The sequence below is a fragment of the Streptomyces sp. NPDC005722 genome, assembly GCF_040630935.1.
Classification (GTDB): Bacteria; Actinomycetota; Actinomycetes; order Streptomycetales; family Streptomycetaceae; genus Actinacidiphila.
In genome coordinates, this window is record NZ_JBEXYN010000038.1 from 28,528 (window position 1) to 82,905 (window position 54,378).

Here is a 54,378-nt window from a genome sequence, read left to right on the forward strand (position 1 = left end):
TTTGGCGGCCGCCCGGGGGGCGCGTCCGCCGGGGGGGGGGCGGGCCCGTCGGCCTTTCCGGACAGTTCTCCGGATGCGGCCCCGGCCCCACCAGGTCACTGTGGGTGCTCAGGGGAATCCGGACGGTGAGGAGAATGCATGCGTTCCTCGATCCGCACGCTGGTCGGCGGGCTCATAGCCGGGTCCGCGCTCGCGCTGTCGCTACCCGCCTCCGCCACGGCGGCCGCGGCCGCGGTGGGGTACGCACCCGGCGCCCCGGGCGCCGACAACGGTGTCATAGGCGGCACGCCGGTCACCACGGAGCAGTACCCGTGGGCGGTGGTCCTGTCGAGCCGCTCCCGCTACGGAGCGGGCCGCTCGGGGCAGTTCTGCGGCGGCGCGCTCGTCGGGCCGAACACCGTGGTCAGCGCGGCGCACTGCTTCAGCCCGACCGCGCTGGGCGGGGACTGGAACCAGGTGCCCGACCTGCGCATCATCGCCGGGCGGACGGACCTCGCCGGCTCGGCCGGCAGGGAGGTGGCGGTCCGCAAGGTCTGGGTCAACCCCGCGTACGACCCCACGACGAACAGCGGTGACGTGGCGGTCGTCACGACCGCGGAGCCGTTCCCCGCGGGGAGCGCGATACGCATGGCGACACCGGGGGACGCGAACTCCTACGAAGCGGGCACGCCGGCGCAGGTCTTCGGCTGGGGGGACACGGCGGGCCTGGGGGCCTACTCGAACGTCCTGATGGCCGCGAACGTCTCGGTGCTCGCCGACTCGGTCTGTGAGCAGGCCTATCCGGGCAGTGCGGAAGGCAAGTACCGGAGGAGCGACATGGTCTGCGCCGGCGACCTGGCCGGCGGGCACGATTCGTGCCAGGGGGACAGCGGCGGTCCGCTGGTGGCGGAGGGGCGGCTGATAGGGCTCGTGTCCTGGGGCGCCGGATGCGCCCAGGCGGGGCATCCCGGTGTGTACACCCGGGTCTCCACGCTGGCGGGACTGGTCGGCCTGCACTCTTCGTGACGTGCGGCGGACAAGCCGACGGGCGGCCTCCCTCGCGGGGGGCCGCCCGTCGTGAGCTCGTCGCAGTGCTACGCGTCAGCGTTCGTCATCGGCCGCGACGGTCGGGGTGGCGGTGAGCCGACCGGTCTCGTCCTGTATTTCCGCAGCGATCTTCTTCAATTCGGGCTCGAACTTACGCCCGTGGTGCGCGCAGAAGAGCAGCTCGCCGCCACTGATGAGTACAACGCGCAGGTAGGCCTGGGCGCCGCAACGGTCGCAGCGGTCCGCCGCAGTCAGCGGGCTCGCGGGGGTCAGAACAGTAGTCACGTCGCCTCTTCTCTAGCTCGACGAGCTGTCGTACCAGGGTCAACATCCAACCAGGCCGAAACTGTTCCCGCTCAGGTCTTTTCCTTGGAAACCGTTGTTGTAGCGGCCGGATGCTACCGATTGGCGGCGAATGATCCTCTGGCGTCTTATCTGTCGGCTTCGGGTCGTTCTGGCAGATCTGGTCAGATTGTTCGGTTATGTCCCCCCGGCCCTGCGGCCGGTTGTTGAGGAGGACGTGCCCCGAGCCTAAATGGTTCATGCCTCCAGGGGAACGTGACATGTGTATCACTCAAACGAGGGATCGAACATGCCTTCGAAAACGGGCTAGCATGGTGCCCAGACCGGGTCGCGGCGAAACGGCCGCGCGCGACCTCGGTACCCTCTCACCGATACGGCTGAAGAACTTCATGAGGAGACGTTCGCGTGACCGCCGAAACATCCGTGCCGTCCACCGCGTTGCTGACCGGTGCAGATCGTGACGGCTCCAACTACACCGCGCGACACCTGCTCGTACTCGAGGGCCTCGAAGCGGTCCGCAAGCGTCCCGGCATGTACATCGGTTCCACCGACAGCCGCGGTCTCATGCACTGCCTCTGGGAGATCATCGACAACTCGGTGGACGAGGCCCTCGGCGGGCACTGCGACCACATCGAGGTCGTCCTCCACGGCGACGCCTCGGTCGAGGTGCGGGACAACGGCCGCGGCATCCCCGTGGACGTCGAGCCCAAGACCGGCCTGTCCGGCGTCGAGGTCGTCATGACCAAGCTGCACGCCGGCGGCAAGTTCGGCGGCGGTTCCTACGCGGCCTCCGGCGGTCTGCACGGCGTCGGCGCCTCCGTCGTCAACGCGCTCTCCGCCCGGCTGGACGTCGAGGTCGACCGGGGCGGCCACACGCACGCGATCAGCTTCCGCCGCGGCGTCCCCGGCGGCTTCGCCAAGGCCGGTCCCGACGCGCCCTTCGAGCCGGGCAACGGGCTGGACAAGGTCAAGAAGGTGCCGCGGGCCCGCACCGGTACGCGCGTGCGCTACTGGGCGGACCGTCAGATCTTCCTCAAGGACGCCAAGCTCTCCCTGGAGACGCTCCACCAGCGGGCCCGTCAGACCGCGTTCCTCGTCCCCGGGCTCACGATCGTCGTCCGCGACGAGCGCCCCGACAACGGCTCGGAGGACGGGAAGCCGGTCGAGGACACCTTCCACTTCGACGGCGGCATCAGCGAGTTCGCCGAGTACCTCACGCCGGACAAGCCGATCTGCGACGTACTGCGGCTGACCGGCAGCGGCACCTTCAAGGAGACCGTCCCGGTCCTCGACGACCGCGGCCACATGACCCCCACCGAGGTCACCCGGGAGCTCGGGGTCGACGTCGCGCTGCGCTGGGGCACCGGCTACGACAGCACGCTGCGCTCCTTCGTGAACATCATCGCCACCCCCAAGGGCGGCACCCACGTGCGCGGCTTCGAGGGCGCCGTCACCAGGACGTTCAACGAGGTGCTGCGCGCCACCAAGCTGCTGCGCGTCGCCGAGGACGACATCGCCAAGGACGACGCCCTGGAGGGCCTGACGGCGATCGTCACCGTCCGGCTCGCCGAGCCGCAGTTCGAGGGCCAGACCAAGGAGGTGCTGGGCACCTCCGCGGCCAACCGCATCGTGGCCAACGTGGTGTCGCGCGAGCTCAAGGCCTTCCTGACCTCCACCAAGCGGGACGACAAGCAGCAGGCCCGCGCCGTCCTGGAGAAGGCCGTCGCCGCGGCCCGCACCCGGATCGCCGCCCGGCAGCACAAGGAGGCCCAGCGCCGCAAGACCGCGCTGGAGTCCTCGTCGCTGCCGGCGAAGCTGGCCGACTGCCGCAGCGACGACGTCGACCGCAGCGAGCTCTTCATCGTCGAGGGCGACTCGGCGCTGGGTACGGCCAAGCTCGCGCGCAACTCGGAGTTCCAGGCGCTGCTCCCGATCCGGGGCAAGATCCTCAACGTCCAGAAGTCCTCGGTCTCGGACATGCTGAAGAACGCCGAGTGCGGCGCCATCATCCAGGTCATAGGAGCGGGTTCGGGCCGCACCTTCGACATCGACCAGGCCCGCTACGGCAAGATCATCATGATGACGGACGCCGACGTCGACGGCAGCCACATCCGCTGTCTGCTGCTGACGCTCTTCCAGCGCTACATGCGGCCCATGGTCGAGGCGGGCCGGGTCTTCGCGGCCGTGCCGCCGCTGCACCGGGTCGAGCTCAGCAACCCGCGCAAGGGCCAGGACAAGTACGTCTACACGTACTCCGACCGGGAGCTGCGCGAGACGCTGCTGGAGTTCGAGCGCAAGGGCGTCCGCTACAAGGAGTCCATCCAGCGCTACAAGGGCCTCGGTGAGATGGACGCCGACCAGCTGGCCGAGACCACGATGGACCCGCGCCACCGCACCCTGCGCCGGATCAACATCAGCGACCTGGAGGGCGCGGAGCTCGCCTTCGACCTGCTGATGGGCAACGAGGTCGCGCCGCGCCGCGAGTTCATCGCCAACTCCGCCGCCACGCTCGACCGTTCACGGATCGATGCCTGACGCGCCGGGCCCCGTCGCCGGAGCCCTCCACGGTCACCCGCCCGTGGAGGGCTCCGGCGCCTCCCCACCCCCAGGAGTGGGGCACCGTCACCCGATGAGGTGAAGGTTTCTGCTTGGAGGCTCCCGGGTCTTCCCGCAATGCCCATGCTTGGGCGCACGGCCGATCGGCCCGTGAAGCGAGGAGAGTTCGTGAAAGAGCACGACCGGGCGGAAACCGGAGGGCTGCGGGTGGACGACCCCTGGTACGACGTCCTGGCCGCGGGGGAGTGGGAGGGCCCCGAACCCACGGCCGTCTCCCTCCCGTCGCAGGCCCGCCCGGCCGACGACCACGCCGAGGTCTACCGGGAGGTGCAGGCCAGCGGCCCCTTCCAGGAGGTGCGTTCCCGGTACCGGCGGTTCGCCTTCCCGGCGGCCGCCGCCTTCCTCACCTGGTACCTGCTCTACGTCGTCCTGGCGACGGCCGCACCGCGGCTGATGGCCCGGCCACTGGTCGGCGAGCTCAACGTGGCCATGGCCCTCGGCCTCGCCCAGTTCGCCACGACCTTCCTCCTGACCTGGGCCTACGCCCGGCACGCCCGGCTGCGCCGGGACCGGGCCGCCCTCGACCTGCGCTGGGACACCCAGGAGCGGATGCGGTGACCGGCAACCACCAGGGCCTGGCGCTGGTCCTCTTCACGGTCTTCGTCTCCGTCACCCTCGCGATCACCGCCTGGGCGGGCCGGCGGCGCAGCTCGTCCGTGGAGTTCTTCGCCGGTGGCCGTCTTTTCTCCCCCCTGGAGAACGGATTCGCCATCGCGGGCGACTACATGTCCGCCGCCTCCTTCCTCGGCATCTCCGGGCTCATCGCGCTCTTCGGCTACGACGGCATGCTCTACTCCGTCGGCTTCCTCGTCGCCTGGCTGCTGGTGCTGTTGCTCGTCGCCGAGCTGGTCCGCAACTGCGGCCGCTACACCCTCGCCGACGTCCTGACCGCCCGCATGCGCCGGCGCCCGGTCCGGATCGCGGCGGGCACCTCCTCGGTCATCGTCTCCGTGCTCTACCTCGTCGCGCAGATGGTCGGCGCCGGAAGCCTGGTCTCCCTGCTGCTCGGCGGTCAGGGATCGGCCGCCCGCACCTGGACCGTCATCGGCGTCGGCGCGCTCATGGTCTTCTACGTGGCCTTCGGCGGCATGCGTGCCACGACCTGGATCCAGATCGTCAAGACCGTGCTCCTCATGGGCGGCACGGTCACCCTCACCGTCCTCGTGCTCCTGCGCTTCCACGGCGACCTGGGGGCACTGCTGCGTTCGGCCGCCGACGGCAGCGGCCACGGGCGGGAGTTCCTCGGCCCCGGCCTGCTGTACGGGCAGAGCTGGACGGACCGGCTCGACTTCATCAGTCTCGGTCTCGCCCTCGTCCTGGGCACCGCCGGGCTGCCACACATCCTGTCGCGCTTCTACACCGTGCCCACGGCACGGTCGGCGCGGCGGTCGGTGGTCTGGGCGATCGGCCTCATCGGCGGCTTCTACCTGATGACGATCGTGCTGGGCTTCGGCGCCGCGGCGCTGGTCGGCTCCCACACCGTGAGCGCCTCCAACGCCGCCGGGAACACGGCGGTGCCGCTGCTCGCCCTCGACCTGGGCGGGGGAGCGGGCTCGACGGGTGGAACGGTGCTGTTCGCGGTCGTCGGGGCGGTCGCCTTCGCCACGATCCTGGCCGTCGTCGCCGGGATCACCCTCGCCTCCTCCGCCTCGGTCGCGCACGACCTCCATGCGACGCTGCGCCGCCGGAGCACCGAGCGGGGTCGCAAGCGCCGGGAGAACCATGACGTCCGGGTGGCCCGGGTGGCCGCGGTCGGCATCGGCGGTGTGGCCATCGCGCTGAGCCTGTTCGCACAGGGCCAGAACGTGGCCTTCCTCGTCGGGCTCGCCTTCGCGGTGGCGGCGTCCGCCAACCTGCCCGCCCTGCTGTTCACGCTGTTCTGGCGGAGGTTCACGACCCGCGGCACGGTGTGGGCGATCTACGGCGGGCTGGTCCCGGCGGTCGCACTGGTGGTGCTGTCCCCGGTGGTGTCGGGCAGCCCGCAGTCGCTCTTCCCGGGCGTGGACTTCCAGTACTTCCCGCTGGAGAACCCGGGCCTGGTGTCCATCCCGCTGGGCTTCGCGGCGGGCTGGCTGGGCACGGTCCTGTCGCGCGAGCGCGCCGACGAGGACAAGTTCGCCGAGGTCGAGGTCCGTTCGCTCACCGGGGCCGGGGCGGTGTGACACCCGTTCCGCCGGGCGGAACGTCCCGCGCCGTGGGCCGACGGCACCTCCACGCTGTGCGGCATGCCGTCGAGCCGTGTGCGTCGGCTGCTGCGCGACGAGACAGTCGTGGCAGCGGTCCTGGTCCTGCCGGTGCCCGTCGTGGGCCCTAGCCGAGCCCGACTTCCTGACCCACGGTCGAACCTGACCTGGACCGCCCACCACGCTTGCCGCGTGGGCCTGATGGCGGCCGGCACGGTTCCTCCGCCCTCGTCATGCGCGAGGTCGACCTGTCGGTCGGCGGGGTCCACGCGCCGGGCGTGACCGTCGGTGCGGTCTGCACCCGAGATGGCTGGTCCCCGTGGGCGGCGGCCGCCGCGGTCCTGGTGCTGTCGGCGCTGCTCGGGGCGGGCAACGCGATCACCGCCACGTACGTGGGTCTGGCGGCCGTCCTGGCCGTGGCGTTCTTCATCCCCGGGGACCCGACGATCGGCCAGGGGTACGAACTCAGCGCGATCGCAGCCCACTGCGCCGTGTACGCGGCCGCCCAGCACGCCCAGGTCGGGCTGATGCGCGGCGCGGCACGCGAGTGCGCCGCTGCGCGGCATCCGCGTCGACACCCTCCACCCGGGCTCCACCGACACCCGTTCGTGCGGCGCATCGAGACCGCCGCCACCGGGCAGCCTTCCGAACATGCGGCCGGGGCGTTCGACGCGATGACCCCCTGGGCCGGCACGCGGCACCCGAGGAGTTCGCCCGCACCGTGCTCCACCTCGCGGGCGACGACGCGAGCTTCACCACCGGAGCCACCGTCGTGGTCGACGGCGGCATGACCGTACGAGAGGCGTCCCCGCCATGACGACCGCGCTCAAGGCCCTGCTGGAGATCCTCGCCGACGAAGGGGTGGACCGGGTCTTCGGCAACCCGGGCACCACCGAACTGCCCTTCCTGGAGGCGCTGTCCGGGCCGGGGCCGGTGCCCGGGTACGTGCTCGGCGTCCAGGAGGGCTCGGTCGTCGCGATGGCCGACGGGTACGCCCGTGCCACCCGGCGTCCCGCCTTCGCCAGCCTGCACATCGCCGCGGGCACGGCCAACGGCCTGATCGGGATGCTCAACGCCCGGCGTTCCCGTACCCCGCTGGTCGTCATGGCCGGCCAGCAGGACCGGCGTCACCTGCTCCAGGACCCCATGCTCGCCGGGGACCTGGTCGCCCTCGCCTCCGGAGCGGCCAAACGGGCGGAGGAGGTGCACCGGCCCGAGGACCTGCCGCTGGTGCTGCGGCGCGCCTTCGCGCTGGCCCGGCAGCCGCCGCAGGGGCCGGTGTTCGTCTCCGTGCCCATGGACGTGCTGGAGGACACCTCGCCCGTGGAGGTCCCGGCGCGCTCACTGCTCGCGCCGCCCGGGCCGGCCGGGGGACTCGACCGGGCGGCGGCCCTGCTCGCCGCCGCCGAACGACCCGCGGTCGTCGCCGGTGACGGGGTCGGCAGGGACGGCGCTGTGGCGGCGCTGGTCCGGGTCGCCGAGGCGCTCGGAGCCGTCACGTACCACCAGCCGATGAACGACCACCTGGACTTCCCCGGCTCCCACCCGCTGTACGCCGGGCCGCTGCCGCCCGTCAACGCCCGCATCCACGAGCGGCTGAAGGGCCACGACGCACTGCTCATCGCCGGCTGCCGCGCTTTCACCCCGCACCACTACAGTCCCGGCCCGCCCGTCCCGGATCATCTGACGGTCGTCCAGATCGACGCCGACCCCGCCGAGCCGGGCCGCAACTTCCCCGTGAGCCTCGGCCTCACGGGTCCGTTGGAGTCCTCGCTCGCCGCGCTCGCCGGCCACGTGGCCCGGCTGGTCCCCGAGGAGACCGCACGCGAGCGGACACGGGAGGCGGGCGCACGGCACTCGGAGGCACGGGAACGGCTCGCGCGGCGCGCCCGGTCGGCGCGGGGCGGCTCACCGGTCGACCCGCTCGCCGCAGCGCACGCCCTGGCCGGCGCGCTGCCGGAGGAGGCGGTGCTCGTCGAGGAGTCGATCACCGTCGGGGTGCACCTGCGCGGTGTGCTGCACCGGGACCGGCCGGGCGGCTTCGTCCACACCGTCGGCGGAGGCCTCGGCTGGGGCATCGGCGCGGCCGTCGGCCACCGGCTCGGCGCGCCGGGACGCCCCGTGGTGGCCGTGCTGGGGGACGGCTGCGCCATGTTCGGGCTGCAGGGGCTGTGGAGCGCGGCACACCACCGGGTGCCGGTGCTGTTCGTCGTGATGGCCAACGGCCAGTACCGCACCCTGAAGGACACCCTCGACACACGGGGCGGCAGCCCCGCCGTCCCCCACCCCGGCCTCGACCTCGGCGAGCTCGACTGGCGCCTCGCGGCACGCTTCTTCGGCATCCCCGCGGTGCGCGTGGCCGGTACGGAGGAACTGGCGGAGACCGTGGCGGCGGTGCGCGGGCTCGACGGCCCGCTGCTGGTCGAGGTCCCCTTGCGGGGGCACGCGTGAACGCCGGCGACGCGAGCGGGCCCGAGAGCCTTCGGCGCCGGCCCGCGGGGCCGCGCTGCTCGGCGCCTTCGCCGCGGGCGAGGACGGTATCCCGCTCGGCGAACTCGCCGCCCGCACCGGCCTGCCCGAGTCCACGGTGCACCGGCTGCTCGCCGAACCGGCCGCCGTCGGCCTCGCCGAGCGCGGGGCCGGACGGCTACCGGTTCGGCCTCGCCGAGCGCGGGGCCGGACGGCTACCGGTTCGGCCTCGCCCTCTTCGAACTGGGCCGGCGGGTGCCGCATCGGCCGCCGCTCCATGCGGACCATCTCCAAGTCGGCGGCCGCCTCCCCGCGTAGGGGACGCCGCAGGTGCCGGCCGCGGTGGTCTCCGTCATCGCCGCCACGCGGGGGCTGCGGCCCGACCGTGTCGCGCCCGTGGTGTGCGCTGCGGCGCGGGCGCCGGGCCGTGGACTCGCACGCCGGTGAGCGGTGAACGGGCTCAGCCGGTCCGCGCCCACGCGTAGCGGTGCTCGGGGCGGCCGGTGTCGCCGTACTTGAGGGTGAGGCTGATCCGGCCCTCGCGCTCGAGGAACTTGAGGTAGCGCTGCGCGGTGGAGCGGCTGATGCCGGCGCGTTCGGCGACCTCGTGGGCGGAGAGCGGGCGCGCCGCCTCGGTGAGCACCGTGCGCACCAGGTCGGCGGTGGGCGCCGAGTGGCCCTTGGGCAGCTCCGCCGGGGCCGCACCGGTGGTGCGCAGCGCGCCGAAGATGCGGTCCACCTGTTCCTGGCCTGCCTCGCCGCGGCCCCCGACGCCGTCGAGCGTGCGGCGCAGCGCCGCGTAGGCGTCCAGCTTGCCCCGCAGCCCGGCGAAGCTGAACGGCTTGACCAGGTACTGCAGCGCGCCGGAGCGCATCGCCGCCTGCACGGTCGCCACGTCACGGGCGGCCGTCACCATGATGACGTCCGCGCTGTGGCCGAACTGCCGCATGCGCCGCACCAGGGTGAGGCCGGTCTCGTCCGGGAGGTAGTGGTCCAGCAGGACGAGGTCGACGTGCGTGCGCTCCAGCGTCGCCAGCGCGTGGGCCGCGGTGTGGGCGCGGGCGGTCACCCGGAAACCGGGGACCTTGGCGACGTACGCCGCGTTGATCTCGGCGACGCGGAAGTCGTCGTCCACGACCATGACGTCGATCACCGGGCTCCCCCCAGGGACGCGGCGGACTCGGCGGATGCCCCGGGTGCAGTGGGTGCGGGGGACGCCGCCGTGGTGAGTTCCGTCCCCGCCAGCGCCTCCGGCAGGACGACGGTGAAGACCGCGCCGCCGCCCGCGCGGGCGGTGACCCGGGCCATGCCGCCGTAGCGTTCGGCGAGCCGCCGTACGAGCGCGAGGCCGAGCCCGCGGCCGCGGTGCGCCGGGGACCGCTTCGTCGTCCAGCCCTCGGCGAAGATCCGCTCGCGCGCCTCGGGCGGCACCCCGGGACCGTCGTCGGACACCCGCAGCACGACCGTCGTCCCCTCCGCGCGCAGTTCCACCTCGACGAGCGAACGGGCCGCGTCCAGGGCGTTGTCGAGGAGGTTGCCGAGCACGGTGACCAGGTCGCGGGGGTCCACGACCCGGTCGGGCAGCAGGGTGCCGGGGGAGACCGACAGGGCCGCGCCCCGCTCCGCGGCGATCGCCGACTTGCCGACGAGCAGGGCGGACACCAGCGGGTCCCTGACCCGTTCGGCGACCTGTTCCGCGGAGACCCGCTGGGCGTCGGCGACCTCGCCGACGAAGTCCACCGCCGCGTCGTACAAGCCGAGTTCGAGCAGCCCGAGCAGGGTGTGCAGCCGATTGGCGTGCTCGTGGTCCTGGGCGCGCAGCGCGTCCAGCAGGCCGTGCGTGCTGTCCAGTTCGCGGCCCAGCCGTTCCAGTTCGGTGCGGTCGCGCAGGGTGGCCACCGCGCCGCCGTCCCCGGTCGGCATCCGGTTGGCGACGAGCACCCGCGCCCCGCTGACGGTGAGCAGGTCGGTGCCCGCGACCCGGCCGGCCAGCACGTCGGTCGTCCGTCCGGGTGGCAGCACCGCGTCCAGCGCCCTCCCCTCGGCGTCCGGGCCGAGGCCCAGTAGCCGCTGCGCCTCGTCGTTGAGCAGCCGCACCCTGCCGTGGGCGTCCAGGGCGATGACGCCCTCCCGGATGCCGTGCAGCATCGCCTCGCGCTCGTCGAGCAGCGCGGAGATGTCGGCGAAGGCCAGCCCGTGCGTCCGGCGCTGCAGCCGCCGCGACACCAGCAGCGCCGCCAGCACCCCGACGCCGAGCGCGGCGCCCGCGTACAGCAGCAGCACCGGGACCGTCGCCAGGAGCCGTTCGCGCACGCTGTCGTACGCGATGCCGACCGACACCGCGCCCACAATGCGCCCGCCGTCGTCGCGCAGCGGCACCTTGGCGCGCGCGGAGCGGCCGAGGGTGCCCCGGTCGATCTGCATGATCTCCCGCCCCGCAAGGGCCACGCTGGGGTCGGTGGAGACGTGCCGGCCGATCTGGGTGACGTCCGTGTGCGACCAGCGCACGCCCCGGGTGTCCATGACGACGATGTACAGGGCGCCGGTGGCACGGCGGATCCGCTCGGCCTCCTCCTGCACGGGCCCGGTGACGCCGGGCCGGGTGCCGAGCAGGTCGCGGGCGAGCCCCGGGGTCGCGGCGGTGGTCTGCGCGATCGACAGCGCCTGCCGCATCGCCTGCTGGTCCAGCTGCGAGCTGAGCGGCGCCAGGAACAGCCCGGTGGCCAGGGTGATCACGCCGGTGGTGAGGACCACCTGGACGAGCAGCACCTGCGCGAAGACACGGCGGGGCCAGCGGATGCGCATGTACGTCACCCCTGTCCTCCCCGGTGTTCCGCGCCCTTGCGGAACCCGCTCGTCCGTTCGCCCGGCTGTGAACGCAACGTAGACGCGGCCGGCACCCGCTGCCCAGCCCCTGTGGCCCTTTCGTTGCCGGAGCGCGAGCAAAACGAGCAGAACAGCGGGTTGTGGGCACAAGGCGGAGTTGTGACCGCAAGGGTGCCGCCGTGACCCGGACCGCACCTACCGTCCCGGCGCATGAGCACACACACCAGCCCCGCCATCGAACTGCGGGGTGCGAGCAAGGCGTTCCGGACCCCGTCCGGGGCCCTCCACACCGCCGTCCGCGACCTCGACCTGACCATCGGGCGTGGGGAGTTCGTGGCCGTCGTGGGCCCTACGGGCTGCGGCAAGTCCACGACGCTGACCCTGGTCAGCGGCCTGGAGGAGCCCACCGAGGGCGTGGTGCTGGTCGCCGGTGAGCCGGTGCGCGGCATCGGCGGCAAGGTCGGCTTCGTCTTCCAGCAGGACGCCGTCTTCCCCTGGCGGACCGTGCTGTCCAACGTCATGGCCGGCCCGCGCTTCCGCGGCGTGCCCAAGGCCGAGGCCAGGGAGCGGGCCCGCGAGTGGCTCGCCCGCGTCGGCCTGTCCGCCTTCGAGGACCGCTACCCGCACCAGCTGTCGGGCGGCCAGCGCAAGCGCGTCGCGCTCGCCGCGACCTTCGTCAACGACCCCGAGATCCTGCTCATGGACGAGCCCTTCTCCGCGCTCGACGTGCAGACCCGCGCGCTGATGTCGGACGAGCTGCTGGAGCTGTGGTCCGGCACGGGCGCCTCGGTCGTCTTCGTCACCCACGACCTGGAGGAGTCCATCGCGCTCGCCGACAAGGTCGTCGTCATGACCGCCGGGCCGGCCACGGTCAAGGAGGTCTTCGAGATCGACCTGCCGCGCCCGCGCCGGGTCGAGTCCGTGCGGCTGGAGCCGCGGTTCATCGAGATCTACCGGGAGATCTGGGCCTCGCTCGGCGAAGAGGTCCGCATCACCCGCGAGAGGGGTGCGGCCGATGTCGCCTGAGACCGTGGCGGCCCCCTCGGCCGCGTCCGTCAAGGACCCCGCGGGCGGCGACCGTGCCCGCTCGCGCGCCCGTGCCGCCCGCAACCGCGGCTACCTCGTCCAGGGCAGCCGCGTGCTGCTCCTGGTCGCCGTCCTCGGGCTGTGGGAGTGGCTGGCCAGGGCCGGGGCCGTCGACCCCTTCCACTTCTCGATGCCCTCCCGGATCTGGGAGCAGATCCGCACCTGGGCCGTGGACGGCACCGCGCAGGGCTCGTTGTGGGAGCAGATCTGGTACACGCTGTACGAGGCCCTGCTCGGCTGGACCATCGGCGTCGTCGCGGGCGTGGTGCTCGGCATCGCCCTCGGGCGGGTCCGCTTCCTCGCCGACGTGCTCGGGCCGTACATCAAGGTGCTCAACGCGCTGCCGCGCATCGTGCTGGCCCCGATCTTCCTGATCTGGTTCGGACTCGGCCCCGCCTCCAAGGTGGCCTCGGCGGTCGTCCTGGTCTTCTTCCCGGTCTTCTTCAACGCCTTCCAGGGCGCCCGCGAGGTCGACCGCAACCTGGTCGCCAACTCCCGCATCCTGGGCGCCCGCGACCGCCAGGTCACCCTCCAGGTCGTCGTCCCCTCGGCCACCTCGTGGATCTTCACCAGCCTCCACGTGAGCTTCGGCTTCGCCCTCATCGGCGCGATCGTCGGCGAGTACATCGGCGCCACCAAGGGCCTCGGCCTGCTGGTCGCCGCCTCGCAGGGCACCTTCAACTCCGCCGGCGTGTACGCCGCGATGGCCATCCTCGCGGTCGTCGCGCTGCTCGCCGAGGGCCTGCTGACCTTCCTGGAGAAGCGGCTCTTCCGCTGGAAGCCGGCCGAGGCCGACTCCGCCCGCTGACCCCGCCACCGCCTCCCGCCCACCCCCTCCACAAGGACGTGAACCAGATGCGCACGCCTCTCAAGGCCGCGGCCGCCCTCGCCGCCTCCGCCCTCGCCCTGACCGCGCTCACCGCCTGCGGCGGCGACTCCACCGCCTCCGGCTCCGGGGGCGGTGGCGACAAGGTCAAGATCATGGTGGGCGGCCTGGACAAGGTCATCTACCTGCCCGCGATGCTCACCGAGCGGCTCGGCTACTTCGAGGCCGAGGGCCTGGACGTCGAACTGCTCACCGAACCGGCCGGCGTGCAGGCCGAGACCGCGCTCGTCTCCGGCGACGTGCAGGGCACCGTCGGCTTCTACGACCACACGCTCGACCTCCAGGTGAAGGGCAAGCAGGTGGAGTCCGTGGTGCAGTTCTCGCAGGCGCCCGGCGAGGTGGAGATCGTCTCCAACGCGGCGGCCGGCGAGCTGAAGGGCGCCGCGGACTTCAAGGGCAGGAAGCTGGGCGTCACCGGCATCGGCTCGTCCACGGACTTCCTCACCAAGTACCTCGCCGTCAGCAGCGGGGTGAAGACCAGCGAGTTCACCCCGGTCGCGGTCGGTGCCGGCCAGACCTTCATCTCCGCGATGGAACAGGGCTCGATCCAGGGCGGCATGACCACGGACCCGACCGTGGCCACGATCCTGGACAAGGGGCTCGGCAAGGTGCTCATCGACATGCGCACGCCGGAGGGCTCCCGGCAGGCGCTCGGCGGGCTCTACCCCTCCTCCAGCCTGTACATGCAGACGGAGTGGGTCGACGGGCACAAGGAGACGGTGCAGAAGCTCGCCAACGCCTTCGTGAAGACGCTGCGCTGGATGTCCACGCACAGCGCCGCGGAGATCGCCGCGAAGATGCCCGCCGACTACGCGCAGGGCGGCGGGCAGGACCTCTACGTCAAGGCGATCGATAGCACGCTGCCGATGTTCACCAAGGACGGCGTGATGCCCGAGGGCGGACCGGAGACGGTGGAGCGGGTCCTCAAGGCATTCAACCCCAACCTGCAGAACACCAAGGTGGACCTGAGCAAGACCTACACGACGGAGTTCGTCAAGAGCGCCGGCTGAATGCCGCTGATCTCCATCCGCAGCGGCGCCCCCAGGGCCGCCCCGCAGCTCTCGGGCCGGGGCGGCTCCGCCGCGACCGGCGTCACCTCGACGTCCCAGGCCCGGCCGTCGAGGTGCCGCACGCGGGTGCCGTGCTCACCCTCCGCGGTCAGCGCCTCGGCGCGCAGTTCGCCGGTCAGGCGCCGCACGGCCAGTTCGGCGGCCTGGCCCGGCCGCTCCCAGGCGGAACGCCCGCGGCAGCCCTCCAGCACCATGTCGCCCTCGCGGGCGGCCGTCAGCACCTGCCGGGCCAGCTCGGCGTCGACCCGGCCGTAGGCGTAGCCGTACGGCAGCACCAGCATCGTCGGCGAGAACCGGTGCCCGCCCAGGTGGGTCACCTCCCACACCTCGCCGAGCCCCGAGGCGGCCAGCTCCGCGGCGAGGGGCCGGCCCTTGAGGGCGCAGCAGCGGTCCCGCTTGCCGTTGGTGCAGACGAGGGCGAGCGGGTCGCCCTCGTACGGCATCCCGAAGCCGCGGTGGTCGCCGCGGCCCAGTGCCCCGAAGTCCAGGCCCAGCAGCGTGCCCGGGTCCTCCACGACGGCCTCCCGCACCCATGTGCCGCCCGGCACGGTGTGCGCCACGTACGCCGTGCGCCGCCGCAGGTCGTGCCGGTCCGCGTGCCGCCCGGGCCGCCGGATCAGCCCGACCCGCACCCCGGTCCCGGCCGCGGCCCGCTCCAGCGCCCTGCCCACCCGCGGATCCAGATGGCTCCCGGTCAGCGCCTTGGGGCCCCAGGGCCCGGGCTGCTCGAGCAGCAGCCAGGTCTGCGCGATGGCGGCCGTCGCGGCGACGGGCTCCGACAGCGAGCTGGACGCGGAGGTGCAGGTGCTCATGAAGGTAAGCCTAACCTTCCGCATCACCCCCCGGCTCTCCAGCCCCTCCTGTCGGCACCGGGAAGGGTCGTGAATCCTGCCATTCAGGACCGGCGGTCGCTGTATTGGGGCAGGTTGGGGACGAGGCGGCGCTTGTGTCCCGGGTGTCCCGGCGGCGTGGCGGTGTCCCCCGGGTCCCGATGGACTTGCGCAAGAACGCAAACCACTTGCATGTCATGTCGTATGCTTGCGCGCATGACGCGACGGCTTGCCGAAGTAGCGAAGAAGGTCGGGGTCAGTGAGGCCACCGTCAGCCGTGTGCTGAACGGGAAGCCGGGGGTGTCGGAGGGCACCCGGCAGGCGGTGCTCACGGCGCTCGACGTGCTGGGGTACGAGCGGCCGACGCAGCTGCGGGGGAACCGTGCCCGGCTGGTCGGGCTGGTGCTGCCGGAGCTGCAGAACCCGATCTTCCCGGCCTTCGCCGACATCGTGGGCGCGGCCCTCGCCCAGCAGGGCCTGACCCCGGTGCTGTGCACCCAGACCGCGGGCGGGGTGTCGGAGGCGGACTACGTCTCGCTCCTGCTCCAGCAGCACGTCTCCGGCGTGGTCTTCGCCGGTGGCCTGTACGCGCAGGCGGACGCGCCGCACGACCACTACCGCCTGCTGGCGGAGCGGAACCTGCCGGTGGTGCTGATCAACGCCGCCATCGAGGACCTGGGCTTCCCCAGGGTGTCGTGCGACGACGCGGTCGCCGTGGAGCAGGCCTGGCGGCACCTGTCCTCGCTCGGCCACGAGCGGATCGGCCTGCTGCTCGGACCCACCGACCACATGCCGTCGCGGCGCAAGCTGACCGCGGCGCGGGCCGCGGCGGCGGCGGGCGGCGGGTCGCTGCCCGACGAGCACGTCGGGCGGGCGATGTTCACGCTGGAGGGCGGCCAGGCCGCGGCCGCCAAGCTCTGGGAGCGCGGGGTCACCGGGATCATCTGCGCCAACGACCCGATGGCTCTGGGCGCCGTGCGGGCGGCGCGCCGGCTGGGGTTGTCCGTGCCCGGTGACGTGTCCGTGGTCGGCTACGACGACTCCGCGTTCATGACCTGCACCGACCCGCCGCTGACCACGGTGCGCCAGCCCATCGAGGCGATGGGCCGCACCGCCGTCGAGCTGCTCGCGCTGAAGATCGCGGGCAAGCAGGTGGCCTCCGACGAGCTGCTGTACGAGCCGGAGCTGGTCGTCCGCGGGACGACGGGGCCCGTGCGCGGCTGACGGCCGCACGCCCACCGGACCGGGCGGTTCCGACGACGTCGGAACCGCCCGGTCCGCGTTTGCGGCCTCGGGCTTCGCGCTCCGTCCCCGGCGTTCGCGGCTTCGTTGCCGAGCTGCGCAAGGCGGTCAATGTTTTGCGAAATCTGCGCGAGATATTGCGGTCATCTGTTTGTGGTGCTTGAGTGTGCGACGCCCCCGCTGCGTGTGGTCGGGGGTCTTCCACGCTCATGCCCGAAGGGGACCACCGATGAGAAGCTCCTGGTTCCGCCCCGCCCGCCGTGCCACCGCGGCCACGCTCGTCTCCGCGCTGGCCCTGGCCGCCCTGACCGCCTGCGGTACCAGCAGCAGCGCGGACAACGACAACAACGCGGGCGGCGGTTCGTCCGACCCCACCGCCCCGCTGGACCCCAAGGCCAAGGTCACGCTGACCATCGACTGCATGCCGCCGGCCGCGAAGAAGGCGGAGCTCAAGGAGTGGAAGGAGGACGTCGCCACCTTCAACAAGCAGTACCCGAACGTGACGATCGACGGTAAGTCGACGCCCGGTCAGTGCGAGGAGCCGGCGCGCTTCACGGCCGCGCTGAAGGCCAAGTCCCAGCCGGACGTGTTCTACACGTACTTCACCGACCTGCAGCAGGTGCTCGACAACGACGGCGCCGCCGACATCAGCGCGTACGTCACCGACAAGACCGTCCCGGCGCTCGCGGACATCGACTCCAACGTGCTCGACGTGCTGAAGAAGGACGGCAAGCTCTACGGCCTGCCCACCAGCAACTACCGCATGGGCCTGCTGATCAACCGCAAGCTCTTCGACCAGGCCGGCCTCGACCCCAACAAGCCCCCGGCCACCTGGGACGAGGTGCGCACCGCGGCGAAGGCCATCGCGGGCGTCGGCAAGGGCGTGTCGGGCTACGGCGAGTACAGCGCGCAGAACACCGGCGGCTGGCACTACACCGCGACGATGTACGGCCTGGGCGGCGACGTCGTGTCCGCCGACGGCACCAAGGCGGCCTTCAACACCGACCTCGGCAAGGAGATCGTGCAGAACCTGCACGACATGCGCTGGACCGACAACAGCATGGGCCAGACCCAGCTGCTGAAGTGGGGCGACCTGCAGAAGCAGATGGCCACCGACAAGCTCGGCATGTTCCTGGCCGCGCCCGACGACATCACGTACATGGTCCAGCAGCTCGGCGCCGACTACGCCAACTTCGGCATGGGCCCGATCCCCGGCGGCAAGGCCACCCTCTTCGGCGGCAACGACTACATGATCAAGAAGGGCAGCTCGCCCGACAAGATCAAGGCCGCCATCGCCTGGTTGAACTTCAAGACCCTCACCCCCGGCAAGGGCCAGTTCGACTACGCCCGCAGCAAGACGGACGGCCTCCCCGTCGGCCTGCCGCAGCCGGCCTTCTTCACCGGCGCCAGCAAGACGAAGGACGACCAGCTGAAGGCCGCCAGCGCCACCATGCCGGTCGAGAACTTCCGCGCCTTCATGGACAACCCGGTCCCCGGCAAGGCCGAGCCGCCGAAGGCGCAGGAGATCTACAAGGTCCTGGACAACGTGATGTCCGGCGTCCTGACGAACAAGAACGCGGACGCCGCCAAGCTGCTGTCCACCGCGGAGACCCAGGTCAACCAGGTCCTCGCCAACCAGTAGCCCAGGACCCCTCGGCCCCCGGCACCCAGGAGCGACGATGTCGGCCCCCAGCGCCCCCACCCTGCCCGCCAGCACTCCCGCGAAGAGCCGGTCGCGCCGTACGGTGCGCCGCCCCGCCCCGGACGGCCGACGTCCGGGGCGGGCCGGCCGCGCCCTGCGCCGCAACCTCACCGCGCACGCGTTCCTGATCGGCGCCGTGCTGTGCTTCGCGTTCTTCTCGTGGTACCCGATGGTGCGGGAGTTCCTGCTGGCCTTCCAGAAGACCGAGGGCGGGCAGACCACCTGGGTCGGCTGGTCCAACCTGAACTACGTCTTCCACGACCCCGCGTTCTGGCAGGCCTGGCGCAACACCCTGCTCTTCACCGGCCTGGCCCTGCTGCTCGGCTTCGCGGTGCCCTTCTTCGTGGCACTGCTGCTCAACGAGTTGCGGCACACACGGGGTTATCTGCGGCTGCTGGTGTACCTGCCGGTCATGCTGCCGCCGGTGGCCTCGGTGCTGCTCTTCAAGAACTTCTACAACCCCGAGTACGGCCTGTTCAACCGCATCCTGGAGACGCTGCACCTGCCCGCCCAGCAGTGGCTGCAGTCCACCGACACCGCCATGCTCTCGGTGGTCATCGCCTCCACCTGGATGAACATGGGCGGCGCCACCCTGATCTACCTGGCCGCCCTCCAGGGCATCCCCGGCGAGCTGTACGAGGCCGCCGAACTCGACGGCGCCGGACTGCTGCGCAAGATCTGGCACGTGACGATCCCGCAGACCCGGCTCATCCTGTCGCTGATGCTGCTGATGCAGATCATCGCCACGATGCAGGTCTTCACCGAGCCCTTCCTGCTGACCGGCGGCTCGGGCCCGGAGGGGTCCACGACCACCGTCGTCTACCTGATCTACCAGTACGCCTTCAGCTTCAACAACTACGGCGGTGCCGCGGCGCTCGGCCTGGTGCTGCTCGTACTGCTGGCGATCTTCTCCGCCGGCTACGTGCGGCTCAGCCGCGCCGCGGACGAGTAGGACGGGACACACCGATGAGCAGCAGCACCCGAACGCTGATATCGCCGACGCAGCTGGCGAGCCGCCGCGGCAAGATCGTCTACCGGACCGTCCTCGTCCTGGTCCTGGTCGCCTTCACGCTCGTCTTCCTCGGCCCGCTGTACTGGATGGCCTCCAACGGCCTGAAGTCCACCGAGGAGTTCGCGCAGATCCCGCCCACCGCCTTCCCGCACGCGATCCACCCCGAGAACTACAAGAGCGCGTGGGACGTGATGGACCTTTCCCACCTGCTGCTCAACACCCTCTGGTACGCCTTCGGGGCGCTCGCCTTCCAGCTCCTGTTCGACGTGGCGGCCGCCTACTCGCTGTCCAAGCTCCGCCCGGTGCTCGGCAACGTGATCCTGGGGATGATGCTCGCCACGCTGATGATCCCGGCCACCGTCCTGGTCGTACCGCAGTACCTGACGGTGTACGACGTGCCGATCTTCGAGCGCAACCTGCTCAACTCGCCCTGGGTGATCTGGCTGCCGTCGGTCACCAACGCCTTCAACATCTTCCTGCTGAAGCGGTTCTTCGACTCGGTCCCGCAGGAACTGCTGGACGCCTCCGCCATCGACGGAGCCTCCCCGCTGCGCACCCTGTGGTCGATCGTCCTGCCGATCTCCCGCCCGATCCTCGGAGTGGTCTCCATCTTCGCGGTCGTCGGGGTCTGGAAGGACTTCCTCTGGCCGATGCTCACCCTGCCCGACCCGACGAAGCAGACGCTCAACGTCGGCATCTACTCGCTCGCCAGCGGGGTGCCGGAGAACTGGCTGCTCGCGGCCATCGCGATGGCCTCGGTGCCCACCCTGCTGATCTTCCTGATCTTCCAGCGCAACATCATGAGCGGCCTCACCGCCGGCGGCCTCAAGGGCTGAGACCCGGCCCCGGCGGCCTCCGGCCGCACCCGTCCAGTACCACGCCGCCCGCCACGGGGCGGGCGGCGCGGTCCCAGCTGCCCGAAAGGACCAGTCACGTGGCAGACACCCACCCGGCCGAGGCCACCGACGCGTGGTGGCGCGGCGCCGCCATCTACCAGGTGTACGCACGCAGCTTCGCCGACGGAGACGCGGACGGCACCGGCGACCTCGCCGGGGTGCGGTCCAGACTGCCGTACCTGGCCGCGCTGGGCGTGGACGCGCTCTGGTTCAGCCCCTGGTACCCCTCGCCGATGGCCGACGGCGGCTACGACGTCGCCGACTACCGCGCCATCGACCCGGCGTTCGGCACCCTGGCCGACGCCGAGAAGCTGATCTCCGAGGCGCGCGCCCTCGGCATCCGCACCATCGTCGACATCGTCCCCAACCACGTCTCCGACCGGCACGTCTGGTTCCGGGCGGCCCTCGAGGCCGGGCCGGGCAGCGCCGAGCGCAAGCTGTTCCACTTCCGCACCGGCCGCGGCGAGGACGGTGAACTGCCGCCCAACGGCTGGCGTTCGCAGTTCGGCGGCTCCGCCTGGACCCGGCTCCCGGACGGCGACTGGTACCTGCACCTGTTCGCCCCGGAGCAGCCGGACCTCAACTGGGCCCACCCCGCGGTGCAGCGGGAGCACGAGGACGTCCTGCGCTTCTGGTTCGACCGCGGCGTGGCCGGCGTGCGCATCGACTCGGCCGCCATGGTCGCCAAGGACCCGGACCTGCCCGACTTCGTGGAGGGCACCGACCCGCACCCCTACATCGACCGCGACGAGCTGCACGACATCTACCGCTCGTGGCGCGCCGTCGCCGACTCCTACGACGGGGTGCTGATCGGCGAGGTGTGGCTGCCGGACACCGAGCGCTTCGCCCGCTACCTGCGGCCCGACGAGCTGCACACCGCCTTCAACTTCGACTTCCTGGCCTGCCCCTGGGAACCGGAGCGGCTGCGTGCCTCCATCGACGGGACGCTCGCCGCGCACGCCCCGGTCGGGGCGCCGGCGACCTGGGTGCTGGCCAACCACGACGTCACGCGTACCGTCACCCGGTACGGACGACGCGACACCGGCTTCGCCTTCGCCACCAAGGCCCACGGCATCCCCACGGACCTGGAGCTGGGCACCCGTCGTGCCCGCGCCGCCGCCCTGCTCACCCTGGCCCTGCCCGGGTCGGTCTACCTCTACCAGGGCGAGGAACTGGGACTGCCCGAGGTCGAGGACATCCCGGCGGAACTGCTGCAGGACCCGATGTACTTCCGCTCCGGCGGCACCGACCCGGGCCGTGACGGCTGCCGGGTGCCGCTGCCCTGGTCGGGCGACGCGCCGCCGTACGGCTTCGGGGGCGACCGGCCCTGGCTGCCGCAGCCGGCGGACTGGGCGCGCTACACCGCGGAGGCGCAGGAGACGGACGCCGGCTCGATGCTGAGCCTGTACCGGACGGCGCTGCGGCTGCGCCGCGCCGAACCCGGCCTCGGCGAGGGCCCGATGGCATGGCTCGACGGTCCCGGCGACGTGCTCGCCTTCCGCCGCGAGGGCGGCTTCGCCTGTGTGCTCAACCTGTCCGCGGACGCCGTCGGGCTCCCCGCGCACCGGCAGGTCCTGCTGGCCAGCGGACCGCTCGCCGACGACGGCCGGCTGCCCCGGGACACCTGCGTGTGGCTGCGCCTGGACGAACCGGCCTGATCCGGCGGGACAGCGGCGTACGCGTCCTGACACCGCGTACGCCGAGGGGCGCGGCACCCGCACCGGGTGCCGCGCCCCTCACCGCTTCGGGCCGGCCGGTCAGACCGGTCCGGCGACCACCGAGACGCGCTTGGTGAGGGCCACGCCGGAGCCGTCCCGGCGCGGGTCCTTCGGCGGGAGGTCGGCCGGCGCGCCCGTTGAGGTGGCGGCCCGGGCGGGGGTGCCACCGGCCCAGGCGAGCAGCAGCATGTCCTCGCCCTTCAGGAAGCGCTGGCAGCGCACACCGCCGGTCGCCCGTCCCTTGCGCGGGTACTGGTCGAACGGCGTGAGCTTGGCCGTGCCCTCCTCGGCCCCGGCGAGTGCCTCGCGGGTCCCGGCGAGGGTGAACACCACGGCGTCGGCCGAGGGGTCGACCGCGGTGAAGGAGATCACCTTGGCGCCGTCCGTCAGCTTGATGCCGGCCATGCCTCCGGCCGGGCGGCCCTGCGGCCGCACCTGGCCCGCGGGGTAGCGCAGCAGCTGGGCGTCGTCGGTGATGAAGACCAGGTCCTCCTCGCCGGTGCGCAGCTCGACGCCGCCGACGATGCGGTCGCCCTCCCGGAGCGCGATGACCTCCAGGTCGTCCTTGTTGGCCGGGTAGTCCGGCACGACGCGCTTGACCACGCCCTGCTCGGTACCGAGCGCGAGGCCGGGGGAGGACTCGTCGAGCGTGGTCAGGCAGACCACCTGCTCGTCCGCCTCCAGCGACAGGAACTCCGCGAGCGGCGCCCCGCCCGCCAGGTTCGGCGCGCCGGAGGGCTCCGGCAGGATCGGCAGGTCGATCACGGCGATCCGCAGCAGGCGCCCTGTGGAGGTGACCACGCCGATGTCGGCCCGTGCCGTCGTCGGGATCGCCGAGACGATCACGTCGTGCTTGACCCGCTTGCCGTCGAGCGGCGCCAGGGCCTCCCCGTTCGCCGTACGGGCCAGCAGCCCGGTGGAGGAGAGCAGCACGCGGCACGGGTCGTCGGCGACCTCCAGCGGCACGGCCGCGACGGGGGCGGCGCCCGGCTCCATCAGCAGGGTGCGGCGTTCGGTGGCGTACTTCTTGGCGACCGCCGCCAGCTCCGCGCCGACCAGCTTGCGCAGCTCGGCGTCGGACTCCAGGATCGCGGTCAGCTCCTCGATCTCCGCGGTGAGCCTGTCCCGCTCGGACTCCAGTTCCATCCGGTCGAAGCGGGTCAGCCGGCGCAGCGGGGTGTCGAGGATGTACTGGGTCTGGATGTCCGACAGCGCGAAGCGCTCGATCAGGCGCTCCTTGGCCTGGGCGGCGTTGTCGCTGGAGCGGATGATCGAGATGACCTCGTCGATGTCGACCAGGGCGACGAGCAGGCCCTCCACCAGGTGGAGGCGGTCGCGGCGCTTGCCGCGGCGGAACTCGCTGCGCCGCCGGACGACCTCGAAGCGGTGGTCGAGGTAGACCTCCAGCAGCTCCTTCAGGCCCAGCGTGAGCGGCTGGCCGTCGACCAGCGCCACGTTGTTGATGCCGAAGGACTCCTCCATGGGGGTCAGCTTGTAGAGCTGCTCCAGGACGGCCTCGGGGTGGAAGCCGTTCTTGATCTCGATGACCAACCGCAGTCCGTGCTCGCGGTCGGTGAGGTCCTTGACGTCCGCGACGCCCTGCAGCTTCTTGGAGCCGACCAGGTCCTTGATCTTGGAGATGACCTTCTCCGGGCCGACCGCGAACGGCAGCTCGGTCACCACCAGGCCCTTGCGGCGGGCCGTCACGTCCTCCACGGACACCGTGGCGCGGATCTTGAACGTGCCGCGGCCGGTCTCGTACGCGTCCCGGATGCCGTCCAGGCCCACGATCCGGCCGCCGGTCGGCAGGTCCGGGCCGGGGACGTGGCGCATCAGCGTCTCGAGGTCCGCGTTCGGGTGGCGGATCAGGTGGCGGGCGGCCGCGATCACCTCGCCCAGGTTGTGCGGCGGCATGTTGGTCGCCATGCCGACCGCGATGCCCGAAGCGCCGTTGACCAGCAGGTTCGGGTAGGCCGCGGGCAGGGCCACCGGCTCCTGCTCCTGGCCGTCGTAGTTCGGCGTGAAGTCGACGGTGTCCTCGTCGATCGACTCGACCATCAGCATCGCGGTGGGGGTCGTGCGGCACTCCGTGTACCGCATCGCGGCCGGCGGGTCGTCGTTGCCGAGCGAGCCGAAGTTGCCGTGGCCGTCGACCAGCGGCACGCGCATCGAGAACGGCTGGGCCATGCGCACCAGCGCGTCGTAGATCGAGGAGTCGCCGTGCGGGTGGAGCTTGCCCATCACCTCGCCGACGACGCGGGCGCACTTCACGAAGCCGCGCTCAGGGCGCAGCCCCATCTCGTTCATCTGGTAGACGATCCGCCGGTGTACCGGCTTGAGCCCGTCGCGGGCGTCCGGGAGGGCGCGCGAGTAGATGACCGAGTAGGCGTACTCGAGGAAGGACCCCTGCATCTCGTCGACGACGTCGATGTCGAGGATGCGCTCCTCGAAATCGTCCGGCGGCGGGGTCTTCGTGGTGCGGCGGGCCATCAGGGCGCTGCTCCTTCGGCTGGACCTCATCGGATAAGGACACGGGACTGTCGCGGACCATTGTGGACCGCCCCACCGACAGCCCGGACCACCCCCCGCCTCATACCTGGCGGTGACGGGAACTTCGCGGGCCGTTTGTCCGCTGCCTAGAGTGGCAGGTCTCAGCACAAAACAACGAGTACGCGACCGGAAGGACAGCTTGCCCATGGGTCACACGGCCACGCCGGAGGCAGAATCCGGCGGCCTCACCGCGACCGAGCACCGCCTGGCCAACGGCCTGCGCGTCGTGCTCTCCGAGGACCACCTCACCCCGGTCGCCGCGGTCTGCCTCTGGTACGACGTCGGTTCCCGCCACGAGGTGAAGGGCCGTACCGGACTCGCCCACCTCTTCGAGCACTTGATGTTCCAGGGTTCGGCGAACGTCAAGGGCAACGGCCACTTCGAACTGGTCCAGTCCGCCGGCGGCTCCCTCAACGGCACCACCAGCTTCGAGCGCACCAACTACTTCGAGACCATGCCGGCCCACCAGTTGGAGCTCGCGCTCTGGCTGGAGGCCGACCGCATGGGCAGCCTGCTGTCCGCGCTGGACCTGGAGAGCCTGGACAACCAGCGCGACGTGGTCAAGAACGAGCGCCGTCAGCGCTACGACAACGTCCCGTACGGAACCGCCTTCGAGCGGCTGACGGCGATGGCGTACCCGGACGGCCACCCGTACCACCACACCCCCATCGGTTCGATGGCGGACCTGGACGCCGCCTCCCTGGAGGACGCGCGCGCCTTCTTCCGGACGTACTACGCGCCGAACAACGCCGTCCTCTCGGTCGTCGGCGACATCGACCCGGAGCAGACGCTGGCCTGGATCGAGAAGTACTTCGGCACCATCCCGTCCCACGACGGCAAGCCGGCGCCCCGGGACGGTTCACTCCCGGGGGTGATGGGCGGGCAGCTCCGCGAGGTCGTCGAGGAGGACGTCCCCTCGCGCGCGCTGATGGCCGCCTACCGGCTGCCGCACGACGGCACCCGCGAGGCCGACGCCGCGGACCTGGCGCTGACCGTCCTCGGCGGCGGTGAGTCCTCGCGGCTGCACAACCGCCTGGTACGCCGGGACCGCAGCGCCGTCGCGGCCGGGTTCGGGCTGCTGAGGCTGGCCGGGGCGCCGTCGCTCGGCTGGCTCGACGTGAAGACGTCCAGCGGCGTCGAGGTGCCCGCCGTCGAGGCGGCCGTCGACGAGGAACTGGCCCGCTTCGCCGAAGAGGGCCCGACCCCCGAGGAGATGGAGCGGGCCCAGGCCCAGCTCGAGCGCGAGTGGCTGGACCGGCTCGCCACCGTCGGCGGCCGCGCCGACGAACTGTGCCGCTACGCCGTGCTGTTCGGCGACCCGCAGCTGGCCCTGACGGCCGTCAGGCGCATCCTGGACATCACCGCCGACGAGGTGCGCGCCGTCGCCGCGGCCACCCTGCGGCCCGACAACCGCGCCGCGCTGGTCTACGAGCCCACCGGCTCCGCGGCCGCCGCGGGCGAGGACTCCGACGAGGACGAGGAGGGCGCGGACCAGTGACCGACGTCCACACCACCATGACGTTCCACCCGCAGCCCCGGCCGGGGCAGCCCAAGCCCTGGGACTTCCCGGCCCCCGAGCGCTCCACGCTGCCGAGCGGGCTGACGGTGCTGCGCAGCCGGCGGCCCGGCCAGAAGGTCGTCGCCGTGGAGGTGCTGCTCGCGGCGCCGCTCGACGCCGAGCCCGAGGGCCTCGACGGCGTCGCCACGATCATGGCGCGGGCGCTGTCGGAGGGCACCGACAAGCACAGCGCGGAGGAGTTCGCCGCCGAGCTGGAGCGGTGCGGGGCCACCCTCGACGCCCACGCCGACCACGCCGGGGTCCGGGTGTCCCTGGAGGTCCCCGTCTCCCGGCTCGACAAGGCCCTCGGCCTGCTCGCCGACGCGCTGCGCGCCCCGGCGTTCCCGGACGGCGAGGTCGAGCGGCTGGTGAACAACCGCCTCGACGAGATCCCGCACGAGCTGGCCAACCCGGCCCGGCGCGCCGCCATGGCGCTGTCCAAGGAGCTCTTCGCCGCCGAGCTGCGCTGCTCCCGGCCGCGCCAGGGCACCGAGGAGACGGTCGCGCGCATCGACGCAGACGCCGTCCGCGCCTTCTACGACACGCACGTGCGCCCGTCCACCTCCACGGTCGTCGTGGTCGGCGACCTCGCGGGCATCGATCTGGACGCGCTGCTGGCGGGCACGCTGGGGGAGTGGAGCGGCAAGCCCGGCGAGCGCCGCCCGCTGCCGGCGATCACCGCGGACGACACCGGACGCGTCGTGATCGTCGACCGGCCCGGGTCCGTGCAGACCCAGGTGCTCATCGGACGCGCCGGGGCGGACCGCCACGATCCCGTCTGGGCCGCCCAGGTGCTCGGTACGTACTGCCTCGGCGGCACGCTGACCTCGCGCCTGGACCGCGTCCTGCGCGAGGAGAAGGGCTACACCTACGGCGTGCGGGCCTTCGGGCAGGTGCTGCTCTCCACTCCCGAGGGCACCGGGGCCTCCCTGCTGGGCATCAGCGGATCCGTGGCGACCGACGTCACCGCGCCCGCGCTGGCCGACACCTGGCAGGTGCTGCGCACCCTGGCGGCGGAGGGGCTCACCGACGACGAGCGCGACGCCGCCGTGCAGAACCTGGTGGGCGTCGCCCCACTGCGTTACGAGACCGCCTCGGCGGTGGCCGGCACCTTCGCCGACCAGGTCGAGCAGTCCCTGCCGGACGACTTCCAGGCGCGGCTCTACGAGCGCCTGGCCGTCACCGGCACGGTCGAGGCGACGGCGGCGGCCGTCAACGCGTTCCCCCTCGACCGGCTCGTGGTCGTCCTCGTCGGCGACGCCTCCGTCATCGCGGACCCGATCCGCGAGCTGGGCATCGGCCCGGTCGAGGTTGTCACGGGCGGCTGACCGGCACCACCCCTACCGCGGCCCCGGGCGCCCTCGCGGCGCCCGGGGCCGCGGTGCGCGAACGGCCGGGGACGTCCGCGCCGGTGGTCCGTGACGCCGGTCACGGTCCGCACCGCGTCCCCACCCCTCCTCGCCGCCGCCGCGCAGGGGCCTTCCGCGGGCGCGCGGACCGCCGCGGAGCTGCGGCGTCGCGGTATTGCGGACGGTTGCGACCGGTTGGTGGCCGGTGTGGCATCCCGCACATATTGCCGGATTTTTTTGGAACGGGAAGCAACGCCTGGTTAACGTCCTCGGGTTGCCCGGCGGAAGCAGCCGCCTCCCGCGGCACCGGAGCAACGATCGCCGAGTCCCCGTCGGGCGTGAGCCTGGGGAGCCGGGGACCCACATGAGAAGTCCCTGGGGTGAATCGGGCGGCGTGCCGTCGCCCGTAGGAGACCTTCCTGCTCCGAACCCGTCAGCTAACCCGGTAGGCGAGAAGGAAGGAAAGGATCTCCGCCTGCCCATGGCGTCGTTCTCGATACGTTCCACCCTGGCCGGCGCCGCCGCGCTGACCACCGTCACCACCGGCGCGTTCGTCGTGCCCGCCGCGGCCGCCGACACCGGCACCGCGGGGTCCGCCTTCGCCCGCTGCGCGGCCGTCGCCGACGACCTCGCCACGCACCTCGCCGACCAGGCCTCGGCCCAGCACCGGGCCGCCGTCGCCGCCCAGAAGCGCCATGACGCCAAGGTCGCCAAGGCCAGGCGCGCCGCCCGTGAGCGTGCCGCCGAGGAGGCCGCCGCCAAGGCGGCCAAGGCCAAGGCGGCGCGGAGCGACGCCGCGCACGCGTCGCGGAGCGCCGCGGCCGGCCGGGGCACGCTCGGCGGCTGGACGCTGCCGGTCGCCGGTTCCATCGGCACGCCGTACCACGCGACCAGCAGCCTGTGGTCCTCCGGTTACCACACCGGCGTCGACTTCGTGGCCTCCGTCGGCACCCCGGTGCACGCCGCCGGTGCGGGCACCGTCGTCGAGGCCGGTTGGGGCGGCTCGTACGGCAACAACATCGTGATCCGCCACGCGGACGGCATGTACACCCAGTACGGCCACCTGTCCTCGCTGGGCGTGTCCGTGGGGCAGACCGTCTCCGCGGGCCAGCGGATCGGCCTGTCGGGCGCCACGGGCAACGTGACCGGGCCGCACCTGCACTTCGAGGCCCGTACGGCCCCGTCCTACGGCTCCGACGTGGACCCGCTGGCGTACCTGCGCTCCAAGGGCGTCCGCGTCTGAGCGACCATCCGACCATTCCCCTCCCCCCACCCGAAGGCCCCGGTCCCCCCGCCGGGGCCTTCGGCATGCCGGCGTTTCCCGGCCGCGGGTGTGTCCGAAAACGCTCCATGAATTCAGGACGCCCGTCGGAATCGACGCCGCACTGGAATAGAGTCGCGGCAGAAACGCCGGCTCCTCCGTTGCGCGCGGATCAAAAGGACGGTCGTCGGCGCGCACCGGAAGGAATCTGCGATGTGGGGTCGGACGTGAACGGGAGCGGCGCTGCGGGCCGCCGGATTTCCGCCGCAGCCGTGTGCGCGGCGATCCGTGACGACATCGTCAGCGGGTTCTTCGCGCCGGGCAGCCGGTTGACGGAGGAGCAGTTGGCCAAGCGCTACGGGGTGTCCCGGGTCCCGGTGCGCGAGGCGCTGCGCACCCTGGAGTCCGAGGGCTTCGTGCGCACCCGCCGGCACGCCGGGGCGTCCGTCGCCGAGCCCACCGACCAGGAGGCCGCCGACCTGCTGGACATCCGTGCCCTGCTGGAGCCGCTGGGCGCCGCCCGGGCGGCGCAGCGGCGCACCGAGGCCCATGTGAAGGTGCTGCGCGGCCTCGTCCGGCTGGGCCAGGAGCGTTCACTGCGGCGCCAGTCGTCGGACCTGCCCGCCCTGGACGGCTGGTTCCACGAGACGCTGGCCCAGGCGTCCGGCAGCCCGACCCTGGTGGCGCTGCTGACCCAGCTGCGGCACAAGATCGCCTGGGTCTACGCGGTGGACACCCCGGACCGCGCCGTGGAGTCCTGGGCGGAGCACGGGGCGGTCGTCGACGCGGTGGCGCGCGGTGACGCGGAGCGGGCCCGGCGGCTGACGGCGGACCATGTGGAGCGGGCGACGGCGGCACACCGGTTGCGCCGTCCGCAGAGCACGGGGCGCGGCGCCGCGGCGCGGTGAGGAATCCGAAACACGCCGTACACATGTCGAGCGGCCGGGTTTAACCTAAGTGCCGTATACAAATCGGGGAATGGTGTGCGGAGGTATTTCCGTGTTCCCCGCGCGGTGCGCCGCCGGGAATTCCGCCGGAATGACGGAGGGGCGGGTCCCGAACGAAATCCGGCCGGATTTCGTTCGGGACCCGCCCCTTTTGCCGTACCGCGCTGCCGCGCGTGTGTCAGACGGTCTCGGGGAGCTCGTCCAGCCCCTCGGAGACGAGCTTGGCGAGGCTGTCCAGAGCGGCGTCCGCGCCCTCGGCGTCGGAGGCGAGCACGACCTCCTCGCCGCCGGCCACGCCCAGGCTCAGCACGGCGAGCATCGAAGCGGCGTTGACGGGGGCGCCGTCCGCCTTGGCGATGGTGACGGGCACACCCACGGCGGTGGCGGCGCGGACGAAGATCGAAGCGGGACGTGCGTGCAGGCCCTCGGCCCAGCCGATGGTGACGCGGCGCTCAGCCATGGTGTTGCCCTTCGGGATCGTTCCTAAGGAGGTCTAGACCAGTCTGCCATGCCTCGGACACCGGTCCGTCCCCCACATCGTCGCACCGGTTCCGCGGCGGGCGGCGGCCCGTACGCTGGGGCCATGACGACGCCGTCCGACGCAGAGCGCGACTACCCGGTCCACTGGGAGGCGGACGTGGTCCTGCGCGACGGCGGGATCGCCCACGTCCGGCCCATCGCGCCGGACGACGCGGGGCGGCTGGTGAGCTTCTACGAGAAGGTCTCCGACGAGTCCAAGTACTACCGCTTCTTCGCGCCCTACCCCCGGCTCTCCGACCGGGACGTGCACCGCTTCACCCACCACGACTACCGCGACCGCGTCGGCCTGGCGGCCCTGGTCGGGGGCGAGTTCATCGCGACCGTCCGCTACGACCGCACCGACGACCGCGAGGCCGAGGTTGCCTTCCTGGTCCAGGACGCGCACCAGGGCCGCGGCGTGGCCTCCGCCCTGATGGAGCACGTCGCCGCGGTGGCGCAGGAGCGCGGCATCCGCCGCTTCATCGCCGAGGTGCTGCCCGCCAACCGCAAGATGATCAAGGTCTTCACCGACGCGGGCTACACCCAGCAGCGCAGCTTCACCGACGGCGTCGTCCGGCTCGAGTTCGACCTGGAGCCCACCGAGCGGTCCCTCGCCGTCATGCGTGCCCGCGAGCAGCGCGCCGAGGCCCGCTCCGTCCAGCGGCTGCTCGCCCCCGCCTCGGTCGCCGTCATCGGCACCGGACGCCGCCCGGGCGGCGTCGGCCGCGGCATCCTCCGGAACATCCTCGCGGGCGGCTACACCGGGCGCGTCCACGCCGTGAACCGCTCCTTCCCCGAGGACCGGCACACCCTCGAACCCGAGGGCGTCCCCGCGCACCGCTCCGTCGCCGAGATCCCCGACGGCGTCGACCTCGCCGTGATCGCCGTCCCCGCCGACGAGGTCGCCGAGGCGGTCGACGCGTGCGGCCGGCACGGCGTCCTCGGCCTGCTGGTGATCTCCTCCGGATACGCCGAGTCCGGCGCCGAGGGCCGCCGCAGGCAGCGCGACCTGGTACGGCAGGCGCTCGCCCACGGCATGCGGGTCATCGGGCCCAACGCGTTCGGCATCCTCAACTCCGCCGAGGACGTCCGGCTCAACGCCTCCCTGTCGCCCGAGACCCCGGACGCCGGCCGGCTCGGGCTGTTCACCCAGTCCGGGGCCATCGGCATCGCCCTGCTGTCCGGGCTGCGCCGCCGCGGCGCCGGGCTGTCGTCCTTCGTCTCGGCGGGCAACCGGGCGGACGTCTCCGGCAACGACATCCTGCAGTTCTGGTACGACGACCCGGCCACCGATGTCGCCCTGCTCTACCTCGAAACCCTCGGCAACCCGCGGAAGTTCTACCGCCTCGCCCGGCGCACCGCCGCCGTCAAGCCGGTCGTCGTGGTCAAGGGCGCCCGGCACTCGGCGGCCGCCCCGCCCGGACACGCCGTGCCCCCCGCCCGCATCCCCGACGGCACCGTCTCCGCCCTGCTGCAGCAGGCCGGCGTCATCCGCACCGACACCGTCACCGAGCTCCTCGACACCGGGCTGCTGCTGTCGTGCCGGCCGCTGCCCGCCGGACCCCGCGTCGCGATCCTTGGCAACTCCGAGTCACTCGGGCTGATCACCTACGACGCCTGCCTCACCGCGGGCCTGGAACCCGGCCTCCCCCTCGACCTCACCACCGCCGCCGGACCGGAGGACTTCCGGGCCGCCCTCGCCGCGGCCCTCGCCGACCCCGCCCACGACGCCGTCGTCGTCACCGCCATCCCGCGCGTCGGCTCCGAGCTCGCCGAGGTCCCCGCCAGCAGCGACGACCCCGCGCTGGCCGAGGCCCTGCACGCCGCCGCGGACGGGCCCGGCGCCGGCAAGCCCGTTGTGGTCGTCCACACCGCGCTGGAGGCCATGGCCACCCGCCTCGCGGCCGTCCGCATCCCCGCCTACGGAGCCGCCGACCGCGCCGTGAAGGCCCTGGCCCGGGCCGCCGCCTACGCCCGGTGGCGCAGGGACGCCCAGGAACCGGGCAGGGTGCCGGAGTTCGAGGACGTCGACGAGGCGGGCGCCTGCCAGGACGTCACCCGGCTGCTCGACGCCGCCGGGGAGCCCGCCGCCGTCAGCCGGGGCGTCACCCTCGACGACCTCGCGGCAGCCGGCCTGCTGGGCCGCTACGGCATCACGGTGCGGCCCACCCTGCCCGCCCCCGGGATCGACGCGGCCCTGGAGGCGGCCCGCCGGCTCGGCTACCCGGTCGCCCTCAAGACCACCGCGCCCCACCTGCGGCACCGCGCCGACCTCGGCGGCGTACGCCTGGACATCGCCGACCCCGACGACCTCAGCCGCGCCTTCGGGGAGCTGACCGCACGGCTGGGCAAGCCCGAGGAGCTGCACCTGGTCGTCCAGGCCATGGCACCGCGCGGGGTCGACACGGTCGTGCGCGCCACCGTCGACCCGGCCGCGGGCGCCGTGCTCTCCTTCGGCATCGCCGGGGCCCCTTCCGAACTCCTGGACGACATGGGGCACCGGCTGGTCCCGGCCACCGACCGGGACGTCGCCGAGCTGGTCCGCTCCATCAAGGCGGCCCCGCTGCTGTTCGGCTGGCGCGGCGCGGAGCCGGTGGACACCGGGGCCCTGGAGGAACTGCTGCTGCGGGTGTCGCTGCTGGTCGACGACCTGCCCGAGGTGGTCTCCGTCGACCTCGAACCGGTGGTGGTGGCCCCCGCGGGCCTCACCGTGCTCGGCGCCTCCGTCCGCCTCGCGCGCCCCCCGGCCCGCACGGACCTCGGACCCCGCGCACTGTCGTCCTTCTGAACACATGCTCCGCACTAGGATGGTCGCCATGGCGAAGACCGGTACGACGACCCAGGGGCTGCGCGCGGCGATCGAGCGCAGCGGCTACTACCCCGCCCTCGTGGCAGAGGCCGTGGAGGCCTCCGTCGGTGGGGAGCCGGTCGCGTCGTACCTGGTCCACCAGGAGACCACCTTCGACGCGAACGAGGTCCGCCGGCACGTCACCGTCCTGGTCCTGACCAGCACCCGCTTCATCGTCAGCCACACCGACGAGCAGAGCGCCGACGACACCTCCCCGAGCCCCTACGCCACCACCTCCACCGAGTCGGTCAAGCTCGAGCGGATCTCGTCGGTCGTGCTGAGCCGGGTCGTCGCCAACCCCGAGTCGTACACCCCCGGCACCCTGCCCCGCGAGGTCGTGCTCACCATCGGCTGGGGCGCGGTCAGCCGCATCGACCTGGAGCCCGCCGCCTGCGGCGACCCCAACTGCGAGGCCGACCACGGCTACACCGGCTCCTCCACCGCCGACGACCTCAGCCTGCGGGTCAGCGAGGCGGGCGACGGCCCGGAGACCGTCCGCCAAGCCCTCGCCTTCGCGCAGGCGCTCTCCGAGGCGACCGCGAGCACCGCGAGCGCGGCCTCCTGATGGTCCATCCCGCCCCGTCCTACGAACCGCTGGACCCGTACGCCGCCCCCGCCCCGCGCTACGGCACCGGCTCGCTGAGCGACCTGCTGCCCGCGGTCGCCGCCGGGCTCGGCATCCCGGGCGTCCCGCCGACGGCGCTCGACCTCGCGCCCGCGGACCGGGTCTGCGTGTTCCTCGTCGACGGCATGGGGTGGGAGCTGATCCGCCGGCATCCCGACGAGGCGCCGTTCCTCACCGCCCTGATGGCGGGCTCCGCCACCGGCAGCGGCCGGCCGATCACCGCGGGCTTCCCCTCCACCACCGCGACCTCGCTCGCCTCCGTCGGCACCGGCCTGCCGCCCGGCGCGCACGGCCTGGCCGGCTACACCGTGCTGAACCCGGACACCGGCGAGCTGATGAACCAGCTGCGCTGGCAGCCGTGGACCTCCCCGGCCGAGTGGCAGCCGCACCCCACCGTCTTCCGGCTGGCCCAGGAGGCCGGCGTGGAGACCTGCCAGGTCACCTCGCCCACCTTCGAGCACACCCCGCTGACCAAGATCGCCCTCAGCGGCGGCACCTTCCACGGGCGGCTCACCGGCGAGGAGCGCATGGACCTCACCGCCGAGCGGCTCGCCGCGTCCGACCGCGCGCTGGTCTACACGTACTACAGCGAGCTGGACTCCATGGGCCACCGGCACGGTGTCGACTCCGACGCCTGGCGCGGCCAGCTGATGATGGCCGACCGGCTCGCCCAGCGGCTCGCCGAGCAGCTCCCGCCGCGCAGCGCCCTCTACGTCACCGCCGACCACGGCATGATCGACATCCCCTTCGACCCCGAGTCGCGGATCGACTTCGACGAGGACTGGGAGCTGCGCGCCGGCGTCGCCGTCCTCGGCGGCGAGGCCCGGGCCCGCCACGTGTACGCCGTGCCCGGCGCCGCCGGCGACGTCCACACGGTCTGGAGCGAGGTGCTCGGCGAGCAGATGTGGGTGGCCTCCCGCGAAGAGGCGATCGCCGCGGGCTGGTTCGGCCCCGTCGTGGAGGACCGGGTGCGCGGCCGCATCGGCGACGTCGTCGCCGTCGCCCGCGACGACATCGCGATCGTCGCCACCCGCTCCGAGCCGGGGGAGTCCACCATGGTCGGCCTGCACGGTTCGATGACCCCCGTGGAGCAGCTGGTGCCGCTGCTCGAGGTCCGCACCTGACGCGGCGCCGACCGCTCGCACAGCCCCCCCTCGCACCACCCACCGCCCCGCCCCGAAAGGCCGCCGCCTCCTCATGCCTGAGCTCGTGTTCTTCTCCGGAACGATGGACTGCGGGAAGAGCACCCTCGCCCTGCAGATCGAGCACAACCGCTCGGCACGCGGCCTGGAGGGCCTGATCTTCACCCGCAACGACCGCGCAGGCGAGGGCGTCCTGTCCTCCCGGCTCGGCCTGGAGACCAAGGCCGTCGAGGCCACCGACGACTTCGACTTCTACGGCTACCTCGTCACGCACCTGTCCGGCGGCGCCCGCGCCGACTACGTCATCGTCGACGAGGCCCAGTTCTTCACCCCCGGCCAGATCGACCAGCTCGCGCGCATCGTCGACGACCTGCGGCTGGACGTCTTCGCCTTCGGGATCACCACCGACTTCCGCACCAAGCTCTTCCCCGGCTCCCAGCGGCTGATGGAGATGGCCGACCGGATAGAGGTGCTCCAGGTCGAGGCCCTGTGCTGGTGCGGCGCCCGCGCCACGCACAACGCCCGTACGGTGGGCGGGAAGATGGTCGTCGAGGGCGAGCAGGTCGTCGTCGGCGACGTCAACCGCCCCGGCACGGAGACCGGCTACGAGGTGCTCTGCCGCCGCCACCACATCCGGCGGATGACCGCGGCCGCGGCGCGTGCGGCGGCGATCTCGCCGGACGTCCTGCCGGTCGACTAGCTCCCGCTGCTCCCGGCGCCCTGCTGCGGCCGGGAGCGGATCACGGTGAAGACGGCGCCCTCGGGGTCCGCCACGGTCGCCAGCCGGCCGTGCTCGGAGTCGCGCGGGGTGCGGAGGACGCTGCCGCCCAGGTCCAGCACGCGGCGCGCGGCGGCGTCGGTGTCGGCGACCTCGAAGTACGTCATCCAGTGCGCCCCGCGGTCGCGCGGCAGGGACCGGCCGACGCCGTGGACACCGGCGACCGGACGGCCGGCGAGGTGGAGCGTCAGGTAGTCGAAGTCGGTGGAGACGACCGCGTCGGTCTCCAGTCCGAAGACCACCGAGTAGAACGTGCCGACCAGCGAGGTGTCGCGGGTGACCAGCTCGTTCCACACCGGTGCGCCCGGCTCGCCGGTGACCTCGGTCCCGCGGTGCCGCCTGGCCTGCCACACCCCGAACACCGCGCCCATCGGGTCCGACGCGACGGCCAGTCGTCCCGCGTCGTCCGCGTCGAGCGGTCCGACACCCACCGTGCCGCCGCAGGTCCGGATCAGCTCGGCGGTCTTGTCGGCGTCGTCCGCGGCGAAGTAGGTCGTCCAGGCGACCGGCAGATGCCGGTCCCCGGGCAGCTCGCCGATGCCGGCCACGCTCCTGCCGCCCAGCGTGGCGCGGACGTACGGGCCCAGGGAATGCGGACCGGGGTGGAACTCCCAGCCGAACAGCCGGCTGTAGAACTCCTGCGTGGCCTCGACGCTGTGGGCCAGCAGGCTGACCCAGCACGGGGTGCCGTGCGGGTGGCGGTTCCCTACATCGGTCATCAATTCTCTCCTGGGGAGCAACGCTCGGGCTTGCAGGGGAAGTGCCACAGCGATGCTCGCACCACCGGGTGTGCCGCGGACCGGGGCCGTGCCGCGGGTTTCCCGCGCCGGGTGACCACAATGGGCTTATGCATCCTGTCATTACCGTAACCGAATTGGCCGCATTGCCGAAGGGCTCCCCGGGAGGCGCCGTCCTTCTGGACGTCCGCTGGCAACTGGGCGGCCCGCCCGGACGTCTCGCCTACGAGGCCGGTCACCTGCCCGGCGCGCACTACGTCGACCTGGACACCGAGCTCGCCGGGACGCCCGGTGCGGCCGGCCGCCATCCCCTGCCGGACCTCGCGGTGTTCACCGCCGCCATGCGCCGCGCCGGCGTCGGCCCGGACCGCGACGTGGTGGTCTACGACGGGGGACTCGGCTGGGGCGCGGCGCGCGCGTGGTGGCTGCTGCGGTGGGCCGGCCACGAGCGGGTGCGCGTCCTGGACGGCGGGCTCGCGGCGTGGACGGCGGCAGGGCTGCCCCTGGAGACGGACGTCCCCGCCGACGAGGAGGGCGACTTCACCGCCACGCCGGGCGCGCTCGCCGTGCTGACCGCCGACGACGCGGCGGCGCTGGCCCGCCGCGGTGTCCTGCTGGACGCCCGGGCGGCGGAGCGCTACCGCGGCGACACCGAGCCCATCGACCCCGTCGCCGGTCACATCCCCGGCGCGGTCAACGTCCCGACCACGGAGAACGTCGTCCCGGGCACCGGTGTCTTCCGCGCCGCCGGCGAACTGGCGGCGCGCTTCGGCGAGGCCGGCGCCACGCCGGAGGCCGAGGTCGGGGTCTACTGCGGCTCCGGCGTCTCCGGCGCCCACGAGGTGCTGGCCCTGGCGGTCGCCGGCGTCCCCGCGGCGCTCTACGTCGGTTCCTGGAGCGAGTGGTCCACGGCGGGCCGCGACGTCGCGACCGGGCCGCAACCAGGCTGACGCGGCGCCGGCGCCCGGCCCGTCCGGAGGAGGGCGTGAGGACGGCGCGGAGGACGGCACCGGGGCACCCCCTGCGGGGCGCCGTGCCCCGGTCAGTCCTGCTTCTTGCGCCGGCTCCCGAAGACGATCTCGTCCCAGCTCGGTACCGTCGCCCGCCGCCCCGGCCGCACCCCGTCCGCCTCGGCCTGGCGGTCGGTGGACCCGACCAGCCGGTCGCGGTGGGCGCCGACCGAACGCGGCATCAGGACGTCGGCGTACGCGGAGCCCGCGCCGGCGCTCGCGGCGGGGGCCGGCGGTGCCTCCTCCTCGGCGGGCGCCTCGGGGGCGTCCTCCGCCACCGAGGCCGCGGCCGGCGTGTCGGGCGTGGTGGAGGGCGGGCCCGCCTGGGCGGGCACCACCATGTCGCCGCGGAAGCTGGGGACCGCCTCCAGGAGGCTGGTCAGGGAGTCGCGTTCCTCCTCCGCCCGCTCCTCGGCCGTGCGTTCGGCCCGCTCGGGCCGGTCCAGCGCGCGGTCGCGCGGCAGCCGTGCGATCCGCGGGACGAAGGGGTAGCTCGGCTCCTGCGCGGGCTCCTGGGTGGTCTCCCCGATGAGGGCGCGCGCCTCGTCGTCCACGGCCTGCACGAGCCGGCGCGGCGGGTCGTACGTCCAGCTCGCCGAATGCGGCTCACCGGCCACCCGGTAGACGAGGAGCACCTCCCAGGTGCCGTCGTCGCGGCGCCAGGAGTCCCACAGGACGGTGTCCTTCTCGGCGCCGCGCAGCAGCAGCCGTTCGGCGACGGCCTCACCGAGCTGCGGACCGGTGCTCTCGCCCTGCCGCCGCACCGCGGTCTTGCGGGCCCGCTCGGCCATGAAGGCGCGCTCCGCGAGCACGGGGCCCTCGAAGCGCCGGACGCGTTCCACCGGGATCCCGGCGAGCTGGGCGACCTCCTCCGCGGTGGCACCGGCTCGTATCCGCGCCTGGATGTCGCGCGGGCGCAGATGGCTCTCGACCTCGATCTCGATCTGGCCGAGCCGCGCGCGGTCGTTGCGGATGGCGGCACGCAGGCGTTCGTCGATCGGAAGGGTGTACTCCGTGCTGTCGGCAGCCTTGAGCACCAGTCGTGTGCCGTCGTTGCTGACAGCCACGACACGCAGTTCGGGCACGGTTACCTCCCGGGTGGTGCCTGCCGACGTCACGTGCGTCGCTGCTCCCGATGGACGAGTGTGACCTGCCCGGGTGCAGCCTGCCACAACCTTGCTGAGTTTCCCGGCGTGTCGGGCATGTGCCGTGACGCGCCGTTATGGCACGGTTACCTATTTGCAACGCTGAGTGACCAAACGAACCACTCGGCGTCACGTGTCTCCGGTTCGATCGACGGCACCCCGGGACGAGTGCGCCGTCTCCCCCCGGAGCCAGGATTTGTCACAGTACTCCATTTGGGCCACGTCGGTGGGGCGCCGCGCCGTCGAACTTCGCGCACGCCAAGGGAGTTGGGGCGGGATCTTTACAAAAACCCCACAAGTGGAACTATTCGCCCAGCACCCGCCGCAGGTAGTCGTTCCGGAACAGCCGGTCCGGGTCGAGCCGGTCGCGCAGGGCGGTGAACTCCGCGAAGCGGGGGTAGGCCTTGGCGAAGTAGTCCGCGTCCCGGGTGTGGATCTTCCCCCAGTGCGGCCGCCCCTGATGGTCGGTCATGATCTGCTCGACCGCCGTGAAGTACTCCTGGTACCGGCTGCCGCGGTACATGTGCACCGCGACGTAGGCGGTGTCCCGGCCCGAGGCCGTCGACAGGGCGATGTCGTCCGCCGGGGCGACCCGCACCTCCACGGGGAAGCTGATCCTGAAGCCCGAGGACTCCACCATCGACTTGAGTTCGCGCAGCACCTCCACCGCGGCCTCGCGCGGCACCGCGTACTCCATCTCCACGAAACGCACACGTCGCGGGTGGGTGAACACCTTGTACGGGACGTCGGTGTAGGTGCGGGCCGACAGCGCCCGGCTGGAGACCTGGGCGATGCCCGGGATGAGGGAGGGGGCCGCCCGGCCCACGACGCAGGCCGCCTGGAAGACCCCGTTGGAGAGCAACTCGTCGTCGATCCAGCCGCGTACCCCGGGGACCGGTGCCGCGGGACCCTGGCTGCGGTTGTTCCGCTTGGTGTTGCAGCCGTCGGTGTGCGGGAACCAGTAGAACTCGAAGTGCTCGTTCTCCTCGACCAGTTGGTCGAACTCGGCGACCACCCGGTCGAAGCGCATGGGTTCCTCCCGCGCGGTGAGCAGGAAGAGCGGTTCCACCGCGAAGGTGATCGCGCTGACCACGCCGAGCGCGCCGAGCCCGATCCGGGCGGCGGCGAAGACCTCGGGGTTCTCCCGCGCCGAGCAGGTGAGCAGTGATCCGTCGGCGAGCACCAGCTCCAGCGCCGTGATCTGGGCGGCTATGGAGCCCGAGTCACGGCCCGTGCCGTGCGTGCCGGTGCTGGTCGCGCCGGCCGCCGTCTGCTCCATGATGTCGCCCATGTTCGTCAGCGACAGGCCCTCGGCGGCGAGCATCGCGTTGAGGTGCTTGAGCTGGACGCCCGCCTCCACCGTGATCGTGCCGGCCTCGCGGTCGATGCCCCGCACCGCGGTCATCCGCTCGGGCCGGATCAGCACGCCCGCGGTCGCCGCCGTCGAGGTGAACGAGTGCCCGGTGCCCACGGCCTTGGCGGGGAGCCCGTCGGCGGCCGCCCTGCCGAGCACGGCCGCCAGTTCGTCGGCCGAGGCGGGCGACTCGGTCCGCGCGGGCAGGGCCCGCACGTTGCCCGCCCAGTTACGCCATGTGGTCTTCCCGGTGGTTCTGTTCGTCGTCGTAGCCATGCGCACGCGTCCCCTCCAGCTCCGGCGCCGGCTCCAGCCGGCGGTACCCCAGGAAGGCCGCCACCACGGCGAGCGCCGCGGCGGAGGCGGGTACCGCGAACGCGGCCCGGGCCCCCGCCGCGTCGATCACCCACCCGGCCAGAGAGGCGCCCAGCGCCACGCCGACCGCGAGTCCCGTGCTCGTCCACGTCATGCCCTCGGTCAGCTTCGCGCGCGGTACCAACTGCTCGACGAGGGCCATGGTGGTGACCATCGTCGGTGCGATGGACAGGCCCGCGACGAACAGCGCCACGGCCAGGAACGGCAAGTTCCCGACCAGTAGTGGCGGGATCATACTCACGCCCATGGCCGCCACGCCCAGCAGGAAGCGGCGGGAGGCCGTTCCGGCCGGCTTCATCAGGCCGAAAAGCACCCCCGCGAGGCAGGAACCCGCCGCGTACACCGCCAGCACCACGCTCGCCGCGGCCTTGTGGCCCTGCTCCTCGGCGAAGGCCACGGTGGTCACGTCCACGGCGCCGAAGATCGCCCCGGTCGCGACGAAGGTCAGCACGAGGACCTGCAGCCCGCGGGAGCGCAGCGCGGAGCCCGGGGTGTGCTGCTCCCGCGGATGCGGCGCCGGCTCGGTGGCGCGCTGCGCGGTCAGCAGCCACGCCCCGGCCGCCAGGAAGAGCACCGCCAGCAGCGGCCCCGCCTCCGGGAACCAGATCGTGCACAACCCGATCGACAGGATCGGGCCCACGATGAAGCAGACCTCGTCGACGACGGACTCGAAGGAGTAGGCGGTGTGCAGCAGCGCGGGCGATCCCCGGTGGATCATGGCCCAGCGCGCCCGCACCATGGCACCCAGGCTCGGCGTCGTCCCCGCAAGCGCGACGCAGACGAAGAGCGTCCAGTCCGGGGCCCCGGCCCGTACGCACACCAGCAGTGCCGCCACCGCCAGCACCGTGACCGCGGTGGCCGGGCGCAGTACCCGGCGCTGGCCGTACCGGTCGACCAGGCGGGACACCTGCGGGCCCAGCGCCGCCGCGGCCAGCGCCAGGGTGGCGGCGAGCCCGCCCGCGATCCCGTAGCGGCCGGTGACCTGGGACATCATCGTCACGATGCCGATGCCGAGCATGGACAACGGCATCCGGCCGATGAAACCCGCCGCCGAGAAACCCCTGGTCCCGGGAGTGGAGAAGATCGCGCGATAGGGACTGGACACAGGCGCTCCACGGCTTCGTCGCCGACGTCTCAAGGGGCGGGAGTAAGGAATGTGACTGCCCCACACAGCTTACAAAGGGAGCGCAAGCGGTTTTCGCCGGTTCCCCTGCCGTCACCGCCGGGTGGCAGGATCGGAACATGTCCGATCACACCGAGGCCGGCGCCGCTCCGTACGACGCACTGCTCCTGCTGTCCTTCGGGGGCCCCGAGGGGCCCGACGACGTCGTCCCCTTCCTGGAGAACGTCACGCGCGGCCGTGGCATCCCCCGCGAGCGCCTGAAGGAGGTGGGGCAGCACTACTTCCTGTTCGGCGGGGTCAGTCCGATCAACGCGCAGAACCGCGAACTGCTGCAGGCGCTGCGCAAGGACTTCGCCGAGCACGGCCTCGACCTGCCGGTCTACTGGGGCAACCGCAACTGGGCGCCCTACCTGACCGACACCCTGCGCGAGCTGGCCGGGGACGGCCACCGCAGGGTGCTGGTCCTGGCCACCAGCGCGTACGCCTCGTACTCGGGCTGCCGGCAGTACCGCGAGAACCTCGCCGACTCCCTGGCCGCCCTGGAGGCCGAGGGCCGCGAGGTGCCCCGTGTGGACAAGCTGCGGCACTACTTCAACCACCCCGGCTTCGTCCGGCCCATGGCCGACGCGGTGCTGACCGCGCTCGCCACGCTGCCCGAGGACGTCCGCGACGGGGCGCACCTGGCGTTCACCACCCACTCGATCCCCACCGCGGCCGCCGACACCTCCGGCCGGCCCGAGGACCACACCCGGGACGGAGCCGGCGGCGCCTACGTCGCCGAGCACCTCGACACGGCCCGGGTGATCGCCGACGCGGTGCGCGAGGCCACCGGCACCGACCGCCCGTGGAAGCTCGTCTACCAGTCCCGCAGCGGCGCCCCGCACATCCCGTGGCTGGAGCCCGACATCTGCGACCACCTGGAGGAGCTGCACGCCTCCGGCGCCCCGGCCGCCGTCATGGTGCCGATCGGCTTCGTCTCCGACCACATGGAGGTCCGGTACGACCTCGACACCGAGGCGACCGCGAAGGCCGCGGAACTGGGCCTGCCCGTCGCCCGCGCCGCCACCGTGGGCGCCGACCCGCGGTTCGCCGCCGCCGTCCGCGAGCTGGTGCTGGAGCGCGCCGCCACCGAGCGGGGCCTGGCCCCCGAGCGCTGCGCGCTGGGCGCCCTCGGGCCCAGCCACGACGTGTGCCCGGTGGGCTGCTGCCCGGCGCGCAGCCCCCGGCCCGCAGCCGCCGGCGCCGAGTGACCGACCGACCCGAACGCACGAGGAGTGCCGTGACCGACCAACTCAAGGACGAACTCCTGGCCGTGGCCCTCGAGGCCGCCCGCAGGGCCGGTGAGCTGCTGCGCGACGGCCGGCCCGCCGACCTCGGCGTGGCCGCCACCAAGAGCAGCCCCATCGACGTCGTCACCGAGATGGACATCGCCGCGGAGAAGCTGATCGCCTCCTTCATCACCGAGCGCCGCCCCGACGACGGCCTCCTCGGCGAGGAGGGCGTCAGCGTCCCGGGCAGCAGCGGCGTCCGCTGGGTGATCGACCCGCTGGACGGCACCGTGAACTACCTGTACGGCCTGCCGTCGTGGGCCGTGAGCATCGCGGCCGAGCTGGACGGTGAGACGCTCGTCGGGGTCGTCGAGGCCCCGATGCGCTCCGAGAGCTACCGCGCGGTGCTGGGGCGGGGCGCCTGGGTCAACGACCGGCAGGCGGCCGTCCGCCCGGCGCCGCCGCTCGACCAGGCGCTGGTCGGCACCGGCTTCGGCTACCTGAAGGAGCGCCGGGAGGGCCAGGCGAGGGTGCTGCGCGAGCTGGTGCCGCAGGTGCGGGACATCCGCCGTGGCGGATCCGCCGCCATCGACCTCTGCGACGTGGGCTGCGGCCGCCTCAACGCCTACTACGAGCGCGGCCTCAACCCGTGGGACTACGCGGCGGGCGCCCTGTTCGCCCGCGAGGCCGGCGCCCTGACCGGCGGCCGTCCGGGGGTGCCGGAGTCCACGGAGCTCACCGTCGCGGCCCCGCCGGGGCTCTTCGAGCCCCTGCAGCGGCGGCTCGACGAACTCGGCGCCTGGCACGACTGAGGCCCACCACCGCTCCCTCCACGCGAAGGCCCGCCGCCCGGCACGAACCGGCGGCGGGCACGCGAACGCCCCGGCACCCGTGCAGGTGTCCGGGGCGCGGCGTTCGGCTGTGCCGCCCGGGGGATCTCAGGCGATCTTGGGCAGCACCTGGACGCCGTGCTCGGCGGCGAGGCGGCGCAGGTCGGCCAGTTCCGCCTCCTCGACCTCGGCCAGGAAGTCGTCCCCGTCCTCACGGGCGCGCAGAAGGTCGGATTCGGTGCTGTGTATGCGCTGCAGAATGCCAGTGGTGAATGCGTCCATCAGGTGGCGCCCCCTCGTCGTCGTGGGTTGACACAGGGATATTCGTCGGTGCTGCGATGTGCGGGGTCGTTCACAGGTCTTGTCGGGGGACCCCTCGGATCACACAGCGGCCACTGCCACGGGAGTTGCGGACGCCCTACGGGCGTGATCGGGGGTGTGCAGTCGTCCTCCCCAGGCCCGCCGGAGGGGAAACCTCCGGGACGCGAAGAATTCGGCGCCAGGTCCTCTTACCCCTGTTTTACGGCCGTCCGGTGCAGGATGGAGGGGCGTTCGGCCTGCGCGGGCGGGCCGTGCACGGCTCTTTGAGACACGGCTCTTCGAGAAGTGCCTAGGGAAGGAACAGCGCCTTGCGCGTACTGGTCGTCGAGGACGAGCAACTGCTCGCCGATGCGGTAGCCACCGGACTGCGCCGTGAGGCCATGGCCGTCGACGTCGTCTACGACGGCGGTGCGGCCCTGGAGCGGATCGGGGTCAACGACTACGACGTCGTGGTCCTTGACCGCGACCTGCCGGTCGTCCACGGGGACGACGTGTGCCGCAAGCTCGTGGAACTCGGTCTGCCGACCCGCGTGCTGATGCTGACCGCCGCCGGCGACGTCAGCGACCGCGTGGAGGGGCTGGAGCTGGGCGCCGACGACTACCTCCCCAAGCCCTTCGCCTTCACCGAGCTGACCGCCCGCGTACGGGCCCTCGGGCGCCGTACGACCGCACCGCTGCCGCCCGTGCTGGAGCGCTCCGGGATCAAGCTGGACCCCAACCGCCGCGAGGTCACCCGGGAGGGCCGGCAGGTGCAGCTGGCGCCCAAGGAGTTCGCGGTGCTGGAGGTGCTGCTGCGCAGCGAGGGGGCCGTGGTCTCCGCGGAGCAGTTGCTGGAGAAGGCCTGGGACGAGAACACCGACCCCTTCACCAACGTCGTGCGGGTCACGGTGATGACCCTGCGCCGCAAGCTCGGCGAGCCCGCGGTGATCGTCACCGTCCCGGGCTCCGGATACCGGATCTGACCCGCCGTGCCCGCGCCCTCGTCGTCGCCGACGACCCCGCCAACGTCGCAGGCCATCCCGCCCAGGCCCACCTGGGACCCGAAACCGGCCGCCCGGCCGATGCCGCTGCTGCGGCCCACGATCCGGATAAGGCTCACCCTGCTCTACGGCGGCATGTTCCTGATCGCCGGGGTGATACTGCTGTGGATCATCTACATGCTGGCCGCCCAGGCCATCCGCCAGGGCACCGAGGCGCAGTTCCACGTCGAGGCGGGCCGGCTGTCGCTCACCGGGCTGTGTCCGGAGCTGCCCACCGGCCCGACCAACCCGGACGCCTTCAACAAGGCCTACGTCCACTGCCTGGCCGTGCAGCGCGAGACCGCGCTGAACGTCCTGCTGAAGCGCTCCCTCTTCGCGCTCGTCGGCCTCGCGGTGCTCGCCTTCGCCTTCGGCTACCTGCTGGCCGGCCGGGTGTTGGCGCCCCTGGGCCGGATCACCCGCACCGCGCGCGGCGTGGTCAGCTCCGACCTGACCCAGCGGATCCACCTGACCGGCCCGGACGACGAGCTCAAGGAGCTCGCCGACACCTTCGACGACATGCTGGAGCGCCTGGAGCGGTCCTTCGACGCCCAGCGCCGCTTCGTCTCCAACGCCTCCCACGAGCTGAGAACGCCGCTGGCGATCACCCGCACGCTGCTGGAGGTCCAGCTCGCCGACCCCGACGCCTCCCCGGACATGGAGCAGCTGGGCAAGAACCTGCTCGCCACCAACACGCGCAGCGAACAGCTGGTGGAGGGTCTGCTGCTGCTCGCCCGCAGTGACAACGAGATCGTCGACCGCAAGCCGGTGGACCTCGCGGAGGCGGCCACCCAGGCGCTGGAGCAGACCCGCGCCGAAGCCGACGCCAAGGGCGTGGAGCTGCGCGCCGCGCTGGGCGAGGCCGTGGTGCAGGGCAACGGGGTGCTGCTGGAGCGCATCGCGCTGAACCTGGTGCAGAACGCGGTCCGGTACAACGTCGCGGAGGCGGGCCGGGTGGAGGTCACCACGGGCGTCGAAGCGGGCTCCGCGGTCCTGACGGTGGCCAACACGGGGCCCGTCGTCCCCGCGTACGAGATCGACAACCTGTTCGAGCCCTTCCGCCGGCTGGGCACCGAGCGCACCGGCAGTGACAAGGGCGTGGGCCTCGGCCTCTCGATCGCCAAGTCCGTCGCCCGGGCCCACGGAGGCACGATCTCCGCGGTCCCCCGCGAGGGAGGTGGCCTGGTCATGCGGGTTGTCATCCCCGTGTGACCCGTCACACGACACCCCCGGGGGCGTGTTCGCTTTGCGCTGAATTTTGCGGTCTGCGCGCCTCGGGGGCATGCTGTGAGCGATCACACATACGATTCCGGCCTCGGGTACTCTGCGTGATTGCGACCTCCGGGAAAAGACCGGAAAAATCCATGTTTCCGCAGGTCATGATCACGGGAAGTACACGTGGAGGCGCGAGCAAGGTGCGACAAGTGGGCCGTTTCCGGTCATCACCGGCAGCGGATGGGATCACCTCTTCGGGGGTGCGGTTGGGTGTCGATTGAGTAACGGCACTTGATGTAAGGCAAAATCTCCGCTTCGGGCCGGGCACAAGACCGGCCTCCCATGCGTTACGAGCGCTGGAGACACCGCAGACACCCAGAGGGGGAGAGCGATACATGGCTACTGATTACGACACCCCACGCAAGACCGACGATGACGTCAACGAGGACAGCATCGAGGAACTGAAGGCCAGGCGGAACGACAAGTCGACCTCCACGGTCGACGTGGACGAGTACGACCAGGCCGAGTCCCTCGAGCTGCCCGGAGCCGACCTCTCCAACGAGGAGCTGTCGGTCCGGGTGCTGCCCCGGCAGGCGGACGAGTTCACCTGCATGAGCTGCTTCCTCGTGCACCACCGCAGCCAGCTGGCCACGGAGAAGAACGGCAACCCGATCTGCCGCGACTGCGCGGCCTGACGGGCAGCCGGACCGTGGCGAGCGACGACGAGCGAGGCCATGAGGCCTCGCTCGCGGGCGCATCGGAGGGACCGGCGGGCGATCCCGTCCCGTTCCGTCCCCCCGGCCGTGCCGCACGGGCACGGGCACGCGCCAAGGCGGCGCTGAACACCTTCGTCGACGGGCTCGTCGAGACGGCCCCGAGGGTCCCCGTGCGGGACCTGGAGACGCTTCGCCGGCAGTTCCCCGGGCTCGGGCCCGAGGAGCTGGCCGACAAGCTGGTGAACGCCGCCACGGTGGGCACCGCGACGGTCGGCGCCGGCATCGGCGCCGCCGCCATGCTGCCGACCCCGCCGGCCATGCCGGCGGAGCTGGCCTCCGAGACGCTCGGGGTCGCCCTGGTCGAGTACAAGCTCATCGCCGAGCTGCACGAGGTCTACGGGCTGCGCGCCCCGGGCACGCTGCGGCAGCGGTCGATGATGTACCTGGCCGAGTGGACCGAGCGGCGCGGCATCGACTTCTCCAAGCCGTCCACCCTGAACATCGCCCTCGGCGGCAGGATGAAGCGGGAGCTGCGCCAGCAGCTGCTGAAGCGCACCATGCGCAACCTGCCGACGCTGACCCCGTTCATGGTCGGCGCGGCCGTCGGTGCCGTGATGAACCGGCGCGACACCAAGAAGCTCGCGGAACAGATCCGCAAGGACCTGCGCCTGCGCCAGGTGCCCTGGGGCCTGCTGTCCGCGGAGGAGGAACCACCGCCCGCACTCGGGCCCGGCGAGCCGCCCGCACTCGGGTCCGGCGGCTGAGCCGCCAGGCCCCGGGCGCCCCGTGCCGGAGCGCCGGGGCGATCAGGCGCGCACGTCCCGCAGGGCCGCGGCCAGGCGCTCGGGGGAGCGGGTCGACAGGTACAGGTACGGCGTCGGGTCGTCCGGGTCGCTGACCTCGACCTTCAGCGCCGTCGGCACGTAGGCGCGCAGCAGCATGAAGGCCCGCGGATCGGCCTTGTGCGACCGCCAGGCCAGCGCCTCGTCCCGGTCCAGCACGGTGGCCTCGCCGAGCGCCGTCACCGGGATCTTCGCGTCCCCGGCCACCAGCGAGCCGGCGACCACCCGCAGCCGCGGGGAGCCGTACGCGCTGACCAGGGCCGCCCCGACGGCGGTGCCGCCGACGAGCCCGCCGAGCAGCGCCAGGGGCCCGAGGGGCAGCAGGATCAGCGCCAGCGAGACGCCCGCGCCGATGGCGAGCCCCCACCACGAACGCGGCGCGGTCAGCCGCTCCTCATAGCTCATGACGGTCATGACGCCCAGCTTGTCATGCCGCCCCGTCAGCGCCCGCCCCGGGACCGCAGCCTCGTGAGCGCGTGCGCGGCGCGCGGGGGACGCCGCAGCCCCGTGGCGACCTGCTTGGCCCAGTCGGTCGCGGCCGTCGGCAGGGCGGCGTCCAGGACCGCGGAGGACCGGGCGTCGGTGCCCACCAGGTAGCGGGGGAGCGGCCGCGGCGCCGAGAGCGCCTTCAGGACGGTGCGCGCCACCGGACGCGGCGAGGGCAGCTCCCGCTTGATCGTCTCCTCCGCGGCCTCGTACTGGTGCCGGTAGGCCGAGTTGCGGCGCTGCGGCAGCCGGCTCGCGCCGCGCTGCCAGATGTCCGTGCCGTACGGGCCGGGCTCCACCAGCACGACCTTGACCCCGAACGGGGCCGCCTCCATCCGCAGCGCGTCCGTCATCGCCTCCAGGCCCTGCTTGCTGGCGCAGTACCAGCCGAGCAGCGGCATCGAGACCCGCCCGGAGATCGACGAGATGTTGACGATCCGCCCCGCCCGCCGGGCCCGCATCGTGGGCAGCACCAGCCGGGCGATGCGCGCCGGGGCCACCAGGTTGGTCTCCAGCTGCTGCCGCACCTGCTCGTCGTCCACGTCCTCGATCGCACCGGGCTGGGCGATCCCCGCGTTGTTCACCACCGCCCAGGGGCCGCCGTCCGTCATCGTGGCGATCTCGGTGAACGCCCGGACGGAGGAGGTCGCGTCCGTGACGTCCAGCAGCACGGTGCGCACCGACGCACCGGTGCGCCCGACCGCCTCCCGCAACGCCTCCGCCTTCTCCTCGCTGCGTACCGTCCCGATGACGTCGAAGCCGGCGTGGGCCAGTTCGAGGGTGGTGGCGAGGCCGATCCCGCACCCGGCTCCTGTGACGACGACGGACCTGGGGGTCATGTGGTGCTCCAAGGGAGGGTGCTCCGGTGATGGGCGGGCCGCGGGGCCGGAAGGACAACGGCCGGGCGGCGGGAAACGATCCCGCAGGAGGGTAGGGTCTCCCGCGTGAGTGGAGCTACGACCGACGCCGGCCCGGACCGTCCGGGCCTGACACCGCCGCGCGACGCCGTCGCGCCGGAGCGGCACCCCGACGCCCCCGCCCCCGGTGAACCGCTGGGCGCGCACTACGACCACTGCTTCGGCTGTGGCGGGGCGCAGCCGCACGGCCTGCACCTGGAGGCCAGGGCCGGGGAGGGCGTCAGCGTGACCGCCGAGTTCACCGTCCAGGCCGCCCACCAGGGCGCCCCGGGCCTGGCGCACGGTGGTGTGCTGGCCACGGCCCTCGACGAGACGCTCGGTTCACTCGCCTGGCTGCTGCGCACCATCGCCGTGACCGGCCGCCTGGAGACCGACTTCGTGCAGCCCGTGCCGGTCGGCGCCACCCTCCACCTGGAGGCCCGCTGCACCGCCGTGGCCGGGCGCAAGATCTACTCCACCGCGGTGGGCCGGATCGGCGGTCCGGACGGCCCCGTCGCGGTCCGCGCGGACGCGCTGTTCATCGAGGTCAAGCTGGAGCACTTCACCGACAACGGCCGCCCCGAGGAGATCCGCGCCGCGATGGCGGACCCCGACCAGGTCAAGGTCGCGCGCGCCTTCGAGGTCAACCCGTGACCGGCGGTCCTCGCCCCCCGGTCGACGTCCTCATCCACCGTTTGCACGAGGGCGTCCCGATTCCTTCGTACGGGCACCCGGGCGACGCCGGGGCCGACCTCGTCACCACCGAGGCGGCCGAACTGGCCCCCGGCGAGCGCGCCGTACTGCCCACGGGGGTGTCGATCGCGCTGCCGGACGGCTACGCCGCCTTCGTGCACCCCCGCTCGGGCCTCGCCGCGAGGTGCGGAGTGGCCCTCGTGAATGCCCCGGGAACGGTTGATGCCGGGTACCGTGGGGAGATCAAGGTGATCGTGGTCAACCTGGACCCGCGCGAGAGCGTACGGTTCGCAGAAGGGGACCGGATCGCCCAACTGGTCGTCCAGCAGGTCGAGCGGGTCCGCTTCCACGAGGTGGCGGAGCTGCCCGGCTCCGCACGGGCGGCGGGGGGCTTCGGCTCCACGGGGGGTCATGCCGCGGTGGATGGCTCGCCGGTCGGTCCGTCCGGCAATGGATACGCATCGGTCATCGCTGACCGGGAAGGACAGTGACGTGTTCCGTCGTCGTCGCAAGGAGCGCGGAGACGCCCTCGACGAGCTCGAGGCCGAGAGCCCTGACGAGCTGGCCGAAGACGCCGAGGAGTCGGACGACTCCATGGAGTCCCGTCGGTACAACCTTCCGCCCGCCCCCAGGCCGGACGGTCCGTGGGACGTGAGCGAGGTCAGGGACCCGGCCGAGGGCCGGGTCGACCTGGGCGGCCTCTTCGTGCCCGGTGTCCAGGGCATGGAACTGCGCGTCGAGGTGGCCGGGGAGTCCATCGTCGCCGCGACCGTGGTGCTGCGCGAGAGCGCCGTCCAGTTGCAGGGCTTCGCCGCCCCGAAGTCGGAGGGCATCTGGGGCGAGGTCCGCGACGAGATCGCGTCCGGCATCACCAAGCAGGGCGGCATCGTCGACGAGGTCGAGGGCCCGCTGGGCTGGGAGCTGCGCGCGCAGGTCCCGGTGCAGCTGCCCAACGGCGCCAACGGCGTGCAGGTCGTGCGCTTCGTCGGCTGTGACGGCCCGCGCTGGTTCCTGCGGGGCGTCATCTCCGGGCAGGGCGCCGTCCAGCCCGAGACCGCCGGCCTGCTGGAGCAGATCTTCCGCGACACCGTGGTCGTCCGCGGGGAGTCGCCGATGGCACCGCGCGACCCGATCGTGCTGAAGCTGCCCAACGACGCCCAGATGGTGCCCGAGGGCATCGCCCAGGAAGAGGGCGGCCGCTTCTCGGACGGCATCGACCCCATGCGCCGCGGACCGGAGATCACCGAGGTGCACTGAGCCCGGGGGCCCAGCGCCCCGGCCACACCCGACGCCCGTGGGCCGACCTGTGAGAACAGGTCGGCCCACGGGCGTTTTCGCAGGTCAACGGGGGTGAACGTCAAAGGCCCGTCAAGGCGCCGCAAGGGCCCGTATGGAAGCCGTCAACGGTGTCCGCGCACGGCGGGAACGGAGGTTTCCTGGGCTTGGTCGACGTTCCGTCAAGAGCTGGGAGCACACGATGGACGACCTGGCCTTCCTGCTCGTCACACTCGCGGTCTTCGCGCTGATCGCGCTCATCGCCAAGGGGGTGGCGAAGCTGTGAGCGCCGAGAACATCACCGGTCTCGTCGTCGCCGCCGGCCTGCTGGTCTACCTGATCGTGGCGCTCGTGCGGCCCGAGAGGTTCTGAGGTACGGCCATGGGCCCCGTCACCGCCGACGTGCTCCAGGTCACCGCCCTCGTCGTGGCCCTGGCCCTGGTGTACCGACCCCTCGGCGACTACATGGCCGCCGTCTACGCCTCCGACCGGCACCTGCGCGTCGAGCGCCTGGTCTACCGCTGCCTCGGCGCCGACCCCGACGCCGAGATGCGCTGGCCGTCCTACCTCAGGGCGGTGCTGGCCTTCTCCTTCGTGGGCGTGCTGTTCCTCTACCTGCTGCTGCGGGTGCAGAACCACCTCCCGCTGTCCCTGGGCTTCGCGGCCATCACCCCCGACCAGGCGTTCAACACCGCGGCCTCGTTCGTGACCAACACGAACTGGCAGTCGTACATGGGCGAGAACGCCATGGGCCACGTCGCCCAGACCGCGGGCCTCGCCGTGCAGAACTTCGTCTCGGCGGCGGTCGGCATGGCCGTGGCCGTGGCGCTCGTCCGCGGCTTCGTCCGGTCCCGCACCGGTGAGCTGGGCAACTTCTGGACCGACATGGTCCGCGGCACCGTCCGCATCCTGCTGCCCATGGCGTTCGTCGCCGCGATCGTGCTGGTGGGCTTCGGGGCGATCCAGAACTTCGCCGGCTGGCACGAGATCACCACCCTCGCCGGCGGGCACCAGACGCTGACCGGCGGCGCGGTGGCCTCCCAGGAGGCGATCAAGGAGCTCGGCACCAACGGCGGCGGCTTCTACAACGCCAACTCCGCGCACCCCTTCGAGAACCCGGACGCGTTCACCAACCTATTCGAGATCTTCCTGATCCTGGTGATCCCGTTCTCGCTGACCCGCACCTTCGGGAAGATGGCCGGCAACCTGAAGCAGGGCTACACGCTCCTGGCCGCGATGGGGCTGATCTGGGTCGGCTTCGTGACGCTGATGACCTGGGTCGAGACGGCGCACCCCGGCTCGGCGAACCAGATCGCGGGCGCCGCGCTGGAGGGCAAGGAGCAGCGCTTCGGCGTGGGCGCGTCGTCGCTGTTCGCGGTGAGCACCACCTTGACCTCGACCGGCGCGGTGGACTCCTTCCACTCGTCCTTCACCGGTCTCGGCGGAGGCATCGCCCTGCTCGGGATGATGCTGGGCGAGATCGCCCCGGGCGGCGTCGGTTCCGGCCTCTACGGCATCCTGATCATGGCGATCATCGCGGTGTTCATCGCGGGCCTGATGGTCGGCCGCACCCCGGAGTACCTGGGCAAGAAGATCGGCACCCGCGAGATCAAGCTCGCCGCCCTGTACATCCTGGTCACCCCGGCCGTCGTACTGGTCTTCACGGCCCTGGCGATGGCCCTGCCGACCCCGCCGCACTCCATCCTCAACACCGGGCCGCACGGCTTCTCCGAGGTGCTGTACGCCTACACCTCCGCCGGCAACAACAACGGCTCCGCCTTCGCGGGCCTGAGCGCCAACACGCGGTGGTACAACACCACGCTCGGCCTCGCGATGCTCCTCGGCCGCTTCGTGCCGATGGTCTTCGTCCTGGCCCTCGCCGGCTCGCTCGCCCGGCAGCAGCCGGTGCCCGCCACCGCCGGCACCCTGCGCACCGAGAAACCGCTCTTCGCGAGCCTGCTCGTCGGCGCGATCCTGATCATCACGGGCCTGACGTACTTCCCGGCGCTCGCCCTCGGCCCGCTCGCGGAGGGCCTGTCATGAGGCGAACGACCACCCCTGCCGCCCGTCCCGCGGAGGAAACCATGTCCACCGGCACGCCCGTACGGGCGCCCGGGGGAGGACCGGCACCGCACGCCCCGGACGCGAGCCCCCGCGCCCGTGTCTCGGGCGGCCTCTTCGACCCGGCGCAACTGCTGCGGTCCCTCCCGGACGCACTGCGCAAGCTCGACCCCCGGGTGATGGTCAAGTCGCCCGTCATGTTCGTCGTCCTGATCGGCTCGGTGCTCACCACCGTGCTGGCGGCGCTCTCCCCGGCCGACTGGTTCGGCTGGGCGATCACCGCGTGGCTCTGGCTCACCGTGGTCTTCGCCAACCTGGCGGAGGCCGTCGCCGAGGGCCGCGGCAAGGCGCAGGCCGACACCCTGCGCCGGGCCAAGACCGACACCGTGGCCCGCCGGCTCACGGACGGCGCCGAGGAGCACGTGCCCGGCACCGCGCTGCGTGTCGGCGACCGCGTGGTGTGCGAGGCGGGCGACGTCATCCCCGGTGACGGCGACGTCGTCGAGGGCGTCGCCTCGGTCGACGAGTCGGCGATCACGGGTGAGTCGGCGCCGGTCATCCGGGAGTCCGGCGGTGACCGCAGCGCGGTGACGGGCGGCACCAAGGTGCTGTCCGACCGGATCGTCGTACGCATCACGACCAGGCCCGGTGAGACCTTCATCGACCGGATGATCGCCCTGGTGGAGGGCGCGGCCCGGCAGAAGACGCCCAACGAGATCGCGCTGAACATCCTGCTCGCCTCGCTGACCATCGTCTTCCTGCTCGCCGTCGTCACCCTGCAGCCCTTCGCCATCTACGCGGGCGCCCGGCAGTCGCTGATCGTCCTCGTGGCGCTGCTGGTCTGCCTCATCCCGACGACGATCGGCGCCCTGCTGTCGGCGATCGGCATCGCGGGCATGGACCGCCTGGTGCAGCGCAACGTGCTCGCCATGTCCGGCCGTGCCGTCGAGGCCGCCGGAGACGTGTCCACGCTGCTGCTCGACAAGACCGGCACCATCACCCTCGGCAACCGCCGGGCCGCGGAGTTCGTGCCGGTCGGCGGGACCGGGGAGGCGGAGCTGGCCGACGCCGCGCAGCTGTCGTCGCTGGCCGACGAGACGCCCGAGGGCCGTTCCGTGGTCGTCCTGGCGAAGGAGAAGTACGGGCTGCGCGAGCGCCGCGAAGGGGAGCTGGGCCACGCCGAGTTCGTGCCCTTCACGGCGCAGACCCGTATGTCCGGCGTCGACGCCGTCGGCCGTCAGGTCCGCAAGGGCGCGGCCGGCGCGATCGTCGCCTGGGTCACCGGTCACGGCGGCACCGTCGTCCCCGACGCGCAGCACACCGTCGACACGATCGCCGCGGCCGGCGGCACCCCGCTGCTCGTCGCGGTCAAGGACGCGCACGGCGCCCGGGTGCTCGGCGTGATCCACCTCAAGGACGTCGTCAAGGAGGGTATGCGGGAGCGGTTCGACGAGCTGCGGCGGATGGGCATCCGCACGGTCATGATCACGGGTGACAACCCGCTGACGGCCAAGGCGATCGCCGACGAGGCGGGGGTCGACGACTTCCTGGCGGAGGCGACGCCCGAGGA

At 72.6% G+C, this 54,378-nt stretch carries 49 protein-coding genes, 1 pseudogene and 1 riboswitch; of the genes and pseudogenes, 37 read left to right on the top strand and 13 right to left on the bottom strand.

Annotated elements, in window-relative coordinates; translation table 11 throughout:
* Positions 1 to 138 precede the first annotated feature (138 nt).
* Positions 139 to 1,005: a S1 family peptidase gene (locus ABZ479_RS31645; RefSeq protein ID WP_500464767.1), complete on the top strand. Its 867-nt coding sequence runs from the start codon at positions 139 to 141 to the stop codon at positions 1,003 to 1,005.
* A gap of 75 nt (positions 1,006 to 1,080) precedes the next feature.
* Here the strand turns inward: ABZ479_RS31645 and ABZ479_RS31650 are convergent, their stop codons facing one another.
* Entirely contained in the window at positions 1,081 to 1,311 is a 231-nt protein-coding gene (locus tag ABZ479_RS31650; RefSeq protein ID WP_354796799.1) for a DUF7455 domain-containing protein, read from the bottom strand.
* 423 nt (positions 1,312 to 1,734) lie between these two features.
* Here ABZ479_RS31650 and ABZ479_RS31655 point away from each other — a divergent pair, with 423 nt between their 5' ends.
* The 6 genes and pseudogenes from ABZ479_RS31655 to ABZ479_RS31680 form a co-directional block, all read left to right on the top strand.
* Complete coding sequence (locus ABZ479_RS31655; RefSeq protein WP_500464768.1) at positions 1,735 to 3,864, top strand: DNA gyrase/topoisomerase IV subunit B; 2,130 nt, start codon at positions 1,735 to 1,737, stop codon at positions 3,862 to 3,864.
* Positions 3,865 to 4,053: 189 nt separating this feature from the next.
* The gene (locus ABZ479_RS31660) at positions 4,054 to 4,503 is read left to right on the top strand and encodes a DUF485 domain-containing protein (RefSeq protein ID WP_500464769.1); all 450 of its coding nucleotides are present in this window, start codon (positions 4,054 to 4,056) and stop codon (positions 4,501 to 4,503) included.
* Positions 4,500 to 6,107 carry a monocarboxylic acid transporter gene (locus tag ABZ479_RS31665; RefSeq protein ID WP_499601860.1) on the top strand — a complete coding sequence of 536 codons (1,608 nt, stop codon included), beginning with the start codon at positions 4,500 to 4,502 and terminating at the stop codon, positions 6,105 to 6,107. The genes ABZ479_RS31660 and ABZ479_RS31665 overlap by 4 nt, the downstream gene beginning before the upstream one ends.
* Positions 6,108 to 6,675: 568 nt before the next feature.
* On the top strand, positions 6,676 to 6,945 hold the full coding sequence (locus ABZ479_RS31670; RefSeq protein WP_500464770.1) for an SDR family oxidoreductase: 270 nt from the start codon (positions 6,676 to 6,678) through the stop codon (positions 6,943 to 6,945).
* Complete coding sequence (locus tag ABZ479_RS31675) at positions 6,942 to 8,579, top strand: thiamine pyrophosphate-binding protein (RefSeq protein WP_500464771.1); 1,638 nt, start codon at positions 6,942 to 6,944, stop codon at positions 8,577 to 8,579. Before ABZ479_RS31670 ends, ABZ479_RS31675 begins: the two co-directional genes overlap by 4 nt.
* A 52-nt stretch (positions 8,580 to 8,631) precedes the next feature.
* A pseudogene (locus tag ABZ479_RS31680) lies at positions 8,632 to 9,051 on the top strand (helix-turn-helix domain-containing protein); the annotation flags it as partial.
* Between the two features lie 6 nt (positions 9,052 to 9,057).
* Here the strand turns inward: ABZ479_RS31680 and ABZ479_RS31685 are convergent.
* Positions 9,058 to 9,750, bottom strand: a complete 693-nt coding sequence (locus ABZ479_RS31685) for a response regulator (RefSeq protein ID WP_499601854.1) — start codon at positions 9,748 to 9,750, stop codon at positions 9,058 to 9,060.
* A complete protein-coding gene (locus ABZ479_RS31690) occupies positions 9,747 to 11,402 on the bottom strand; it encodes an ATP-binding protein (RefSeq protein WP_500464802.1) in 1,656 nt (551 codons plus the stop codon). The genes ABZ479_RS31685 and ABZ479_RS31690 overlap by 4 nt, the downstream gene beginning before the upstream one ends.
* Before the next feature lie 231 nt (positions 11,403 to 11,633).
* Between ABZ479_RS31690 and ABZ479_RS31695 the strand changes: the two genes are divergently transcribed.
* The 3 genes from ABZ479_RS31695 to ABZ479_RS31705 are packed head-to-tail and all read left to right on the top strand — an operon-like array spanning position 11,634 to position 14,405.
* Positions 11,634 to 12,449, top strand: a complete 816-nt coding sequence (locus ABZ479_RS31695) for an ABC transporter ATP-binding protein (protein WP_500464772.1) — start codon at positions 11,634 to 11,636, stop codon at positions 12,447 to 12,449.
* The gene (locus ABZ479_RS31700) at positions 12,439 to 13,317 is read left to right on the top strand and encodes an ABC transporter permease (protein ID WP_500464773.1); all 879 of its coding nucleotides are present in this window, start codon (positions 12,439 to 12,441) and stop codon (positions 13,315 to 13,317) included. Before ABZ479_RS31695 ends, ABZ479_RS31700 begins: the two co-directional genes overlap by 11 nt.
* Before the next feature lie 47 nt (positions 13,318 to 13,364).
* Entirely contained in the window at positions 13,365 to 14,405 is a 1,041-nt protein-coding gene (locus tag ABZ479_RS31705) for an ABC transporter substrate-binding protein (protein WP_500464774.1), read from the top strand.
* Here the strand turns inward: ABZ479_RS31705 and ABZ479_RS31710 are convergent.
* On the bottom strand, positions 14,372 to 15,277 hold the full coding sequence (locus ABZ479_RS31710; RefSeq protein ID WP_500464775.1) for a ferredoxin family protein: 906 nt from the start codon (positions 15,275 to 15,277) through the stop codon (positions 14,372 to 14,374). The genes ABZ479_RS31705 and ABZ479_RS31710 overlap by 34 nt on opposite strands.
* 234 nt (positions 15,278 to 15,511) lie before the next feature.
* On the opposite strand from ABZ479_RS31710, the gene ABZ479_RS31715 reads away from it, so the two are divergent.
* The 5 genes from ABZ479_RS31715 (at position 15,512) to ABZ479_RS31735 (ending at position 21,805) form a co-directional block, all read left to right on the top strand.
* A complete protein-coding gene (locus ABZ479_RS31715) occupies positions 15,512 to 16,519 on the top strand; it encodes a LacI family DNA-binding transcriptional regulator (protein WP_354796787.1) in 1,008 nt (335 codons plus the stop codon).
* 247 nt (positions 16,520 to 16,766) lie between these two features.
* Positions 16,767 to 18,179, top strand: coding sequence for an extracellular solute-binding protein (locus ABZ479_RS31720; RefSeq protein ID WP_500464776.1), 1,413 nt, complete (start codon positions 16,767 to 16,769; stop codon positions 18,177 to 18,179).
* A gap of 37 nt (positions 18,180 to 18,216) precedes the next feature.
* Positions 18,217 to 19,191 carry a carbohydrate ABC transporter permease gene (locus ABZ479_RS31725; RefSeq protein ID WP_500464777.1) on the top strand — a complete coding sequence of 325 codons (975 nt, stop codon included), beginning with the start codon at positions 18,217 to 18,219 and terminating at the stop codon, positions 19,189 to 19,191.
* Between the two features lie 14 nt (positions 19,192 to 19,205).
* A complete protein-coding gene (locus tag ABZ479_RS31730; RefSeq protein WP_500464778.1) occupies positions 19,206 to 20,087 on the top strand; it encodes a carbohydrate ABC transporter permease in 882 nt (293 codons plus the stop codon).
* 98 nt (positions 20,088 to 20,185) lie between these two features.
* Entirely contained in the window at positions 20,186 to 21,805 is a 1,620-nt protein-coding gene (locus ABZ479_RS31735) for a glycoside hydrolase family 13 protein (protein ID WP_500464779.1), read from the top strand.
* Between the two features lie 99 nt (positions 21,806 to 21,904).
* Here the strand turns inward: ABZ479_RS31735 and ABZ479_RS31740 are convergent, their stop codons facing one another.
* Positions 21,905 to 24,355 (bottom strand): DNA gyrase/topoisomerase IV subunit A, encoded by a 2,451-nt coding sequence (locus ABZ479_RS31740; protein WP_500464803.1) that lies wholly within the window; start codon positions 24,353 to 24,355, stop codon positions 21,905 to 21,907.
* A 205-nt stretch (positions 24,356 to 24,560) separates the two neighbouring features.
* Here ABZ479_RS31740 and ABZ479_RS31745 point away from each other — a divergent pair, with 205 nt between their 5' ends.
* The 4 genes from ABZ479_RS31745 (at position 24,561) to ABZ479_RS31760 (ending at position 29,491) form a co-directional block, all read left to right on the top strand.
* On the top strand, positions 24,561 to 25,913 hold the full coding sequence (locus ABZ479_RS31745) for a M16 family metallopeptidase (protein WP_500464780.1): 1,353 nt from the start codon (positions 24,561 to 24,563) through the stop codon (positions 25,911 to 25,913).
* Between the two features lie 17 nt (positions 25,914 to 25,930).
* Positions 25,931 to 27,301, top strand: a complete 1,371-nt coding sequence (locus ABZ479_RS31750; protein WP_500464804.1) for a M16 family metallopeptidase — start codon at positions 25,931 to 25,933, stop codon at positions 27,299 to 27,301.
* 330 nt (positions 27,302 to 27,631) lie between these two features.
* Positions 27,632 to 27,788, top strand: a riboswitch (cyclic di-AMP (ydaO/yuaA leader).
* Positions 27,789 to 27,803: 15 nt separating this feature from the next.
* Positions 27,804 to 28,565: a M23 family metallopeptidase gene (locus ABZ479_RS31755; RefSeq protein WP_500464781.1), complete on the top strand. Its 762-nt coding sequence runs from the start codon at positions 27,804 to 27,806 to the stop codon at positions 28,563 to 28,565.
* Positions 28,566 to 28,798: 233 nt separating this feature from the next.
* Positions 28,799 to 29,491 (top strand): GntR family transcriptional regulator, encoded by a 693-nt coding sequence (locus ABZ479_RS31760; protein WP_499601842.1) that lies wholly within the window; start codon positions 28,799 to 28,801, stop codon positions 29,489 to 29,491.
* A 217-nt stretch (positions 29,492 to 29,708) separates the two neighbouring features.
* On the opposite strand, the gene ABZ479_RS31765 is transcribed toward ABZ479_RS31760, so the two are convergent.
* Complete coding sequence (locus tag ABZ479_RS31765) at positions 29,709 to 29,990, bottom strand: HPr family phosphocarrier protein (protein WP_499601841.1); 282 nt, start codon at positions 29,988 to 29,990, stop codon at positions 29,709 to 29,711.
* Between the two features lie 123 nt (positions 29,991 to 30,113).
* On the opposite strand from ABZ479_RS31765, the gene ABZ479_RS31770 reads away from it, so the two are divergent.
* The 4 genes from ABZ479_RS31770 (at position 30,114) to ABZ479_RS31785 (ending at position 35,364) form a co-directional block, all read left to right on the top strand.
* Positions 30,114 to 32,837, top strand: coding sequence for a bifunctional acetate--CoA ligase family protein/GNAT family N-acetyltransferase (locus ABZ479_RS31770; protein WP_500464782.1), 2,724 nt, complete (start codon positions 30,114 to 30,116; stop codon positions 32,835 to 32,837).
* A gap of 28 nt (positions 32,838 to 32,865) precedes the next feature.
* On the top strand, positions 32,866 to 33,462 hold the full coding sequence (locus tag ABZ479_RS31775) for a DUF5998 family protein (RefSeq protein ID WP_499601838.1): 597 nt from the start codon (positions 32,866 to 32,868) through the stop codon (positions 33,460 to 33,462).
* Positions 33,462 to 34,646 (top strand): alkaline phosphatase family protein, encoded by a 1,185-nt coding sequence (locus tag ABZ479_RS31780; protein ID WP_500464783.1) that lies wholly within the window; start codon positions 33,462 to 33,464, stop codon positions 34,644 to 34,646. Before ABZ479_RS31775 ends, ABZ479_RS31780 begins: the two co-directional genes overlap by 1 nt.
* A gap of 73 nt (positions 34,647 to 34,719) precedes the next feature.
* On the top strand, positions 34,720 to 35,364 hold the full coding sequence (locus tag ABZ479_RS31785) for a thymidine kinase (RefSeq protein ID WP_500464784.1): 645 nt from the start codon (positions 34,720 to 34,722) through the stop codon (positions 35,362 to 35,364).
* Here the strand turns inward: ABZ479_RS31785 and ABZ479_RS31790 are convergent.
* The gene (locus ABZ479_RS31790; protein WP_500464785.1) at positions 35,361 to 36,161 is read right to left on the bottom strand and encodes a VOC family protein; all 801 of its coding nucleotides are present in this window, start codon (positions 36,159 to 36,161) and stop codon (positions 35,361 to 35,363) included. The two genes, ABZ479_RS31785 and ABZ479_RS31790, sit on opposite strands and share 4 nt — an antisense overlap.
* Positions 36,162 to 36,289: 128 nt before the next feature.
* Between ABZ479_RS31790 and ABZ479_RS31795 the strand changes: the two genes are divergently transcribed.
* The gene (locus ABZ479_RS31795; protein ID WP_500464786.1) at positions 36,290 to 37,129 is read left to right on the top strand and encodes a sulfurtransferase; all 840 of its coding nucleotides are present in this window, start codon (positions 36,290 to 36,292) and stop codon (positions 37,127 to 37,129) included.
* A gap of 92 nt (positions 37,130 to 37,221) precedes the next feature.
* Here the strand turns inward: ABZ479_RS31795 and sepH are convergent, their stop codons facing one another.
* The 3 genes from sepH to ABZ479_RS31810 form a co-directional block, all read right to left on the bottom strand.
* A complete protein-coding gene (sepH, locus tag ABZ479_RS31800) occupies positions 37,222 to 38,307 on the bottom strand; it encodes a septation protein SepH (protein WP_500464787.1) in 1,086 nt (361 codons plus the stop codon).
* A gap of 331 nt (positions 38,308 to 38,638) precedes the next feature.
* A complete protein-coding gene (locus tag ABZ479_RS31805; RefSeq protein WP_500464788.1) occupies positions 38,639 to 39,964 on the bottom strand; it encodes a D-arabinono-1,4-lactone oxidase in 1,326 nt (441 codons plus the stop codon).
* Entirely contained in the window at positions 39,918 to 41,168 is a 1,251-nt protein-coding gene (locus ABZ479_RS31810) for an MFS transporter (RefSeq protein WP_500464789.1), read from the bottom strand. Before ABZ479_RS31810 ends, ABZ479_RS31805 begins: the two co-directional genes overlap by 47 nt.
* A gap of 137 nt (positions 41,169 to 41,305) precedes the next feature.
* Here ABZ479_RS31810 and ABZ479_RS31815 point away from each other — a divergent pair, with 137 nt between their 5' ends.
* Both ABZ479_RS31815 and ABZ479_RS31820 read left to right on the top strand, forming a co-directional pair.
* Positions 41,306 to 42,436, top strand: coding sequence for a ferrochelatase (locus tag ABZ479_RS31815; RefSeq protein ID WP_500464790.1), 1,131 nt, complete (start codon positions 41,306 to 41,308; stop codon positions 42,434 to 42,436).
* A 29-nt stretch (positions 42,437 to 42,465) separates the two neighbouring features.
* The gene (locus ABZ479_RS31820) at positions 42,466 to 43,266 is read left to right on the top strand and encodes an inositol monophosphatase family protein (protein WP_500464791.1); all 801 of its coding nucleotides are present in this window, start codon (positions 42,466 to 42,468) and stop codon (positions 43,264 to 43,266) included.
* Between the two features lie 126 nt (positions 43,267 to 43,392).
* On the opposite strand, the gene ABZ479_RS31825 is transcribed toward ABZ479_RS31820, so the two are convergent.
* Complete coding sequence (locus ABZ479_RS31825) at positions 43,393 to 43,566, bottom strand: hypothetical protein (RefSeq protein WP_319132283.1); 174 nt, start codon at positions 43,564 to 43,566, stop codon at positions 43,393 to 43,395.
* A 347-nt stretch (positions 43,567 to 43,913) separates the two neighbouring features.
* On the opposite strand from ABZ479_RS31825, the gene ABZ479_RS31830 reads away from it, so the two are divergent.
* The 4 genes from ABZ479_RS31830 to ABZ479_RS31845 all read left to right on the top strand — a co-directional run bounded on the left by ABZ479_RS31830 (position 43,914) and on the right by ABZ479_RS31845 (position 47,319).
* A complete protein-coding gene (locus tag ABZ479_RS31830; protein ID WP_500464792.1) occupies positions 43,914 to 44,567 on the top strand; it encodes a response regulator transcription factor in 654 nt (217 codons plus the stop codon).
* 99 nt (positions 44,568 to 44,666) lie between these two features.
* Entirely contained in the window at positions 44,667 to 45,836 is a 1,170-nt protein-coding gene (locus ABZ479_RS31835; protein WP_499601825.1) for a sensor histidine kinase, read from the top strand.
* Between the two features lie 398 nt (positions 45,837 to 46,234).
* Positions 46,235 to 46,534, top strand: coding sequence for a DUF4193 family protein (locus ABZ479_RS31840; RefSeq protein ID WP_450393077.1), 300 nt, complete (start codon positions 46,235 to 46,237; stop codon positions 46,532 to 46,534).
* Between the two features lie 14 nt (positions 46,535 to 46,548).
* On the top strand, positions 46,549 to 47,319 hold the full coding sequence (locus ABZ479_RS31845; protein WP_500464793.1) for a hypothetical protein: 771 nt from the start codon (positions 46,549 to 46,551) through the stop codon (positions 47,317 to 47,319).
* A gap of 42 nt (positions 47,320 to 47,361) precedes the next feature.
* Here the strand turns inward: ABZ479_RS31845 and ABZ479_RS31850 are convergent, their stop codons facing one another.
* On the bottom strand, positions 47,362 to 47,811 hold the full coding sequence (locus tag ABZ479_RS31850; RefSeq protein ID WP_500464794.1) for a DUF3093 domain-containing protein: 450 nt from the start codon (positions 47,809 to 47,811) through the stop codon (positions 47,362 to 47,364).
* Positions 47,812 to 47,837: 26 nt separating this feature from the next.
* Positions 47,838 to 48,722, bottom strand: a complete 885-nt coding sequence (locus ABZ479_RS31855; RefSeq protein WP_500464795.1) for an SDR family oxidoreductase — start codon at positions 48,720 to 48,722, stop codon at positions 47,838 to 47,840.
* Between the two features lie 105 nt (positions 48,723 to 48,827).
* Between ABZ479_RS31855 and ABZ479_RS31860 the strand changes: the two genes are divergently transcribed.
* The 7 genes from ABZ479_RS31860 to kdpB all read left to right on the top strand — a co-directional run.
* The gene (locus ABZ479_RS31860; protein WP_500464796.1) at positions 48,828 to 49,433 is read left to right on the top strand and encodes a PaaI family thioesterase; all 606 of its coding nucleotides are present in this window, start codon (positions 48,828 to 48,830) and stop codon (positions 49,431 to 49,433) included.
* Complete coding sequence (gene dut / locus ABZ479_RS31865) at positions 49,430 to 49,963, top strand: dUTP diphosphatase (protein ID WP_500464797.1); 534 nt, start codon at positions 49,430 to 49,432, stop codon at positions 49,961 to 49,963. The genes ABZ479_RS31860 and dut overlap by 4 nt, the downstream gene beginning before the upstream one ends.
* A gap of 1 nt (position 49,964) precedes the next feature.
* Entirely contained in the window at positions 49,965 to 50,729 is a 765-nt protein-coding gene (locus ABZ479_RS31870; protein WP_500464798.1) for a DUF3710 domain-containing protein, read from the top strand.
* A gap of 133 nt (positions 50,730 to 50,862) precedes the next feature.
* On the top strand, positions 50,863 to 51,033 hold the full coding sequence (locus ABZ479_RS31875; protein ID WP_499601816.1) for a hypothetical protein: 171 nt from the start codon (positions 50,863 to 50,865) through the stop codon (positions 51,031 to 51,033).
* A complete protein-coding gene (gene kdpF, locus ABZ479_RS31880; RefSeq protein WP_499601814.1) occupies positions 51,030 to 51,119 on the top strand; it encodes a K(+)-transporting ATPase subunit F in 90 nt (29 codons plus the stop codon). Before ABZ479_RS31875 ends, kdpF begins: the two co-directional genes overlap by 4 nt.
* Before the next feature lie 9 nt (positions 51,120 to 51,128).
* Positions 51,129 to 52,790, top strand: a complete 1,662-nt coding sequence (gene kdpA / locus ABZ479_RS31885) for a potassium-transporting ATPase subunit KdpA (RefSeq protein ID WP_500464799.1) — start codon at positions 51,129 to 51,131, stop codon at positions 52,788 to 52,790.
* A 41-nt stretch (positions 52,791 to 52,831) separates the two neighbouring features.
* The coding region (kdpB, locus tag ABZ479_RS31890) for a potassium-transporting ATPase subunit KdpB (protein WP_500464800.1) at positions 52,832 to 54,378 on the top strand (1,547 nt) is incomplete at its 3' end.

What these genes read in the sequence shown, in the direction of transcription:
- ABZ479_RS31765 (WP_499601841.1), bottom strand. Translation starts at nt 29,990, where the DNA reads ATGGCTGAGCGCCGCGTCACCATCGGCTGGGCCGAGGGCCTGCACGCA.
- ABZ479_RS31745 (WP_500464780.1), top strand. Translation starts at nt 24,561, where the DNA reads ATGGGTCACACGGCCACGCCGGAGGCAGAATCCGGCGGCCTCACCGCG.
- ABZ479_RS31730 (WP_500464778.1), top strand. Translation starts at nt 19,206, where the DNA reads ATGAGCAGCAGCACCCGAACGCTGATATCGCCGACGCAGCTGGCGAGC.
- ABZ479_RS31700 (WP_500464773.1), top strand. Translation starts at nt 12,439, where the DNA reads ATGTCGCCTGAGACCGTGGCGGCCCCCTCGGCCGCGTCCGTCAAGGAC.
- ABZ479_RS31835 (WP_499601825.1), top strand. Translation starts at nt 44,667, where the DNA reads ATGCCGCTGCTGCGGCCCACGATCCGGATAAGGCTCACCCTGCTCTAC.
- ABZ479_RS31815 (WP_500464790.1), top strand. Translation starts at nt 41,306, where the DNA reads ATGTCCGATCACACCGAGGCCGGCGCCGCTCCGTACGACGCACTGCTC.
- ABZ479_RS31695 (WP_500464772.1), top strand. Translation starts at nt 11,634, where the DNA reads ATGAGCACACACACCAGCCCCGCCATCGAACTGCGGGGTGCGAGCAAG.
- ABZ479_RS31755 (WP_500464781.1), top strand. Translation starts at nt 27,804, where the DNA reads ATGGCGTCGTTCTCGATACGTTCCACCCTGGCCGGCGCCGCCGCGCTG.
- ABZ479_RS31875 (WP_499601816.1), top strand. Translation starts at nt 50,863, where the DNA reads ATGGAAGCCGTCAACGGTGTCCGCGCACGGCGGGAACGGAGGTTTCCT.
- ABZ479_RS31710 (WP_500464775.1), bottom strand. Translation starts at nt 15,277, where the DNA reads ATGAGCACCTGCACCTCCGCGTCCAGCTCGCTGTCGGAGCCCGTCGCC.
- ABZ479_RS31780 (WP_500464783.1), top strand. Translation starts at nt 33,462, where the DNA reads ATGGTCCATCCCGCCCCGTCCTACGAACCGCTGGACCCGTACGCCGCC.
- ABZ479_RS31850 (WP_500464794.1), bottom strand. Translation starts at nt 47,811, where the DNA reads ATGACCGTCATGAGCTATGAGGAGCGGCTGACCGCGCCGCGTTCGTGG.
- ABZ479_RS31790 (WP_500464785.1), bottom strand. Translation starts at nt 36,161, where the DNA reads ATGACCGATGTAGGGAACCGCCACCCGCACGGCACCCCGTGCTGGGTC.
- ABZ479_RS31740 (WP_500464803.1), bottom strand. Translation starts at nt 24,355, where the DNA reads ATGGCCCGCCGCACCACGAAGACCCCGCCGCCGGACGATTTCGAGGAG.
- ABZ479_RS31785 (WP_500464784.1), top strand. Translation starts at nt 34,720, where the DNA reads ATGCCTGAGCTCGTGTTCTTCTCCGGAACGATGGACTGCGGGAAGAGC.
- ABZ479_RS31725 (WP_500464777.1), top strand. Translation starts at nt 18,217, where the DNA reads ATGTCGGCCCCCAGCGCCCCCACCCTGCCCGCCAGCACTCCCGCGAAG.
- ABZ479_RS31750 (WP_500464804.1), top strand. Translation starts at nt 25,931, where the DNA reads ATGACGTTCCACCCGCAGCCCCGGCCGGGGCAGCCCAAGCCCTGGGAC.
- kdpA (WP_500464799.1), top strand. Translation starts at nt 51,129, where the DNA reads ATGGGCCCCGTCACCGCCGACGTGCTCCAGGTCACCGCCCTCGTCGTG.
- ABZ479_RS31825 (WP_319132283.1), bottom strand. Translation starts at nt 43,566, where the DNA reads ATGGACGCATTCACCACTGGCATTCTGCAGCGCATACACAGCACCGAA.
- ABZ479_RS31805 (WP_500464788.1), bottom strand. Translation starts at nt 39,964, where the DNA reads ATGGCTACGACGACGAACAGAACCACCGGGAAGACCACATGGCGTAAC.
- ABZ479_RS31705 (WP_500464774.1), top strand. Translation starts at nt 13,365, where the DNA reads ATGCGCACGCCTCTCAAGGCCGCGGCCGCCCTCGCCGCCTCCGCCCTC.
- ABZ479_RS31855 (WP_500464795.1), bottom strand. Translation starts at nt 48,722, where the DNA reads ATGACCCCCAGGTCCGTCGTCGTCACAGGAGCCGGGTGCGGGATCGGC.
- ABZ479_RS31690 (WP_500464802.1), bottom strand. Translation starts at nt 11,402, where the DNA reads ATGCGCATCCGCTGGCCCCGCCGTGTCTTCGCGCAGGTGCTGCTCGTC.
- ABZ479_RS31770 (WP_500464782.1), top strand. Translation starts at nt 30,114, where the DNA reads ATGACGACGCCGTCCGACGCAGAGCGCGACTACCCGGTCCACTGGGAG.
- ABZ479_RS31795 (WP_500464786.1), top strand. Translation starts at nt 36,290, where the DNA reads ATGCATCCTGTCATTACCGTAACCGAATTGGCCGCATTGCCGAAGGGC.
- ABZ479_RS31715 (WP_354796787.1), top strand. Translation starts at nt 15,512, where the DNA reads ATGACGCGACGGCTTGCCGAAGTAGCGAAGAAGGTCGGGGTCAGTGAG.
- ABZ479_RS31840 (WP_450393077.1), top strand. Translation starts at nt 46,235, where the DNA reads ATGGCTACTGATTACGACACCCCACGCAAGACCGACGATGACGTCAAC.
- ABZ479_RS31645 (WP_500464767.1), top strand. Translation starts at nt 139, where the DNA reads ATGCGTTCCTCGATCCGCACGCTGGTCGGCGGGCTCATAGCCGGGTCC.
- ABZ479_RS31675 (WP_500464771.1), top strand. Translation starts at nt 6,942, where the DNA reads ATGACGACCGCGCTCAAGGCCCTGCTGGAGATCCTCGCCGACGAAGGG.
- ABZ479_RS31720 (WP_500464776.1), top strand. Translation starts at nt 16,767, where the DNA reads ATGAGAAGCTCCTGGTTCCGCCCCGCCCGCCGTGCCACCGCGGCCACG.
- ABZ479_RS31775 (WP_499601838.1), top strand. Translation starts at nt 32,866, where the DNA reads ATGGCGAAGACCGGTACGACGACCCAGGGGCTGCGCGCGGCGATCGAG.